Raw genomic sequence first — 55057 nt, 5'->3', positions numbered from 1 at the left:
GCCTGCCGGTGCGCCTGCCGGTGCCGCCGCGCCGCGCCCGGCCCCTGCCGCGCCCGATGCCGACCCGGTCGCGGCTGCGCGCGCGGCGGCGGGCGCTGCCGACAGTCTTGAGGCGCTGCGCGCCGCGCTGGCAAGCTTCGAGGGCTGCGATCTCAGGCGCGGGGCGCGCAACCTGGTCTTTGCCGATGGCAATGCGGATGCAAGCGTGATGATCATCGGCGAGGCGCCGGGGCGCGAGGAGGACCGCGAGGGGCGGCCCTTTGTCGGGCGCGCGGGGCAGTTGCTGGACCGGATGCTGGCCGCGATCGGCATGGCGCGGGACGCGACCGACCCGGCAAAATCGGTCTATATCACCAATATCCTGCCCTGGCGCCCGCCCCAGAACCGCGACCCAAAGCCCGACGAGATTGCCATGATGCTGCCCTTCATGCAGCGCCATGTCGATCTGGTGGCGCCCGATATCATCGTGTTGATGGGCAATATCTCCTGTCAGGCGGGACTGGGGCGGCGCGGCATCACACGGCTGCGCGGCAACTGGACCGAAAGCTATGGCAAGCCGACGCTGCCCATGTTCCACCCCGCCTATCTGCTACGCACACCTTATGCCAAGCGCGAGGCCTGGGCCGACCTTCTGGAACTGCAGGCGCGACTGCGAGGCAACGCATGAAGATCCTGGGTTTTTCCGATCTGCACCATTCGGCACAGAAGGCGAAAATCCTGGTCCGGGCCAGCCGGACAGCCGACCTCGTGATCGCGGCGGGCGATTTTTGCAACACGCGCGGGGGCCTCGATGCGGCGATGCAGCTGCTCAGCGAGATCGCCGCGCCGCTTGTGGCTGTGCCCGGAAATCACGAAAGCGCATCCGAACTGGCCGCCGCCGCGCCGGCGGGAACGACCGTGCTCCATGGCGAGGGCGCCAGCTTCGACGGGCTGGAGCTGTTCGGGCTGGGCTATGGCGTGCCGGTCACGCCCTTTGGCGACTGGTCCTGCGATCTGACCGAGGAGGAGGCCGAGGCGCTGCTCTCACGCTGCGAGAGCGCCGATATCCTGATCACCCATTCCCCGCCCAAGGGACTTGGCGACATGACCTCGCAAGGCGCTTCGGTGGGCTCGGACGCGATCTGCGCGGCGATCGGGCGGCTGGAGCCGCGATTGGCACTCTGTGGGCATATCCATGACAGCTGGGGCGCGACCGGCAGGATCGGGCAGACGCAAGTGCATAACCTTGGCCCGGAGCCCAACTGGTTCGAGATCCCGGCATGATGGACCCCCTTGTCCTGTTGGCCTTCGTGCCCGCCGCGCTGGCGCTGAACCTGACGCCGGGGGCGGATATGATGTTTTGCCTCGGGCTGGGATTGCGGGCAGGGCCGCGCGCGGCGGCCGCGGCAAGTGCCGGTATCGCGGCGGGCGGCATCGTGCATGTCACGCTGGCGGGGCTGGGCCTCGGCGCGGCGGTGGCGGCGATGCCATGGCTCTTCGATGCGATCCGCTGGATCGGGGTGGCCTATCTTCTGTGGCTGGCTGCCGGGGCGCTGACCCGTTCCGCCATGCAGGCTGCCACCCCGCTTGCGATGCCGGCCCGCCGCGCCTTTCGCGACGGGCTGATCGTCAACCTGCTCAATCCCAAGGTGATCCTCTTCGTGCTGGCCTTCGTGCCGCAATTCGTCGATCCTGCGCGCGGCGCGATCCTCGGGCAGTTCCTGATCTTCGGGCTGATCCTTGCCTTCGGCGGGCTTGTCATCAATACCGCCGTCGGCGTTTTCGCGGGCGGCCTCGGGCGGCGGCTGGCCGGTTCGGCGCGGTTTACACGCGGGCTGGGCTATGCGAGTGCGCTGATATTCGCAGGGCTCGCCGCGCGCCTTGCCCTTCTTCAGAGGAGTTGACCCACATGAGCCGTATCGACGAAAGCACCGATTTCGTGCCGATCAGGATCGCCGTGCTGACGGTCAGCGACAGCCGCGATATTTCGGATGACCGCTCGGGCGAGGTGCTGGTGAACCGGATCGAGGCGGCGGGCCACGTGCTGGCCGACCGGATGATCGTGCGCGACGAGCGCGACCAGATCGCCGACCAGCTGCGCGAATGGATCGCCTCGGACAAGGTGGATGTGGTGATCTCGACCGGGGGCACCGGCCTGACCGGGCGCGACGTGACCGTCGAGGCGCATCGCGATGTCTATGAAAAGGAGATCGACGCCTTCGGCACGGTCTTCACCATGGTCTCGATGCAGAAGATCGGCACCAGCGCCATCCAGTCGCGCGCCACCGGTGGCGTGGCGAACGGCACCTATCTTTTCGCGCTGCCCGGCAGCCCCGGCGCCTGCAAGGATGCCTGGGACGAAATCCTGTGCAAGCAGCTGGATTACCGCCACAAGCCGTGCAATTTCGTCGAGATTCTGCCGCGCCTTGATGAGCATCTGCGGCGCAAGTAACCACGCGCCGCCCCCCATCGGTCTGCACTGCGCGGTCAGCGCGCCGGACAGCCCCGGATATCCACAGCCCGTTGCCCGCCGATCACGGTGATGCGAATGGCTGAGCGATCCAACGCGAAGGCGTCGCCCTCGACATGGTAAAGCTCGGTGCTGGCAACGAGCCTTTCGCCATCACGCTCGGTCCGGGGCTGCGCCACCCAGATCGCGTCATCCCCGGCCTCGACCACGGCGATCTCGTCATGCCCGATCGCGGGCATCCGCATCTCGGCGGTCAGTTGCAAACCACCCTCCACCGGAGTGACCGTGCAGCGCACATCCTTCACACCCGCCTCCTGCGCCGACTCCGGGCGCGAGGCGAGCGCCGCGACGATCTGCGGATCGCGGCGGGTTTCGCCATGCGGCAGCTCCTGTGACAGGCTCAGTGTGACCGGCACGCAGATATCCTTGCACACGCCCATTTCGATTTTGCCTGACAGGCTGATCGGCTCTCCCTGCGCCCGGGGCGTCAGCGTCAGCGGCAAGGTCACGGTATCGCGATACCCGATCGCGCGCTGCCCGCCCTGATCAATGGCGCGTGGCGTCGGCCAGGTAATCTGCACCCCGGCAAGGTTGCGCGATCCGCGCCAGTCGAAGCGCGGCGGAATGCCCGCATCGCCCGGCGCACGCCAATAGGTTTTCCAGCCATCCTGCATGGTCAGCTGCAACCCGGCCACATGTTGGCCGTCCTGCTGGCTCCAGCCGGTCAGGATACGGGCCTTGATCATGGCCTCCTCGGCATGAGCCGCCAGGGATGTCAGGGAAAGACCGCACAGGGCGGCAAGAACGGGAAGGATATGTTTCATCATGTCATTCAAATGGGCGATCCGGGCTGAAATGCCAATTCACTTTACAGCGAGAAATGTCACAAGCCGCGCCGGGCAGCGCTTGAACTGGCGGCGTCGCGCCTCCATTGTTGAAGAAGCAACCGGAGCCCAAGCTTGACCTCGGATATCGACCTTACCGGAAAACTGCTGATCGCCATGCCGGGCATGGGCGACCCCAGATTCGAGCATTCGCTCGTCTTCATGTGCGCCCATTCCGACGAGGGCGCGATGGGGCTGGTCATCAACAAGCCCACCACCGACCTGCGGCTGAGCGATCTTCTGGACCAGCTGACGATCAGCCCCGGCGACGACATGCGCAACCTGGCGGTGCATTTCGGCGGTCCGGTGGAACACGGGCGGGGGTTCGTGCTGCATGATTACGGATATCACTCCTCGATCTCGACGCTGGACGTGAACGACGATTTCGCCATGACGGCCACGCTCGACATTCTCGAGGACATGGCCGAGGGGCGCGGGCCGACCCATGCGCTGATGGCGCTTGGCTATGCCGGATGGGGGCCGGGGCAACTCGAGGCCGAGATCGCGCAGAACGGCTGGCTGACCTGCGAGGCCGACAAGGCGCTGGTCTTCGAAACCCCCGATCACGGCAAATGGGAGGCCGCGCTCAAGACGCTGGGTGTCGATGCGCTGGCCCTGTCGGCCAGCGCCGGGCGGGCCTGAGGCGCGCGCTCAACCGGCGGTGTGGCGGCGGCGCACCGTGCCGGGGCGGCCGGGCAGCGACAGGGCGGCGTCCTCGCGCGCCGTCCGGCTGATCACCTTGCCTTTCGACACCACCGCCAGGCGCGCGGGGCGCAGGCGCAGCGCCTCGATGGGTGCGCCCGCATCCAGCACCACGAGCGAGGCGCTCTTGCCCGGCGCAAGGCCCAGGTCATCAAGCCCCATGATGCGCGCGTTCTGCGTCGTGACCATGTCGAAGCAGCGGCTCATCTCCTCGGGGCTGGTCATCTGCGCCACATGCAGCCCCATGAACGCCACATCCAGCATGTCGCCGGTGCCCAGCGAATACCAGGGGTCCAGCACGCAATCCTGGCCCCAGCCCACGGTAATCCCATGCGCCTGCATCTCCTTGACGCGGGTCAGGCCGCGGCGCTTGGGATAGGTATCGTGGCGGCCCTGCAGGGTGATGTTGATCAGCGGATTGGGGATCGCGGCGATCCCGGCCTCGGCCATGAGCGGGAGCAGCTTGGAGACATAGTAATTGTCCATGGAATGCATCGAGGTCAGGTGACTGCCCGCCACCCTGCCCTGCAAGCCAAGGCGTTGCGCCTCGAAGGCCAGCGACTCGATATGGCGGCTCATCGGGTCGTCGGTCTCGTCGCAATGCAGGTCGACCATAAGCCCGCGCGCCGCCGCGATCTCGCAGAGTTCGCGCACCGAGCGCGCGCCCTCGGCCATGCTGCGCTCGAAATGCGGGATGCCGCCGACCACGTCGACGCCCATGTCGAGCGCGCGCAGCGTGTTGGCGCGCGCCGTCGGGTCGCGGTAGAAGCCGTCCTGCGGAAAGGCCACCAGCTGCAGGTCGATATAGGGGCTGACGCGTTCGCGCACCTCCAGCATCGCCTCGACGCCCAGCAGGCGGTCGTCGCAGGTATCCACATGGCTGCGGATCGCCAAGAGGCCCATGCTGGCGGCCCAGTCGCAATAGGTCAGGGCGCGCGCGACCATCTCTTCATGCGTCACGACGCGCTTCAGCTCGCCCCAAAGGCCGATCCCCTCCAAGAGCGTGCCCGAGGCGTTGATGCGCGGCAAGCCATAGGAGAGCGTCGCATCCAGGTGGAAATGCGGATCGACGAAAGGCGGGCTGACCAGATCGCCCGCCGCCTCGATCACTTCGCCCGCCTCGGCGCCGGACAGATCCTCGACAGCGGCGATGCGGTCGCCCCGGATGCCGATATCGGCGATACGACCATCGGGCAGCGTGCCGCCCTTGACGATCAGATCGAACATCAGCGTTCTCCCTTGTTGAACGGCACCATCAGGGCGGCGGGCACCTCGGCGCGGCGCGACATCACGATCAGCGCCAGGATGGACAGGAAATAGGGCATCATCAGGAAGACCTGATAGGGAATGTCGGCGCCAAGCGGGGTTTGCTGGATACGGATCTGCAGCGCATCGAAGGCCGCGAACAGGATCGCCCCCAAAAGCGCCTTGCCGGGTTTCCATGCGCCGAACACCACCAGCGCGATGCAGATCCAGCCGCGCCCGTTGACCATCTCGAAAAAGAAACTGTCAAAGGCCGACATGGTCAGAAATGCGCCCCCGACGGCCATCAGCCCGCTGCCCACCATCACCGCGCCCATGCGGATCGCGGTGACCGAAAGCCCCTGCGCCGCTACCGCCGCGGGGTTCTCGCCCGCCGCCCTGAGCGCCAGCCCCAAGGGCGTGCGATACAGCACCAGCGCCACCACCCCGACCAGGATGAACGCCAGATAGGTCAGAGGCGTCTGCGCGAAAAGCGCCGGACCGATCAGCGGAATTTCCGACAGAAGCGGTATCTCGAAGGGCTGGAACGCCTCGATCTTGGGCGGGCTCGTGACCTCGGGCAGCGCCAGCCTGTAGGCGTAATAGGTCAGCGAGGTTGCCAGCAGCGTCACCCCCAGCCCGACCACATGCTGCGAGAGGCCAAACGGCACCGTCAGCAGGCTGTGCACCAGCCCGAAGAGCATGCCCACCGCCATCGCCACCGCCACGCCTGTCCAAAGGCCGGTGCCCGAATAGACCGCCATCCAGCCGGCAAAGGCGCCGGCCACCATGATCCCCTCGATCCCGAGGTTGAGAACCCCGGCACGCTCGCAGATCAGTTCGCCCAGGGTGGCGAAGATCAGCGGGCTGGCGATGCGGATCGCGGCAGTCCAGAAACTGGCGGAAAGCAGGATATCGAAAAAATCCATGGCCTATTCCCTTACCACGCGAAACCGGGTCAGCAGGATCGCGACCACCATCAGCAGGAGCGCGGTCGCCAGCATGATATCCGCCAGATAGCTTGGCACGCCGACGGCGCGGCTCATGCTGTCGGCGCCCACGAAGATCCCCGCCACAAAGAGCGCCGCCGCCACCACGGCCAGCGGATTGAGCAGCGCCAGCATGGCCACGATGATCCCGGTGTAGCCAAAGCCGGGGCTCAGATCGAGCGTGAGGTTGCCCTTCAGTCCAGCGACTTCGGAAAAGCCCGCAAGCGCCGCCAGCCCGCCTGACAAAAGGGCGGTCTTGATCAGAACGCGGTTCACCGGAATGCCCGCGAAACCCGCCGCTTCACGGTTCAGCCCGACGGCGCGCATTTCATAGCCCAGCGTCGTACGCCGCTCGATCACCCAGATCACACCAGCCGCGATCAGCGCAAGGCCGAACCCCCAATGCAGACGCAGCCCATCCACGATGCGCGGCAGGCGCGCTTCGGCGATCAGAGGCTCGGATTTGGGCCAGCCCATGCCCATCGGGTCCTTCAATGGCCCCTCCAGCAGCATCGAGACGAACAAGAGGAAAATGAAGTTGAAAAGGAGCGTCGTCACCACCTCATCGACGCCGAACCGCACCTTCAGAAGTGCGGGAACCAGCAGCACCAACGCCCCCGCCAGCATCGCCGCGATGACCATCACCGGCAACAGGGCAAAGCCGCTCCAGGGCAACAAGCCGGTGCCCAGCACCACCGTCATCAGCGCCCCGGCATAAAGCTGCGCCTCGGCACCGATATTCCACAGACGGGCGCGAAAGGCGACAGCCACGGCAAGGCCGGTGAAGATCAGCGGCGTGGCGCGGTTGAGCGTTTCGAGCAGCGCGAATTTCGAGCCGAACGCGCCCTTGATGATCAGCCCCAGCACCAGGAGCGGATCACCCCCGGCGACCATCGCCAGCAGCGATGCGACCACCACGGTCGCTCCGATCGCGATCGCGGGCGGCACGGTGTTGCGCCAGAACGACGGCCTGGCGACGGGTTCAAGACGCATCGGTTGTCTCCTGCTCCAGCGCCTCAAGGGCGTCGAACCCCTGGCCCGCCATCCAGACTCCCAGCTCGGCGGGACTTTTCGCGCCGCGGGCGAACCCGGGCGAGAGGCGACCTTCGGAAATGACGTGGATCACATCCGAGAGGGCCATGATCTCGTCAAGGTCTTCGGAAATCAGCAGCACCGCAGCACCCCGGTCGCGCGCTGCCAGAAGTTGCCCGTGAACATAGTTGACCGCGCCGATATCCAGCCCGCGCACCGGCTGATTGGCCAGGATGATGCGCGGCGCGGCCTCGAGCACGCGGCCAAGGATCAGCTTTTGCATGTTGCCGCCGGACAGCAGGCCGATCCGCGTGCCGGGGCCGGGGCAGCGCACATCATATGTGTCGATGATCTGGCGGGTGAAACGTTCGGCGCGCGCCCAGTTCATCCAGCCCGAGCGGCTGTAGGGGGGCTGCGCATAGGTTTCCAGAATGGCATTTTCCGTGAGGTCGAAACCGGCGATTGTGCCGGTCCTGTGACGATCCTCGGGGATGCGCGCGATGCCCGAGCGCACCGCCGCGCGTGGCGACCAGCCATCGGGATGCGCGCCGTGCAGCTCCATGCGGCCGGTTTCGGGGCTGATAAGCCCGCCGATCAGGTCAGCCAGCGCGCCCTGCCCGTTGCCGGAAACCCCGGCGAGCCCGGTGATCTGCCCCGCCCTGAGCGCCAGTGACACCGATCTGAGCCCCGGCGCGTTGCCCCGGTCGGGCGTCGTGACAGCGTCAAGCTGCATCAGCACCGCGCCGGGGCAGCCCGGCTGGACATGCGGGGCGTTGACCTCGGTTCCGACCATCAGCGCGGCCAGTTTCTCCTTGTCGACCTCGGCAATGGGGCGCTCGGCCACCAGCTTGCCGTGGCGCAGGATCAGAACCCGGTCGGAAATGGCCATGACCTCGTGCAGCTTGTGGGAAATGAACACCACCGAAAGGCCCAGCCTGACCGCCTTGCGCAAGGTGGCGAACAGGTCCTCGGTCTCTTGCGGGGTCAGAACCGCCGTCGGCTCGTCAAGGATCAGGATGCGGGCATCGCGGTAAAGCGCCTTGAGGATCTCGACCCGCTGGCGCTCGCCCACGGTCAGGCTGCCGACCCTTGCATCCAGATGCACCTGAAGCCCGAAATCCGCCGAAAGGCGAGCCAGCTTGTCGCGCGCCGCTGCGCGATCAAGGCTGAGCGCAAGCAGGCTTTGCGTGCCAAGCGTCACGTTTTCGAGCACGGTCATGTTGTCGGCCAGCGTGAAATGCTGATGCACCATGCCCACGCCCGCATCCAGCGCCGCGCGCGGATTGCCCGGCGGCAGGGTGCGGCCGAACACCTCGACCGTGCCTTCGTCGGCCGTGTACTGGCCGAAAAGGATATTCATCAGGGTCGTCTTGCCCGCGCCGTTCTCGCCCAGAAGGGCGATCACCTCGCCCTCATGCAGCGACAGGCTGATCGCGTCATTCGCGACCAGCTTGCCGAAGCGCTTGGTGATGCCGTCAAGGCGCAGGACGAGCCGCGCCGCCCCATTATCAGTCATTCAGGATGACTTGGGTTCTTCGTCGTTGATCTCGACCGTGAAGTCGCCCGACAGGATCTGCGCGCGGCGCTCCTCGACCAGGTCCAGCGCGGCCTGCGGCACCTTGTCCTCGAACGTGCCCAGCGGTGCCAGTGAACAGCCGCCCTCCTTCATGAAGGAATAGACCCCGTAATCGGCCGCCTTGAACGTGCCCGCCTGCACTTCGGCGATGGCCTTGTCCAGCGTCGGTTCGAAATGCCAGATCGCCGAGGCGACCACCGTATCGGGGTAGTCGGCCTGCGTGTCGATGACGTTGCCGATCGCCAGGATATCCTTCTCCTGCGCCGCGTCCGAAACGCCGAAGCGTTCGGCGTAAAGCATGTCGGCGCCGTTCTCGATCATGGCAAAGGCGGTTTCCTTGGCCTTGGGCGGATCGAACCAGCTGCCGATGAAGCTGACCTGGAAGGTGATATCGGGATTCATCTCGCGCGCACCGGCCATGAAGGCATGCATCAGGCGGTTCACTTCGGGGATCGGAAAGCCGCCGACCATGCCGATATTGGCGGTCTCAGTCATCGACCCGGCGATGATGCCGCTCAGATACGAGGCGTCCTGAATGTAATTGTCGAACACCGCGAAATTGCCCAGCGCATCGTCTTGCTTGAAGCTGGAGCCCATCAGGAAGGCGATGTCGGGATATTCCGCCGCGACCTCGCGCGCCTCCTGCTCGACGGCGAAGACCTCGCCGATGATCAGCTGATAGCCCTGCTCGGCATATTCGCGCATCACGCGGGCGTAATCGGTGTTCGAGACATTCTCGGAGAAAACATATTCCACGTCGCCCCGCGCCTGCGCGGCGGTGGCGGCCTTGTGGATGCGGCTGACCCATTGCTGCTCGACCGGCACGGTATAGACGCCCGCCACCTTGAGCGGCTCGGCCGCGCGCGCCATCCCCGGCAGGCCCGAGGCCGCCAGCGCGACGACAAGCGCGCCACCCGCGGTGCTTCCCAGGAATCGGCGGCGCGACAGGCCCCCGGCAACAGCTTTGCGTGATTGATCCATGTGGTGATCCCCCTTGTTGTGAGCTTCGCGCCCTGATGTTTGACCAAACGGTAAACTCATTTATGCTTTCTGCCAATAGACGGCAGCACCCCGCATGGAGTCCAGAGCCCAAAGCCTGTTTTCTGTGCGCCCGATCCCGATATGCACTTCGTTTGTGCATTCACGGCTCTGACAGCGGTTCAAGGCGCTGCGGATCGGGACCCGAGCCGGGGAAATGTCGCAAAATGTGACGCAGGCGGCGTTCATGCGGGGACAGGGACAGACGCACTGTGTAACGCCCCGTTCAGGAAGGGATTTCCACGGGCCGGAAAGGACGCTTCATGATTCAGGTCTTGTCCACAGTCTGGGCCCTTTTGCTCGGCATCGTCTTCATCATGCTGGGCAATGGCATGCATTTCACGCTGATCGGCCTGCGCGGCGGGATCGAGGGCTTCTCGGCCTCGGAACTGGCGATCATCACCTCGGGCTATTTCGTGGGCTTCCTGTCGGGCGCGCGCCTCAGCCCGGGTATGATCCGGCGCGTGGGGCATGTGCGCGTCTTCGCGGCCCTGGGCAGCCTGATGTCTGCGGGGCTGATCTCCTTTCCGCTGCTCACCGAACCCTGGGCCTGGACGGTGCTGCGCCTTCTGGTGGGTTTTTGCATGTCCGGCGTCTATGTGACCGCCGAAAGCTGGCTCAACGACGCCGCCAACAACGAAACACGCGGCAAGGTCCTGTCGGCCTACATGATCGCGCAGACACTTGGCATTATCGGCGCGCAGGGCCTGCTGACCCTTGGCGATGCGGGCACCGCCGTGCTGTTCATCGGGGCCTCGGTGCTTGTCTCGCTCTCGCTGACGCCGATCCTTCTGTCCGTCACCCCTGTTCCCGCCGCCGAGGTGGCGCGCCCGATGCCCCTGCGTGATCTTTTCAAGGGCTCGCCCCTTGGCACGGTCGGGATCTTCCTTCTGGGCAATGTCTATGCAACGCAATCGGGCATGGGCGCCGTATTCGGCACTCAGATCGGCCTGACGGCGGCCCAGGTTGCGCTGTTCGTGGCGATGCTCTTTGCGGGGGCGCTCTTGATGCAATACCCGATCGGCTGGCTTTCGGACCGCATGGACCGGCGCAAGCTGATCTTCGGCGCCGCCGCCCTGGGTGCTGTCTCCTGCGCCGCCGGGTGGATCACCGGGGGCGGGCTGTGGCCGCTGATGGCATCCGCCTTCTTTGCAGGCGGGGTGACGACGCCGCTTTATGCGCTGTTTCTGGCATATACGAACGACACCCTTTCCGCCGAGGACATGCCCGCCGCGTCCGGCGGCCTCGTCTTCACCTTCGGTCTCGGGGCCATCGCCGGCCCGCTTGTGACAGGCTGGGCCATGCAAGGCCTCGGTCCGTTCGCGTTCTGGCTGGTGCTCGGGGCAACCTTTGGCGCCATCGCTCTTTATGCAGCCTATCGCATGACACAGCGCGCTGTCGTGCCGGTCGAGGAAACCGAAAGCTACCTCGGCGTTCTGCCGACCGCATCGACCGTGGCCGTGGAAGCCGCCAGCGCCTGGTCCGCCCAGCAGGCCGAAGCCGAGCGCGAGGCCGAAGACGACGGGGACACCTGACCCCAACGCGACGAACCGACGTTCCGACCAGCCCCTCGCACGCAGCGCTGCGCAACCGGCGCTGTCAGCGCGGTTCGTGGAAACCGTGACCGAACCTGGTAGGTATTTCGATGGCCAGGGCTTGTTCCTTCGCGTCGCCAAGAACGGGGCGCGGCAATGGGTGCTGAGCATCACCATTCGCGGCAAGCGGTGCGAACCCGGACTGGGAAGTCCGCCCGCAATGTCTCTGGCAACCGCCCGCAGGCAGGCTCTGGAGAATCGGGGCGACGCTCACCTCAGGGCGACCTGAAGCAGGTAAAAACGGCTCAGAGCCGACCTTGATCACGCGACTCGATTGCTGCGGTGCGGTCCGTCATTCCGGACTTTCGTTGCAGGTGAAAAGATGGGTGATGTGCGAACCCCTGCAATGCAGGATTTTATTGCCACCGGGTTGTCAAACTCGAGGATCCGTTCCCCTCGGCTTTGCGGACTTTCCATGCCGATGGCACACAGATTGCATCTTCAGAGCCGATCGCGTTTTGGATTCGGGCACGAAGTGGCCCGATCTTCCATAGCCGCTGCATGATCCTGGGCTGCAATACGAACCGCGACTCCGACCGACAGATCGCAAGGCGCGCCCCGAGCGCCTGAAAAACTGCCCGAAACCGGCACAATCTGGTGAATGTCGCGACCGACTGCGACTGGAATCAGGTTCTGCGATCCGACGCTCCGGTTAGTTGGATCAAAGGCAATCCAACCGGCACCGGGGATAAATACTTCGGCCCATGCATGTGTAGATCCTGAATCCGCCGATCCAACGAGGCCCATTTCGGGGTCGGTCAGATAGCCCGAGACGATTCGGGCCCCCAGGCCAAGACGGCGGGCGGCCTCTGCAAGCAGGACCGCGAAATCGCGGCACGAACCCCATCTCCGGTCGAGGGTCTCGATCGGCGACTGGGTGCCCTCGTCATCGCGGCTCTGGTAGGAAATCTGCGTGAATACACCATTGCTGATGTCCTTCAGAAGAGACAGCGTGTCGGTGGAGCGCGCCATGACAAAGTCATCGACCCATCTGGCAAGGTGGCCATCGGCGTCGTCGTATTGCGGTATCGTCAACGGACCAAGGTCCGTCCATTCGTCGGCAGCGTAGACAAAGGGATACTGGGCGGCCGAGGCGGCGATGGCAAAGACCGGCCAGGCTGGCGCGGTCAGTTCCACGCTGGCGCTGCTCTCGATCTCCAGATGATCTGTCGGACCGTCAAACACGGCGGTGGCGATGGCGTTGCCGGCCACGTCATGCGCCCATGTCACGAGCGCCGTCGGCGTAATGGACAGAGCGTACGAACGGAGCCGCAATTCTCGCGTTTCCCGGGGACGCAGCATCAACCTGTGTGGTCCAAGAGAGACCGCGTGCCTGTATCGGTAGGTTGTGGTGTGAACGATGTCGAGACAGGCCAAGATGGGGTTCCAGTAGGTTCGAGGAAGATGGATCACGCGCCGATGCGGATCAGCGGCTGCGAGATGAGCCCCGACCGGCGGGCACCGCGCTTCGCCAGGCGTTCGACCCCTTGCAGCGCCGACAAATCCGCTCTCCGAAACCTTCGCTCCAGAACAAGGTATCGCATCGCAGGCATTGGCGTTCCTGCGGAACGTCGCCAAAGGCCCTTGCGGTCGCGATGTTTGGGGGTGCACCCTCGGCGATGGTCTTGTTCGCCATCAACTCTGTCCCGCTACGTGAGGGCTGCGCGAGGACGCCGGTGTTTCCGGTCTTGGAGGCATGCCTTCGTTCTCGGCGGCCCGGATTGACGCATCGTCGCGCGTCCCTTGAGTGAGCGTCTTCGACGTCAACACATTCAGATCGGGATCTGGCGTCCCGCGCCCTGAGTAGAGATGTCGCAGATGCGACTCGGAGACACCGTCGGCCTGCATCACAAGGCGCACCATCGGATCAGCCAGCATTTCCTCGAGGAAGAAGTCGGACAACGCCCTGCCCGTCAGCTTGTCCCTTGCCCGCGCATGGTCCAAGTCGGCAAGGGAAACGGTCAGAGTCCGCGCAAGTCCGGGATGCGATGTCCGGGGATGAAGGTTTACCAAGACTGAGGCTTTCCAAGCCTCGGGATCCTGTTGATCGGGCGGTGAAACCAACTCCGTTTCGATCTCGTACTCTCCCGCCGGGAGCGTCTCGGCAAAGCCTGGAACGGTGAACGGTTGGGAAAAAACCGCAATGGTCTTGCTTGTCAAATCTTCCATTGGCGTGATCCTCTCCATTGTTGCTGCGGGTTGTCCGCGCCCCCTTTTATGAAAGGGGCGCGTGGCCTGCGCAGATCTCAAGATGTCTTGGATTCCGTTGGCTTTTCCTTGCCGGCGGTCTTGGGCTCGTTCTCCTTGGCAGGGGTCTTCGCGGTTTTGGCTGGGTTCGGCTTCATTGCGGCCGCAGCCTGAGAGGTGAGGTCCTTGAAGGACATGTCATTGATCCTTTGATTGGCCGACACCAACTCCTTGTCCATGACGGACAGGGATGCTTGGCATCGGTATTATCTATATGGGGACTGGCGACCCGATTTACGATGGCGCACCGCAAAGCAGACCAAGATCATTCAGGCCACTTCATCAGTCCACACCTTGAATTCCGTCAAAGTGTTCTGACCGAATGTCTGGGTCAAAGGGACATCGGCGGCATCGCGGCCGCGCGCGATCAGAATTCTCGCAAACCTCGGCTTGTTGTTCCGCGGGTCGAACATGTGCCATTCACCGGCGAGAAAGACCTCCATCCACGCGGCGAAGTCCCCGGGCGGATGCGGCAGCGGCTCGCCGATATCGCTCAGATACCCGGTGCAGTAGCGGGCCGGAATGTTCATGCAGCGACACAAGGCGATGGCGAGGTGGGCAAAGTCGCGGCAGACGCCCTGTCGCTCGGCAAGGGTCTGTGATGCGGTGCGCGTCGCTCTCGCCTGCATGTAGTCAAAGCGGACACGCCCGTGCACGAAATCGCAGATTGCCTGAACGCGTGACCATCCGGGTTCAGTGAACTCGAAACGGCGCCACGCTTCCTCGAACAGGAGGTCGGTATCGCAATACCGGCTTCCCTGCAGAAACACGAGCGTATCGGAAGGCAGGTCCTGAACCGTATGCTGCCAAGTGCCCGGGGATACGGGATCAGGCTGGCCCGTGTCGCGGAAGATTCCATCCGTCGACATGCAGAAGTCGCCCGCCGGAGCCATGAGGCGCGTACACCAGTTGCCGAAGCCATCCCGGTAGCTTTCGAGCGGCACGCTCGGCGATGTGACGAGATAATCTGCGCGCTCCAGATCGCCGAAGCGCGAGTAGTGGACGTTCAGCAGCGCGATCAGCGGCGTCGGCTGAAGGAAACTGTATCGCAGACGACATCCGATGCTGACGCGCATGTTCCTGTCACCTTTATCTTCCAAGGACGCACGCCCCTTCGGAGAGATGGAAGCCCCGATCGCAGCTCCACCGGTTGCCGGATCGGTCGAGATAGGCGTTTTCGGGGAGATCAATGGCCACGCAGGCGCCGTCTAGCGGCTCGTATCCCCGCTCACAGTTCCAGCCCGATCCATAGGATGCCCGGTCAAGATAAGCGTTCGCCGGTAAGACAATGGCGTCGCATCGGTCGCCGATCTCGAAGAAGCCTCTCTCACAAGCCCAGGCAGCGCCGAAGCTTGCATTGGTCAGATACGCGTTCGCTGGCACGTCAATCGGCATACATGTCCCTGCGACGGCCGCATAGCCGCGATCGCAGGTCCATCCCGTCCCCGAACTGTCTTCTGTCAGATAGGCGTACTCGGGCAGAACGATCAGCACACATGCGTCGCGCTCCTGCCGGTAGCCGCGTTCGCATTGCCAATCATCGCCGTAAGACCGGAGGAAGGCATTGGCGGGAATCGGGATGGGATTGCAGGACGTCCCGCTCACTTCCTGATAGCCACGTTCGCACTCCCACCCCGTCCCGTAGGAGCGCCCGGTTGGATAGGCATGCTCGGGGATATCGAGCGCCAGGCATTCGGCGCCCTCCACCCGGTAACCGAGATCGCAGACCCAGCCGTCGCCATAGCTCCGCTCGACCGCATTTTCCGGCAATGGCCCGGTGCCATCCTGCGCGAACACCGGAAAGGCAAGAGATGCCAACACACTTGCCGCGATGGACAGTCTGGCAATCAACCGTGCCAACGGCGTTGTTCTTTGCTTGATGGGGCGGGTCATGAGCATTGCCTTTCAGGCCATTGGCCATTGAGAATTCTAGCCGTGACGCCAGTTATTTTGGGGAGGTCGCCGGTGCCTTACGGATCACCGCACGAGGCGCGGCGCCCGGTGTGGTCCCGCCGGGTTCCCCGGTCTGGGCAGCATCCTCTCGTTCTCAACGGACAGTATGAGCCATGCGTCCAGGCATCATCGGGACGTCATCCATCATCATCACGCCCCCTTCAGGTGCGCCGCTTCCTCCAGGACATGTTCCTTCCAGTGGCAGTCACCGCGAAAGACACCTTTGTCCCTGACTTCCAGGATCCAGTTCCTCTCCCGGGCGGGAGCGCCTCCGGACTGTGCGGGGCGGTCGCAGGAGAGCGGGTCGAGCCCCTGTCCGCAACTTATCGAGACGCTTCGATGGTCATGTCCGTCCCAAATTGCTGTTCCACTGTTGCTCACAGTTCGAGTTCCGCGAGACAGGCCTGCGCGATGTCGCGGTCCGGCGCGTCGGTTCCGGGCATGGTCGCCCAGCCCGCCGTCATGAGCGCATCGCGCCGCTGGTAGGTCGCGGCGGCCCGGATCGTTTCCAGCTTGTCCGCCCGTGCGGGGTCGGACCGCGCCATGTCGAGGCAGACCGGCACCATGGACGCGACAACGCCGTCACGTGACATCGCCATCGCCCTGTCGTTCGAGGTGCTGCCGGTCACCCAGCCGCCCCAGGTGAAGCCGACCAGGCCTACGAAAGCCGCGCCGATCACGGCGCCGTAGATACCGGGCTTGAGCCATTCGGGAGTGTTCATGTTCTATCCTCCAGCGGAGAAAGCGCCGCCTCGCTGTGATTGTTCAGTTCGGTTGTAACCGCATCCCGGCTCAGCGCCTCATTCAGGTCGCTCTCGGTTGTCACCCGCATCTCGCTTCGCCCCGCGCGAGGACCCTTGCCGTGCACCCTGAGGTATGTCGCCGTCCGTCTGTAGGCCTCGAAGTTCAGCCCCTGGAGAAGCTCCTCCTCGGCAAGAACTTCGTAGTCGCCCGCGGGCAAATCGTCCGGGTATCCCGGCAAGGTGAACGGATTCGCAAACGTCACCGTCGATCTGGTCGACCGCATGGTCATCTCTGATCTCCGCATTGTTCGCAGATCCGTCGCTTTTCACTGCTGGCGGCCCCTCTGGTCCGGGGCCTGAGCAGTCGAACGATTGCTCCTCTTGTACCTCAGGATCGTTCAACAGACGCTGACACAGGTTAGCCCCGGGCCCCGAACCGGCTTTGACCTCCCTGGGGACAGTCACCTGCGCTGACCTGTGTAAGGGCGCCGGGACCGACCTGCGCGTACATACGGGGAAACAGGGACGATTTACGCCGCTGTAACCAAGGAATGGAATTCACGATGGCCGACCCCAATTTTCTCAACCCGCACCCGCCCGAGTTCGATCGATTTCTATATGCGCCTGTCGGCGAGGACAGGAACGGATACGTTGTGACGGTTCTCTCAACCTTCGCGCGCCTCGGCCTCGATCCATGGCAAGAAGCGGCTCAACTGGTTACACTGGAGCGCGAGGCCGCACGAGTGCGGTTGGGGACATTGCTTGCTCGATTTCGGGATGTTCCCGCGCTCGCAAGCGATCATGGCCGCGTCGCCAGAGACTTGAGCCAGCTGCTTCCCGAAGCCCGGACGTCAAGTAGCCTGAAGCGAGCCGCGTCGACGGTGGCCGATGGCCGCCCGGGAACAAGCGGCGTAATCTGGGCGGTACTCGCGATCATCTTTGTGCTGTTTCAGATGTTTATGGCAGGCGGATTGGGGTCTGTCGAATGACCGTCTTAACCGAACCCGCAAGAAAGCCACCCCATTCGGCACACAAGTCGGGGACGCTGTCGCCGCGCGAACAGGGCGTGCTCTGGGACATGGAAGAGCACTTCTGGACCAGTGGCGCCGACAACGCGCGGGCGACGACAGCGACCAACGCCGTCATGGTCTTCCCTTATCCGCCAGGCATTCTCGAGGGTGACCAGATCTGGACCCATCTTCGACAGCGGACCGGCTGGCGCTCCGTTGTCATGGCCGAACGGCGCGTTACGCGATGTCGTGACATCGCCATCCTCACCTACCGGGTCTCGGCAGAGAAAACAGATGTGCCAATCTACAAGGCACTCTGCGCCTCGACCTATCTTAACGATGACGACAAATGGCTGAGGATTTCCCACCAGCAAACTGCGGTGACTTGAGAAGCGCATAGACAATCGACCTGCCGCAGGCGCCGGGACTAACCTGCGTCAGTGCGGCGAGGCCGTTACATCGGTTAGCTGAGATGTGCCCACCGAATATTTGGTGGTGCATCTATTTCCGAGTACCCGAGAAGCGCGCGGGCGTGCCGAACCCCAAAAGGTCGACATTTCAGCGCGCTTCTTATTCTCGGAACGTCCAGGAAAGGACAATCCCAATGACTCCCGAACAGAACAAGACTGCCGAAAAGATGAAATCCGTGAAAGCCACATGGGACAAGGCGCCCTCTGGTCCGAAGAAGGACGCGGCGCTGAAGCACTACCAGGCAGCCGAGAAGGCGAACACGGCGAAGAATGACGCCGAGACCAACAAGGAACTTGACGCTGCGACCCACGCCCTCGCGTGATCTCCTGCGTCTGACGTGATCACCGGGGTCGCCTGCCGAGCAACGGAGGGCGGCCCTTCTATTTCAGGAGTGGCCCGGTCTGGTCCAGATATGCCGGATCGAACTCGGCAAGCTCAGCCAGCCCGACATAGTCGTGAAACGTCACATGGCCGTCCCGAAATGTTACCAGTCCATGTTCGCGGAGCTGCCGCAAGGTGCGGTTCACGTGCACCGCGCTCAGCCCCAGCGTATCGGCGAGGTGATACTGCGTCAGCGGGCACTCGAACCCATCCTTGCTGCCCATGCCCACCAGCGCCAGCCTCGACCCCAGTTCCAGCAGGAAATGCGCCATGCGGGCATCCGCGTCGCGCCTTCCGATCCCGACCAGATGCTCCACGACCATCGCCTCGTCCCTTGACGCGGCCCAGAGTATAGCGGTCGCCAGGCGAGGGGTCTGGGCGAACGCTTCCAGCAGGTCGCTCGTCAGCACTTCGGCAGCCTCGATGTCGACGATGGGCTCGAAGCTATGGTCCGAAGTGTGCAAGAGAACGCTCCGCAACCCCAGAAAATCCCCCGGCACCTGAAAATCGACGATCTGGCGCGTCCCGTCGGGCTGGAGCTTGTAGGAACAGACCCAGCCCGCGGACAGAATATAGGCGGCCCGAGCCGTCTGGCCCTGATGCACCATATCGCGCCCCGCTACAAAGGACCGGCGGCGCTGGTGCAGTCGTTCAAGCACGGTCAGTTCGGCCTCCGACAGGGCGACGAAGGCCGAAAGCTTGCGGGTCAGCGGGCTATGTTCAACTGATGCCATCGGGCCTCCTGGCCTGTCGTCACCCAAGTGCGGAAATCGACCCGGACACTGCTCTGGATCAGCCCAGCATAGAGCAACTCCTGCGAGAAGTACGGATGCATTCGAACCTCACCTGCCACCGGTTCACAGTGCCAAGGAAGGAAATCCACATGACAACTCCGAGCGAGCACGCAGGCCAGGCCGCCCTATCGATTTGCGAGGCGCTCCTGCTTGCCATGAATGATCGCGGGCTGCTCCCGGAGCACGAGATCGTGGGGGTTCTTCGCGACGCCGCGGCTTCCCATCAGAACGCCGTCGGCACGGAACTCGAAATGGCACAGCACCGATCCGTCGCGGATTTGATCAACGCGATCATCGCCGGCGGAAACTCGGTGCGACGCCCGTGATGCAATGCGGCGGCGGTCTCGATCCATAATCTCGAAGTATTTCCCGAACAGGGTACCTCCGCCTTGCGCGCGTTCAACAATCGGTCCTTTGTGGAAGCGCTGCACATGTGCAAAAGGGAGCCTTTACTTAACGGTAATACGAACCGTATCCCCATGTATTTTAACCGTTTCTTTTCCCGGCCTGTCCGCCACAAAGATTGTCTCGTAAACTGGGGTCCGGCCTTTGCAACCACCACTTTTGCGCACACCAAGTTTGCCGAATACAATGTGACCCGTCTTTAACGTTGGATCCAGATTTCTCTTGTTTCTTGCAAGATCAGCTTTGCTGGGCAGCTGCCCACATTCACCACGGGCCCCATGAACTATAGCGGCTTGACCCACCTTAAGTGTAACACTGCTTCTAAATTTCACTTTGTTTGAACTATCCGCCTGCGCAACAGGAGCAAAGGTCAAAACCGAAAGCCCTGCGAGCAACGCAACTGATGTGGATTTTAGAAAGTTCATGGTTGCAGCTACTCCAATGCTAATGCTCTCATTATGCATAAAACGGTTTCCACCCAAGCGCACCATTGCCATCAGCGGAGTAAAATTCGGCCATTGGGGCGGAGCAAAAGCCGGCCAGTTTGGCGCGAGCGCCTTGGAGCGTGCGGCCCTCATATAGCAAGCCCGGTCCAAGGCGCATTGGCCGTCAGGCCAATACTGTGAGGTTCATTTGTTAGCGGCGGCGAGGCGGGCGCGGCTTTGATTGAGGCGGTAGCTTTCGCCGTTCATCTCGAGGATGTTGACCTGGTGTGTAAGCCGGTCCAGCAGCGCGCCGGTCAGGCGTTCGGTGCCGAAGGTTTCGGTCCACTCCTCGAAGGGCAGGTTCGACGTGATCAGGGTCGATCCTCGCTCGTAGCGCTGTGAGATCAGCTCGAAGAGAAGCTCGGCGCCGGTTTTGCTCAAGGGGACGAATCCCAACTCGTCGATGATCAGCAGTTTGACCTTGGCAAGTTTGCGCTGGAGTTGCAGGAGGCGTTTTTCGTCGCGGGCCTCCATCATCTCGTGCACGAGGGCGGCGGCGGTCACGAAGGCGACAGGCAATCCTTTCTGGCAGGCAGCCAGTCCCAGCCGGAGGGCGACATGGGTCTTGCCGGTGCCGGAGGGACCGAGCGCGATCACATTCTCCTTGCGTTCGATCCATTCGCAGCGCGCCAGCTCCAGCACCATCATCTTGTTGAGCGACGGGATCGCCTTGAAGTCGAAGCTGTCCAGGCTTTTGACCGCCGGGAACTTTGCGGCCTTGATCCGGCGTTCGACCATGCGCCGTTCCCGGTCGATCAGTTCCAGCTCGGTCAGCCGAGCCAGGTAACGCACGTGATCTACGCCTTCAGCGGCGCAGATATCCGCCGATATCCCGGCGGCTCCGAATAGGCCAACATCCTCGCAACACTGTCCCGGCTGATCCCAAAACCCCGGGCAATCTGGCGTCCGCTCAATCCATCCTGGAAATGAGCGTGACGCACCTTCAAATACAATTCCACGGTGTATATCCCCAAGCCCTCCCGAAATCCGAAAGGGCAAAAGTGGACGACTTTTACGCCGCCCGCGACAACACTATGCCGTCGCTACCGTGGCCGAGTATTGCTCCGCCGTTTACAAACTTCATGGCGGCGAGATAGTCCCTCACGGCATAAGGGCCAAGGTCGAACCGTCGATTCAGGTCAGGTCATATCAACGCGTCCGTCAGAGCTGATCTTGTGCGTATGGCCCAATGCGTCTGACCCTGCTTGTCAGGCCGACGCGACCAGCCCTGAGCGGTCCTTCATCGCAAGTGCAGCGAACGCGACCGCTTAACCGCCCCTACTTGCCGTTATGATCCTTTCTGAAAACCCTTTCAGCCCCCTTAACCTCTTCGAAGACCAGTTCAGGGACAACGACTTCCCAATTGGCGCGCTTCAGCAAGTGATGAAAGCGCTCATCGGCATCCTCTCTACTCCACTGTATAATGGCCGCGATCTCGCCGGTGACAAATTTCGTGCCAATCGGTGGCGCGAATGCTTTTGACATCCGCCCGAGGACCCGCCCTCGAGAATCCTCGATCTGCCAGCGATCCCCGACACTGGAGAGCCTGACTGGCGCGCCGACCTGTGCTTCGGCGATCGCTTCATGAACAATGTGCCGATCACCTTGGCGTCCTGCGAATGACAGGTCGACCATCTTCAGTTCGGGCGATTGAAAGAACCGGCGCGGTCGAGGGACCGTCGCCAAGTCGGGCACCACGTGCCGCGTGATCACGGAAGGCGACTCGGTGGGAAGGTATTCGTGATTGTCATTGCTCATGACGATCAAATTGCGCCGCGCACGTGTCATGGCGACATAGAACAATCGCCTCGGCGCGTCTTGATCTTCGTTTCGCGAGGGCCGTTCCCAACCACCATCCAGGATCACGACATCGTCGAATTCGAGGCCCTTCGCGCGGTGCGCCGTCAACAATTTGAGGCCGCGCTGCTCGCCCCATGAATCCTTCGACCATTCAGCAAACCATTCGATCACGTCGGGGGTCGGGAGCGATTTGCCATCAACTTCACGCGCAAGTTGGCCAAGACCCTCGCCGATCCGGTCAGTCCAACGGCTTGCGGGTATCGCATTCAGGGTTTCGGTCAGGTTGCCCAAGCTGACCATAGCCCCATGCCGCTCGCGCAGACCGCCGATAAATGTCTGCATCTCACGGGTGCGCCACACACTTGGCAAGTTCTCGTTCGCCATTTCAACAGGAATTCCATGCGCCTCGGCAAAGTCGCGGACCGACAGAAGCTTGCGCCAATCTCGAGAAATGATTGCCGCGCCCTTCCAGCTCCAATCCGGGATAAGTTTTGACAGGCGGAGCATCTCGTTGACCGCTGCAAGGGCCTGAGCGTCATTTCCGGCCGGACAGCCAAGAATTTGGACCCGCCCCTGCGCAACCGGGTCGAGGCCTTCCATGATACCCCCGGCCAAGTCCTTTCGCCGCGATTGGTCAACGGTAATCCCATGCGCTGTTTTCATACGTTCCCGAGATCCTTCGATCACGGCGTTGGCTGCGCTGATGATGTTTTTCGACGAGCGATAATTGTCGGTCAGAAAGACCGGCTTGGCTGAATAATCCTGTTCGAATTGCCGAATGTGACGCACCGATGCACCGGCAAACGCATAGATATTCTGGTCGTCATCGCCGACCGCGAACAGGCTGATCCGTTGATCGGGGTCGTCAATGCTGCGACCGGCCACCGCAGCGATCAAGGCGTATTCCTCGGACCCCACGTCCTGATATTCGTCTACGAGAATCCAGCGGAACCCCTGGATCAAGGTCTCTCGCAACGCTTCGGCCTCGACTTTGTCCAGCCCATCGCCACGCAAGAGACGTGCGGCATCGGTCAGCAGCGTCTCAAAATCAGGTTCATCGGACCCTGCCTGTCCAGCGAAACTCGCGCCAACCAACCGCATGGCCAAGGCATGGATGGTCAAGACTGTCACGAAGCGGGCATCTTCGCCAATCAGTAGGCGCAGGCGTTCCCGGATCTCTGCGGCCGCGTGACGATTATAGGCAAGCACCAGTATACCGTTTGGGTCTTCGCGCTTGATCCTGACCAGATAGGCAACACGATGGACCAACACGCGTGTCTTGCCTGATCCCGGCCCCGCGAGCACAAGCACATTGGTCTGCTCGCGGTCGTCACGCACGATCTGCTCTTGTGTCGAATTTCCCAGGTTGTCGACGATTTCGGCGTAAGACTGGGGCGTTGCTTGCCGTCTGTACTCCGAATTTTTCCCTGGCATCCAAGATTTCATGAAGTCGGACTGCTCCATTGCGAAATAGTCATGTGCGAGCCGCTGGGCCTGATCCATATCGTCGATGCCTTTGGTGGCATAAGCCGCCATCACGTGGGTCTGAACGGTCTGTTCGCTGTAATGGTCTTCGAGCGGCGCGAAATGCTGGGTGGTAAAGCCACCGCCTTTCGGATTGATGTGCAACGTCATGGCCGAGCGGAACACGGACAATCCCTTGCCCAAAGTCACCACCTGCTGTTCGTGTAGCCACAGAAGCGCACGGTCCATCAGCTTTGACGGGTCGTTGACAGATGCCCGCAATAGCGCATCGCTGTTGATCGCGGCAAGAAGGTCGCCAAGCGTGGTCTCGACAGGAACATCTTTCCCACGCAGGCCGGCCTGAACCTTGTCGATCAAGTATGAAACCAACCGCTCTGCCGCCTGCCTGCGAAGCTGAGCGGTCTGCTCGATTACCGCCAACGATCTTTGCAGTCGCACCATCAGACTGCCTTTGGACACCTTGCGCAGGCCGATATTGCCTTTGCCGCCATCCATGTCGCGGCCATCCTGCGCAATCCCACGGAGCAACCCCTCGACAATGTCGGGCCGCACAGAGGCGTGTCCCTGCTCCCGCAGGGCCTGCGCCACCAAGGCCAGATGGCAGGGCAAAGCCTCGTTGATGTCCGCGTCTGGCGCTTGCTCTCTAAGGATCGCAATCAGGTCGGCTTCCAACCGGGATGCCGCTTCGAACCGCTTCGGCGAGGCATTCTCGACACGCACATGCACGAAGATGGTGATGTTTGTATCATCCTTTGCAATCCCCAGGGCTTCGAGATCCGCCAAGGCCTTGCGCACGCCCGACACTGTCAGCCCACTGACCCCGCAAAGTTCGTCCGTGGTGATGCCCTCTTCCTGCGGCGCGTTGATGATATGCTGCACGATGGCGGCCAGATCCTGCCGCCGCCGCTCGGTGATCTCGGCGGATGCAAGGATTTCGCGGACCTCGTGCATGCTCCTTACCCGGAGCGAGGCAGGAAACACCTGCACCCGGTTTTCTTCACGGTTCAGAAGGTGCGCCTCTTCCAGCCAGGCGACGGCCGTCTTCACCCGCGTATCGTCGGTATGACTGTCTCGCAGGAAATCTCGATCTTTCTCTTCGTGAACGATCTCGCCCGGGGTCGCAACGATCTCACCGCCTTTTCCGGTCCGTGCATCAAGGCGCCGAAGCGCCTTCAGGATCGCGCCGATCTCGTGCCGCGCGAGTCGAGACCGCGCGCTGAGGCTGAACTGACGATCGACGTCTTCGGTGTTGAACAGAAGGACGCAGTTTGCAGGCTCGCGGTCCCGTCCCGCGCGCCCCGCCTCTTGCAGATAGTTTTCCAGCGACCCCGGCACGTCCCCGTGAACCACCAGACGGATGTCCGGCTTGTCGACCCCCATCCCAAAGGCGTTGGTGGCCGCGATTACGCGCAGATTACCGACGCGGAAGTCCTCCTGGATCTCACGCTTGTCATCGGCGCTAAGGCCCGCATGATACCGGTCAGCGGCGATGCCCTGTTGTTTTAAGAACTCCGCCACGCGCTCGGTGGCGTTCCGGGTCGCGCAATAGACGACCGCCCCCGACGCACCCTCACTTGGAAGCTGGGCCTCGATCGTGTCGAGGATATCGGTCATCTTGGTTGCCCGCTGCGTTGGCAACACCTGGAAGCTTAGGTTCGAGCGCGATGCGCCACCGTCGATCAACGCCAGCTCGGATCCTAACCGCTCTTTGAAATGACTGCGGATGTCCTGCACGACGTCCGGCTTTGCCGTTGCGGTCAAGCAAAGCACCGGAGCCGGTTCGTCGCCTGAGCTTTCCTTAATAAATCGCGAAACGTAGCGATAGTCGGGTCGGAAATCGTGCCCCCATTTGGATACGCAGTGCGCCTCGTCCAGCACCCACAGCCCCACCTCGCGCTGTGCCAGAACAGACCGAACTGTTGTGCTGCGCAATTGTTCGGGCGAAATCAAAAGGATCGCAGCATCCCCAAGCCGCACCTTGTCGAGCGCATCCTGACGCTCGGGCAAAGACAATAGCCCGTTAATTGTAACCGCCGAGGAAATTCCGGCCCGAACCAAGCCCTGAACCTGGTCCGCCATCAGCGCCACAAGCGGCGATATGACGACGGTCAAGGCCCCGGTCTTGTCGAACCGAGACAGCGCGGGGATCTGGTAGCAGATGGATTTGCCCGTGCCCGTCGGCAGGATGCCCAGCAGGTTGTCGCCTTCCATGGCCGTCGCCACGATCTTTTCCTGAAGCGGGCATCCGTCCTCGTCGACCGGTTCCGGGCGAAAACCTGGAAAGCCGAACCAGCGTTCGAGTGCGCGGGTGGGATCGTTGTGCTCTGCGCAATAGGCACAGTTCGGATCACGACAATTCGTATCCCTCAGGTCCTTGACGAGCCGGGCTGCGTCACGGAACTGCGCCCGCACCCAGGGCGGCATGACAGAATCCCCACCAGCAACCGAAATCCAGGCAAGGGCATATGCCATCGGCCAGCCCAGCTTGGTGTCCGAGAGCCGCTCGAGCACGGCGCCCACCTGCGCGCCGCAGGCCGCCTCTTCCAGAAGCTTCTGAATGGCCGCGTGCGCTTCCGCTTCTGTCGGGATGGACGCCCCGCGCACGTCGCTGAACAAGCGATCAAAACCGTCGCTACCGGGTCCTCGGCAGCACAGCCAGTGATAGGCCATCACCGTCTCTGGCGACAACGCGTGCAGCGATAAGAAGGCGTCGATCTGGTTGCGAAGGACCTCGAACACAAGACGCGCGTCGAACTCGGGATCGTTGACGTGACCACTTTGAAGCCGCCCATCGCGGTAGTGTTTGATCAGATGATGATAGGGATTGCGCGGGAACGCCAAGGGGTTGAGCCACAGCGTGTCAATCGGGCCATCCGCAAGCTTTGCAAAGCCCGGCGAGACCGCCATGAGATGCGGCAGGTCATGGCGCAGAATATTGTGCCCAATGACATGTGCAAAACCGGCGCAAAACAGGTCGAGTTTTTCAAGCGCGGCCTTCGGGTCACCGTGCCGATGAACAATCCCCTCTCCATCGCCTTCCGGCACGGCTGCAAAGGCGAATATCTGAGCTTCCTTGGGTTCGACCTCGAGATCAATCGACAGACAGCGCGACAAGATTCTGGTTTGTTCCCGCGGCATTTGAACACTGTCAATTCCCGGCGGATCAGCCTCGGCCTTTCCAGGCTGCTGTGGGCGGCCTCGGCCAAGGGCCTTTGATATGCCGCGGGAAATTATGTTTTTCATACTGGCAGGTTAATATCTATTCCCACGGAGCGGAACCTTCAGCAACCATCTGACCAAAAATGTTCTCCCGGTGCCATTTCAGATTTGCGGGGTGCGGCCAGTTTCTTTTGTCCTCAGGTTGCCAGATCTTTCCATCCGGGCTTAACAGCCGGTCGACGACATCACCCGGCACCTTGTTGCGAGACACAAGGATTGTTTCGTTGTCATCGGCGACCGAGATCAGCCCACGATCAAACATCCAATGCAATGTACCTGACAGCGCCAGCCCGTTTCTCACGGAATCGCTGCCGTTATGTTCTACCGGGCGGATATGGGCGGCTTGCACCTCCGGGCGCCCTCCGCCGTTTCTGAGCTTCAGCCCGGACATGGCGCAGCGGTAGTCGTAAGCCTCACGCACCTTCCGGCGGAACGCGACATCCCGGTATGGGCGCCGAGTGAGACGTTCCAGAACCGGACGCTCGAAAATCCCGGCCTCCTCGGCCACCTCAGAACCCTCTGGATCGTATCGTGTCGCTTCTTGCCTCTCGAGGTCGTCAGGAAGCCCCAATCGCACGATCCGAGCGAAATCCTCATCCGGGAGACGCCGAACCGCGAGCTGCACGGCGCCACCCTTCTTCGGGGTTCCATCTGGTTCCGTGAGTGCCTGTTCCAATGGGCTGCCATCGATCAGCCTTGGAACTTCAGTGTCGAACGGCAGGAAGCTGCCTGGCTCGATCATGGCGAGGAAGCGACCCTCAACCCCGGGCTTCGGGATCACCTGCTCGATCTTTGCAACCGCGAAATACCCACGCGGCCCAGCCTTCACTGGCTCATAGTAAATGATCCAGTCGCCCAAGGCCTCTCGGACAGCCGTGAGGTAGCTCCGCGGAAAGTCGTAGACGACATCAGGCTCGTCGTCATAAATAGAGTTCGCCTTATGTAGCAGCACAAGCTTTGTCATGCTCCCAGGGAATACAATCCTGAGCAGAACGCAAGCGATCAATCGATGGAAACCATCAAGAACCGGTTTACAGCGCACCCGCTAAATTATTGATATTGCGTGAGGTAAAATGTACCAGATTTACGGAAAATAATAATGAAATCAGTTGTCTAATGCGGATTTAATGTCCACCCACACCTTCGTTGGCACCAGCCGTGGAGACAGGTGACACTTGGCGCATCTCGCCAGCGCCTGGATGCTAACAGTCTCCCGCTCATAAACGCCCCAGGTTCGGGCATGCAACCACAACGACAGAAGCCGGTCGTGCCGTGAAACCTTCCCAAAACGGCCCAAAGTGGATGAGGTGGATGGCTCCTGCTCCACCGGCATCAAACGTGCCAAAGTGCAGTTGTCATCGACTGCAAGGAAAGGAGCCATCCAATGACAGTAAAGACCGTAGGCTTGGATTTGGCCAAGGATGTTTTTCAGGTTCACTGCGTCTCCGCGACGGGACGCCGGATCGTCAACAAGAAGATCAAGCGCGCAAAACTGCTGACATTCTTTGAGACACTGCCGCGTTGTGTTGTGGGCATGGAGGCGTGCGGATCAGCCCATCATTGGGGTCGCGAGCTGCGCAAGTTAGGCCACGACGTTCGGCTCATGCCTGCAGCCTATGTCAAACCCTACGTGAAGCGCGGCAAGACGGACGCGGCCGATGCCGAAGCGATCTGCGAAGCTGTGCGCCGCCCAACGATGCGGTTTGTTGAGATCAAGTCTGACGACCAACAGGCCGTGCTCGCAATCCATCGTGCGAGGGATCTGGTCGTGCGCCAGCGCACCCAGGTCGTGAACATGATCCGCAGTATCCTGCGGGAGTTCGGGCATGTCTTGCCCACCGGTATTGAGGCGGTGTCCAAGTTTGCCCGTGAGTTCGGCACCGAAGAGCGCTTGGAGATACCAGAGATTGCAGACGGTATTCTCGGCGTAATGTGTCATCAATTGAACGGCCTCAATGCTCGCATCGACGGGCTAACGAAGCTGATCGAACAACATGCATGGCTGGACGCCGATGCCCGGCGGCTGATGCGTATGCCCGGGATTGGCCCGATCACGGCGTCTGCCATCGTCGCAACCATCGGAGATGCAAGACAGTTCAGGACCGGACGCGATCTGGCGGCGTGGCTGGGGCTGACACCCCTGAACAAATCGAGTGGTGGAAAGGAACGTCTTGGACGGATTACCAAGAAGGGTGACCGGTATATCAGAAAGCTGTTGATCGTCGGAATGACATCACGGGCGCTGATGGCAAAGAACAAGCCAGAGAAAGCCGACACTTGGACCGCCAAGATGCTGGCCGAGAAGCCATTCCGGCTCGCGACCGTTGCCATGGCGAACAAATCCGCCCGGATCATCTGGGCACTTCTAACGAAACGTGAAGAATATCGGCAGCCGGTCGCCTGATCGGACCAACCTGCCAAGAGATGCAAGACGCTTGATGTGATGATCCGAAACGAAGTCAACCAAAAGCAAGAACACTCCGACGAATGTCCCGGCCTTCAGAGGTCGTTTAGCCGATAGGAACCTTGCTTGCGGAACTCATCAGGGCCAGTGGCGACCGCCGCGCAAACAGGCCGGACACACGACTGTACTGACAGACCGTCGCAATCACAAAAACGCTTGCAATGCAGGAGCCATCCACACACGTCATTCGAGGTGGTTTTGAGATGCTGCGGCGGCAGCCCGCATTGCCGACATTCGATGCGGCTTGCAGAGTGAGCCGATACATGCGGTGCTTTTATGAGCACTGATTTCATTCAGTCGTCATAATTTGTGCTCATAAGAGCACGCAGGGGGCACCGGATGAACAGACAATCGGCGATTCTCGAAACGGCACAATCCCGCGGGCGGGTCATGGTGGACGAACTGGCAGCTGCCCTGCACGTTTCCGCCCATACCGTCCGGCGCGATATCAACGCGCTTTGCGCGCAGGGAAAATTGCGGCGCCTGCACGGCGGGGCCGAATTCATCGAAGGCAGTTCGAACCTGCCCTATTCGGCGCGTACCTCGCTGAATGTAGCGGCCAAGCAGAGGATCGCGGCCCAGGTCGCGGGGCTGATCCCAGACGGGGCCACGCTGTTTTTCTCCATCGGCACGACCCCGGCCGTGGTTGCCGCCGCGCTGGCCGAGCGGGAGGGCCTGACCGTCATCACAAACAACCTGAACGCGGCGATGGCCCTTTCCGAGGCACCCGGTGCGCGGATTGTCATTCCCGGCGGGGAATTGCGCCTGCCTGATCGGGATATTCTAGGGCCACTGGCACAAGAGCTTTTCGGGGCCTACCGCGCGGATTTCGCCATTTACGGGGCCGCCGGGATCGACACCGACGGCTCCCTGCTGGATTTCCACGCCCCCGAGGTGCGCATCCGCCGCCAGGCACAGGAAAACGCCAGACAATCCGTTTTCGTCGCGGATAGCTCGAAATTCGGTCGCCGCGCCCCGGCGGTCGGCGGTCACCTCGACGAGGCCGACCATGTCGTGACCGAAGCCGCGCCCGGCGCGCCTTTTGCCGGGTTGCTGGACTCGCTTGACGACCGGCTGATCATCGCGGGAGAGAACTGATGAGTTTTCTGAGCCTCGACAGCCTCACCCGGCAATGGAACGGACAGGGCGGGGTCCAAGATATCAGCCTTGAGCTTCAGCAGGGCGCCTTCCTGTCGATTCTCGGCCCCTCGGGCTGCGGCAAATCCACGATGCTGCGCCTGATCGCGGGGCTCGAACAGCCGCAGGCAGGGCGCATCACGATTGATGGCCGCGACGTGACAGCTCTGCCCGCCGCGCAACGCAACCTGTCGATGGTGTTCCAGTCCTACGCGCTCTTTCCGCACCTCAGCGTGGCCGAGAACGTGACTTTCGGACTGAAGGTGCGGCGGATATCGCGCGCCGAGCGGGAGCGACGCCTGTCAGAGGTGCTTGCCATGACAGGGCTGGAAGGTCTGGAGCAGCGCAAACCCTCCGAGCTTTCGGGCGGCCAAAGGCAGCGCGTGGCGCTGGCCCGCGCGGCGGTGGCGGAGCGGCCGCTTTGCCTGATGGACGAGCCGCTTTCGAACCTCGATGCCAAGCTGCGCCACTCGGTGCGCCGGGATATCCGGACGCTGGCGCGCAAGCTGGCGCTGACGGTGGTTTACGTGACCCATGATCAGGGCGAGGCGATGAGCCTGTCGGACAAGGTCGTGCTGATGCGGGAGGGCCGCATCGAACAGATCGGCACGCCATCCGATCTCTACGCGCGCCCGGCCAGCACCTTCGCCGCGCAATTCATAGGCGATCCGCCGATGTCGCTGATCGAAGCTGCCGCGCTTGGGCAAGAGGGCGCTTTTACCATAGGCATGCGTCCCGAGACCGTCTCGCTTGTGCCCGCCGGTCAAGGCGATCTTGACGCACGGATCGACGATTTCGAGTATCTGGGCGGCGAAACCCGGCTTGCGCTTTCGCATCCGGGCGCCGAAGGGCTGGCTGCGATCCTGCCGGGCCCGGCCAAGTTTGAGCCCGGCCAGACGGTCGGTGTCATGATCCCCAAGGAAAACCGGCTCCTTTTCGACTCCGTCACCGGAAGCCTCGAAAAGGAGCCGCAGCAGAATCCAAAGGCGCGCATTCGCCAAAATCCCGCGCCCAAGGATGGCCATAGGGCCCCCACTTCAACCCGAACAGTCAAAGAGGACCTCTCAAAATGACCCGTTTCACTGCTGTGTCCGCCATATTGGCGGCCTCCACCGCGCTCGTCAATCCGGCCGTGGCCGAGACCGAATTGACCATGTATTACCCCATCGCCGTCGGCGGCGCGCTGACCGAAGTGGTCGATGGGATCGTCGCCGATTTCGAGGCGCAAAACCCCGACATCACCGTCAACGCGATCTACGCCGGCAACTATGATGACACGCGCATCAAATCGCTTGCGGCGCTCGAATCCGGCGAACCGGCGCAGCTTGCCGTGATGTTTTCCATCGATGCCTATGACCTGATCGAGCAAGACCTGATCGTGCCCTTCGAGAGTGTCATCGAGACCGAGGCGGAGCAGGACTGGCTGAGCAGCTTCTACCCCGCGCTCATGGCCAACGGCCAGATCGAGGGCCAGACATGGGGCGTGCCGTTCCAGCGGTCGACCATCGTCGCCTACTACAACAAGGACATGTTCCGCGCGGCGGGGCTCGATCCGGAAAACGCGCCGACCACCTGGGACGAGTTGGTGGAGATGGGCAAAGCCCTGACGAGCGACGACCATCACGGGTTGATGATCCCCTCGACGGGCTATCCCTACTGGATGTTCCAGGCGCTGGGGATCCAGAACGGTCAGGAGCTGATGTCAAACGACGGGCTGACCACCTACTTCGACGATCCCGATACCATCGAGGCGCTCGAATACTGGAAGTCGCTCTCCACCGAGCATGGCATCATGCCCGAGGGCACCGTGGAGTGGGGCACGCTGCGCCAAGCCTTCCTCGAGGGTGAGACTGCGATGATGTGGCACTCCACCGGCAACCTGACGGCGGTCAAGAACAATGCCGAGTTCGATTTCGGCGTTGCCATGCTGCCCGGGCAGGAGCGTCTTGGCTCGCCGACCGGAGGGGGCAATTTCTACCTCTTCAAGGACTCCACCGAAGAGGAAAAACAGGCCGCGCTTGAACTCATCAAGTTCATGACCGCGCCCGAGCAAGCCGCGAAGTGGTCCATCGAGACGGGCTACATGGGTGTCTCGCCCGCCGCTTATGAGACCGAGGCGCTCAAGGCCTACACGGCTGAATTCCCGCCCGCCCTCGTGGCGCGCGATCAGCTTGAGCACGCCGTTGCCGAATTCTCGACCTTTGAGACGGCGCGTGTGCGTGACGGCCTGAATGCCGCGATCCAATCTGCGCTGACCGGCGACAAGAGCCCCGAAGAAGCACTGGCCGAGGCGCAGGCCGCCGCCGAACGTCAACTGCGCGCCTACAAGTAAGCGCCTGCAATGCCCTGTGCCGGGCCGGTTCCTGGAGCCGGCCCGGCCGTGGAGACCCTCATGACCGACGCCTTCACACTGGAACGCCGCCGCCGCGCCCTGCACGGCTGGCTTTTGCTGTCGCCCGCGCTCATCATGCTGACGGCATTTGCCTTCTATCCGTCGCTGGCCACCATGGTGACCTCGCTCTGGTCGCGCGGCACCCGGCGCAATCCGGCGGAATTCGTCGGGCTTGAGAATTACCGATACCTCTTCGAGGATCCGACCTTCTGGCAGGTGGCGGGTAACAACCTCCTCTACGCGCTTGTCACCATCCCGGCTTCCATAGCGCTGGCGCTGATCATGGCGCTCTGGGCCAACTCGAAACTGCCTGCGCGCAGCTTCATCCGCACCGCTTACTTCACGCCCACCGTGCTGCCGATGATCGCGGCGGCGAACCTGTGGCTGTTCTTCTACACGCCGAGTTTCGGCATCCTGAACCAGATCGGCGCTCTGTTCGGAGCACAGCCGGTCAACTGGCTGGGTGAGCCCGAAACCGCGCTTTGGGCGATCTGCGTGGTGACGATCTGGAAAGAGGCCGGGTTCTTCATGATCTTCTACCTTGCCGCTTTGCAGACCATCCCGCCTGACCTGAAAGAGGCCGCCGAGATCGAGGGGGCAAGCCGCTGGACCTATACCCGCCGGATCGTGCTGCCTCTCCTGATGCCGACCACGCTGTTCATCCTCGTCAACGCGATGATCAACTCGGTCAAGCTGATCGACCACCTGTTCATCCTGACGAAGGGCGGCCCATCCGACAGCTCAAAACTGATCCTCTACTACATTTGGGAGAACGCGTTTGCCTATTTCGACAGACCATCAGCCGCAGCGATGACTGTGCTGGTGCTGGCCCTGATGGGGGCGCTGGCGGCATTCCAGTTCCTCGTTCTTGACCGGCGGGTGCATTACCGATGATCCGTTATATCGAACCCGCCGCCGCGATCCTTCTGGCTCTTCTGTGGATTTCGCCGCTGCTTTTTGCATTCTGGGCGGCGTTTCACGATGTCAGCGATGCGGTGAATTTCCGGCTGACCGCGCCGCTCACGCTCGACAATTTCCGCACCGCCTGGGCCGGTGCGCCGTGGTTTGGGTATTTCCTCAACACCTTCATGCTGGTCTCGCTGATCCTTGCAGGGCAGTTCCTGCTGTGCACGCTGGCCGGGTTCGCCTTCGCCCAGACCGTATTTCGTGGGCGCGATGCGCTTTTCATCCTCGTGCTGATGCAGCTTTTCATCCTGCCCGAGGTGCTTATTGTCGAAAACTACCGGGTCGCGGCCTCCTTGGGGCTGCTCGATAGTATTATGGGTATCGGCGCACCCTACATGGCCTCGGCCTTTGGCATCTTCCTGATGCGGCAGGCGTTCAAATCCGTCCCCAAGGATCTCGATGAGGCCGCCCGCGTCGAAGGCTGCGGCACATTGGGCGTACTTTGGCGGGTCTATGTGCCCGCCGCGCGCCCCACCTATCTGGCCTATGCCCTTGTCTCGGTGGCGACGCATTGGAACAATTTCCTCTGGCCGCTGATCGTCACCAACTCGCCCTCCACCCGGCCGCTGACGGTGGGCCTGTCGCTTTTCGGCGCGCCCGAGAACGGCGTCGATATCTCGGTCATCTCGGCGGCCACGGTCATGGTGATCGCACCGCTTTTGATCTGCTTCCTGATATTCCAGCGTCAATTCGTGCAGGCCTTCCTGACCGCAGGCGTGAAATGAGGACACCATGACCCGTATCCTGCAAATCTCCGATCTGCACATCATGCCCGAAGGGCAGCTTTTCCAAGACGCCATCGACACGGCGGCGGCGCTCCGACAAATGCTGTCCGGGCTGGCGGGCCTGTTGCCGGCCATCGGCCCGGTGGAGCGGCTGGTGATTTCGGGCGACCTGACGGAGACGGGATGCAAGGGGGCCTATGACCACCTGCGCGACATCATGGCCGAGGTGGCGCTGCCATGGCGCGCCATCCCCGGCAATCATGATTGTCGCGAGGCGATGCGCGCCTTTGCGGCGCAAGAGGGCTGGATGCCCGACCACGGCCCGATCAACTGGCGCGAGGATCTGGACGATGTCACCATCCTGGGCCTTGATACGCTGGTTGAAGGGGCTGCCCATGGCGCAGTGACCGATGCGACGCTGGCGTGGCTGGAGGCGACGCTGCGCGATCTGCGGCACCGTCCCGTGCTGATCTTCATGCATCATCCGCCCGTTGATACGGGGATATCCGCGATGGATGCCATCGGCCTCGCCCCCAATCCGGGATTCGAGGGCCTGTTGCGGGACCACGATGGCCCGGTGCAGATCGCCTGCGGGCATGTTCACCGCATGATCACGGGGCAGTTTGCCGGGCACCCGGTCACGATTGCCCCCGGCACCTCTCATGCTGTCGGTTTCGATCTTCGGATGAATGCAGGAATCACGTTCATACCGGGTCACTCCGGCGCTATACTGCACGATATCGGGAGCGCGTGCCGAACCCTGCTGATTTCGGCAGACGATCTGGGTTGATCGCCCCCCCATCGATCACGGCGAGAGGGGCCGCCTGAACCGCGCCGGGAAAGATCAACCGCGCGGCCGCGCCAATGCCATCCACCTGCCTGGACACGCGCAGCAGCGGTTCCGGCGCGCTGTCCTAACGGCCGAATTTGAGAGAGGGCGACCCGGCATTGCGCGTTAACAGCCCCGTCACGGGCGTTGGGCCGCGCTGTAGAGCGCGGCAATCGCGGCCGAGGCGAGCCGGGTCTTGGCATCATCCGCCCGGCTGGTCAGGATGATCGGCACACGCGCGCCGAGAACAACACCGGCGGCTTCAGCCCCGGCCAGGTACATCAATTGCTTGGCGATCATGTTGCCCGCCTCAAGATCGGGCGCGACAAGGATGTCGGCCTGCCCCGCGACAGGCGACACGATGCTTTTGGTGGCGACAGCACGCATCGAGATCGCGTTGTCGAAGGCCAGGGGACCATCCAGAAGCCCGCCGGTGATCTGCCCGCGATCCGCCATCTTGCAAAGGGCTGCGGCCTCGATCGTGGATTGCATGCGCGCGTTGACAGTCTCGACCGCCGACAGGATCGCCACCTTGGGCAGGTCGTTGCCGACGGCGCGGGCCAGGTCGATGGCGTTCTGGATGATGTCGGCCTTGGTCTCAAGATCAGGTGCGATGTTGATCGCGGCATCGGTGATGATCAGCGGCTTGGGATAGGTCGGCACATCCATCACGTAGACATGGCTCATCCGGCGCTCGGTGCGCAGCCCGCCGGTCCTGGACACAACGGCGGACATGACCTCGTCGGTATGCAGCGCGCCTTTCATCAGGGCGCGCGCCGCACCGGTGCGGACCAGATCGGCAGCCGCCTCTGCTGCGGCGTGGCTGTGGGGCGTGTCGACGATCTCCAGCCCCGTGATGTCCAGATCGTTTTCCTCTGCCACGCTGCGGATGCGCGCCGCCGGGCCCACGAGGATCGGGACAAGCACGCCAAGGTCTCGGGCCTGCAGCGCCCCTTCAAGCGAGGCTTTGTTACAGGGATGCACAACCGCCGTGGCCATCGGGTCAAGCGCCTGCGCACGGGCGAGCATTTCGCCATGGGCCTTGCCGTGTTTGTGCAGGACAAGATCGGGCATGGTCATCCGGGGCCTGCGTATCTTGCGGTCCGGCGCGATGACGCGGGCCACGCCCTCGATCACGGGCTTTCCATCGCCGTTCGTGCAGGTGCAGGCCAAGGTCAGGCGGTGCTTTTCCTCGTCGCGCTCTGTCACTTCCACGCGCACGACAACCGTATCGCCGACACCGACCGGCTTGAGGAACTTCAAAGACTGTTCAAGATAAATCGTGCCGGGGCCGGGCAATTGGGTGCCCAGAACGTTCGAGATCAGGGCACCACCCCACATCCCGTGCGCGATGACCTTGTGAAAGATATCACCTTCGGCGAATTCTTCATCCACATGGGCGGGGTTCACATCCCCGGACACAACGGCAAAGGCGTCGATGTCCTGCGCGGTCAGCGTCCGCACCAGTTCGGCCGAGTCGCCGAGTTTGATCTCATCAAACGGCCGGTTCTCGATAAACCCAAGCAGTTCGGGATCAGACAATATGATGCCCTCCATCAATATAAGCCGTGTTGCCACTGACCGAACTGGCAAAATCCGACACCAGACAGGCCGCCATCGCGCCCACCTCCCCGATGGTGGTCAGGCGATGCAAGGGCGCGCGGGTGCGCGCATCATCTATCAACATGTCGAAATGATCTATGCCCGAGGCCGCGCGGGTTTCCAAAGGCCCCGGCGAAAGGCTGTTCACGCGGATTTTCTTGCGGCCAAGTTCAACCGCCAGATAGCGGGTTGTCCCCTCCAACGCGGCCTTGACCGGCCCCATGATATTGTAGTGATCCACCACTTTCTCGGCCCCGTGATACGACACGGTCAGGATCGTGCCGCCATCCGCCATCAACGGCTCGGCGCGCTTGGCAAGCCGGATCAGCGAATGCACCGAAACATCCATGGCCGTCGCAAACCCCTGTTGAGAGCAGTCGACAACGCGCCCATGCAGATCGTCGCGCGGACAATAGGCAATGGAGTGCAGCAAGAAATCAAGCTTGCCCCATCTCTCTTTGATCGCGGCGAACACCGCATCGCTTTGGGCCATGTCGGTCACATCCAAAGGCAGGAACAACTCGGCATCGACCATAGTGGCAACCGGTTGCACAAAGAGGCGTGCTTTGTCGTTCTGATAGGTCAAACACAGTTGCGCACCCGAGGCGTGAAAGGCCGCGGCGCATCCCGCCGCGATGGACTGTTCATTGGCGACACCAACGACAAGACCGACCTTGCCTTTAAGAAAATCATTCCGTGGCAACATGCGGATTACTCCTGAAACACATAGGTGCCGGGCGCATCGGCCAAGGCTTTGCCCATCTTGGGCGGCTTGCCCTTGGCCCCGGAATTGTCGGCCAGCCAAGACGCCCAGGCCGGCCACCAGCTTCCGTCTTGCACATGCGCCATCTCCATCCAATCCTCGGGCGACAAGGCCTTGTCCTTATCCCGGACGGTATGGATACGGTAATGGCGGTGCTTATGGCCCGGCTCGGACAGCACACCGGCGTTGTGCCCGCCGTTGGTCAGGGCAAAGGTCACATCGGCATGCCCTAGCGCGTGAATCTTAAAGACCGATGTACACGGCGCGATATGGTCGGTCTCGGTGCCAACCGCAAATACCGGCAGCCGGATATCCCGCAGCGACACGTGATGCCCGTCCACATGATAGCGCCCCGCCGCAAGATCGTTGTTCAGGAACATGTGCCGCAGGTATTCCGAATGCATGCGCGCGGGCATGCGCGTGGTATCGGCATTCCACGCCATGAGGTCATTCATCGGCGCGTCGTCTTCGCCAAGCAGGTATTTGCGGACCATCTGCGACCAGATCAGGTCGTTCGAGCGCAGCATCTGAAAGGCGCTCATCATCTGGCTTGCGTCCAAATAGCCCTGTTCATGCATCACGTCCTCAAGGAACGACACCTGGCTTTCGTTGATGAAGAGGCTAAGCTCACCCGGCTCGCTGAAATCCGTCTGCGCGGCAAAGAGCGTCATACTAGCCAGCCGGTCATCGCCATCACGCGCCATGGCCGCCGCCGCAATCGACAAAAGCGTACCGCCCAGACAATACCCGGCACTGTGGATTTTCTTGGCCCCTGTCTGGCCTTCGATCACGTCCAAAGCCGCGCGCGGCCCGAGGTCGAGGTAATCCTGCATCCCATAATGCGCGTCCTCTGCCGTGGGGTTGCGCCATGAGATCATGAACACCGTAAAACCCTGCGCGGTCAGGTAGCGCACAAGAGAGTTCTCGGGACTGAGATCGAGAATGTAATATTTCATGATCCACGCCGGCACGATCAGCACGGGTTCGGGATGCACCGTGTCGGTGGTTGGCTCATACTGGATCAACTCGATCAGATGATTGCGATACACCACCTTGCCTGGTGTGGTCGCCACGGTCTTGCCGACCTGGCTGTTTCCGGCGGGGTGCGGCCCGTCCTTGATATCGCGAAATGCGCGTTCCAGGCCATGATGGATATTCGCCCCGCCCGTCGCCAAGGTTCGGGCCAAAACGTCCGGATTCGTGACCGGGAAATTGGACGGCGCCATGGCGTCAAGAATCTGCCGCGTGACAAAGGCCACCGAATCTTTTTTGGACGGTTCAAGTCCGGGAACGTTTCGCGTCGCCTGATCAGCCAGGTCTTCGAACAACAAGAATCCTTGCGCCATCGCCGCGAAAGGAGGTTGGCGCCATCCGTCACTTCGAAACCGACGGTCAGTTTTCGCTGGTTCGGTGGGTTTCAGATCCGGGTCATCCGGGCAACCCATCGAGACATATCGCGCCCATTGCAGCCAGCTCTCACTTGCCGACTTGACCATGTCGAGTTGCAGGTCGGGTGCCATCGCGAAATGCACGGCCCAATCACTCCACATGGCCTGCATCGAGGCAGGCGAGCCACCAAATGAGACGGTCGCCAGCTTCTTGCGAAGGGGCCGTTGCGGATAGTCACTGGGCTGAGTGTCGTCTGTGCTGGATCGCTCGGATTTAAAATCTTTCATCGGGTCCTGCCTTGCTCGTCATATGAACCCCTGCTTACGATCATTTGATGACAAGCACACAACACGTGCAAACGTCCCCCTGTCGCAAGAGCTGTGCGCAACCGCCTGCACTGGACAACGTCCGAGTACCCCGTTTTACAGGTCGGGTTAACCGCTGCAGCGAATGACCGGATTCCGCCCTTCCTTGTGGTTCACCCGTGGTTCGGCGGCGTGAGCCTGGCTGAGTGTCTGCTTCCACGTTCTGGCAAGGTTGAGTTCGCACGTGCAGAGAAGGACCGGAATCCACCCGACCTGAAGATTGCGCTTCGAGCGAGACAATCCCAAAATGCATCTCGAGTTGGGCTGCATCGAGTCATTCGCTGCCAAGGGAATTTTGGGCGGATTTCATCCGAGAGCGCCTTATGCAGTGAACGCTGCCCGTCCATGGACACGGCCCAAGACTCTCGACAGAATGCGCCCGAGCTGCCGACATTTTCTTAAACTGAAAAGGGCAGATTCGATTTTATCTCCGGTAAGAAGCAAAGTGACTTTTTGCTCTGGCATGAAATGTATCTGAAACTGTATCCACGCACACAAAAATACATGTTAATTCATACATTTCAGTGACTTGGATTTTATTTATGGCGGAGACGAAGGGATTCGAACCCTCGAGACCCTTCCGGGCCTACTCCCTTAGCAGGGGAGCGCCTTCGACCACTCGGCCACGTCTCCGCCGACGCGTATAGCCGGGCAGGTGCAAGCTTTACAAGGCGAAATTTCAGGAATTTTCCGGGCAGCGGCGCAGGCGGTGAATGCCCCCACCGCCACCGCCCGGGCGGCCTCAGGTGTTGAACAGGAAGTGCAGCACGTCGCCGTCCTTGACCACATAGGACTTGCCCTCGGCGCGCATCTTGCCCGCTTCCTTGGCGCCCTGTTCGCCACCCTGGGCGACGAAATCGTCATAGGCGATGGTTTCGGCCCGGATGAAGCCCTTCTCGAAATCGCCATGGATGACGCCGGCGGCCTTGGGGGCCGGGGTGCCGGTCGGGATCGTCCAGGCGCGCGCCTCCTTGGGGCCGACGGTGAAATAGGTCTCAAGATGCAAAAGCTCGTATCCCGCGCGGATCAGCCGGTCGAGCCCGGCCTCGGCAAGGCCCATCTCCTCGAGGAACATCTCGGCCTCTTCGGCGTCGAGCTGGCTGATCTCCTCTTCGATCCGGGCGGAAATGACCACGCTGGCGGCACCCTGTTCGGCCGCCATCGCCTCAACGCGTTCGGAAAAGGCATTGCCGCTGGCGGCGCTGCCCTCGTCCACGTTGCAGACATAGAGGATCGGCTTGGTGGTCAGCAGTTGCAGCCCCTTCCAGGCCTTCTGGTCCTCCTCCGAGATCTCGACCATGCGGGCAGGCTGGCCGTCTTCCAGCACGGCCTGCGCGGCGGCCAGCAGGCGTTCCTGCTGGGCGGCTTCCTTGTCGCCGCCCTTCAGTTTTCGCACAAGGCCCGCGCGGCGCTTTTCGATGGATTCCAGATCGGCGAGCATGAGCTCGGTCTCGATCACCTCGGCATCGGCGACCGGATCGACGCGCCCCTCCACATGGGTCACGTCGCCATCCTCGAAGCAGCGCAGCACATGGGCGATGGCGTCGACCTCGCGGATATTGGCCAGGAACTGGTTGCCCAGCCCCTCGCCCTTGGAGGCGCCCTTCACCAGCCCGGCGATGTCCACGAAGGTCATCCGGGTGGGGATGATGCTGGCGGAACCGCCGATCCGGGCCAGCGTGTCCAGCCGCGCATCGGGCACGTTCACCTCGCCCACATTGGGTTCGATCGTGCAGAACGGGAAATTCGCGGCCTGCGCGGCGGCGGTTCTCGTCAGCGCGTTGAACAGCGTCGACTTGCCCACATTGGGCAGGCCCACGATCCCCATCTTGAAGCCCATGACCGGCCCCTCCTGTTTGCATCTCGCGCCGCTTCTAATGAGGGGCGCGCGCAGACGCAAGCGGGCGCGGCGCTGCGCCGTTATTCGACGATCATCGAGGCGGTGGCATAGCCCACCGCGTGCATGTCGGTCAGGTTCACGATCTGCACATCCATGTCCGCGTCACGCCCGGTGGGGGCAAGCGCCGTGAGCGTCCCGCTACAGCCGTTTCCCGGCGCCGCATCAAAGCGCACCGGGCCGTAGGTGTTCCAGCGACAGGTCAGACCCGGCGCAATGGGTTGCAGCGCGCCCTGCACCTCGACATCGAAGCTCTCGCCCTCGGCAACCGGATTTCGCACATCCCTGATGAGAATGCGCAGATCGGAAAACTGGTTGTTATAGGGATAAACCGTGTCGACTTGCCCCAGGCGCGCGCCATCCGGGCCGGTCACGGTGATCACAGCGGGCACCTGCGTCGAGGGAATGGCATATTGCGCATCGTCGAGAATCGGCATGTTGGACTGCTTCAGCACGATCCGGCTGCAATCATCCGCTGTCTGCGTGACATGGCCGTCATAGGGCGGGGGCAGTTCCAAGGTGCAGCTCGCACCCTCCGGCAGTTCGGCCTCGTCCGGGCGGATCTGCAAGACCAGCTCCGTGCCAAGCTGGACCGACCCGCCGATCACGCGCAACTCGAAATCCGCCGCCGCCGCACCCGCAGCGCATCCCGGCGCGGCGACAAGCATCACAACCGCCAGTTTCCGCATCGCTCTCCTCCCCTCGGACCGGACTCCATTCTGCCACAGGAGTCGCCGATTCCCCAAACCCGCCGGCGCCATGCGTGTTTGACGTTGATTTCCGGCGCGCTTTTCTGCACATCACGTGAAAACGCCAAGGATGAGCCCATGACCCGCATCGACGCCAAATTCGCCGAACTGAAAGCCGCAGGCAAGAAAGCCTTCGTGGCCTATGTGATGGCGGGCGACCCGGATTACGACACCTCGCTCGAGGTGATCCGGGGCCTGCCCGGCGCGGGCGTGGACATCATCGAACTGGGCATGCCCTTCACCGACCCGATGGCCGACGGGCCGACCATCCAGCTGGCGGGGCAACGCGCACTGGCGGGCGGGCAGACGCTGGAAAAGACCCTCGCGATGGCCGCGGCCTTCCGCAAGGAGGACGACACCACCCCGATCGTGATGATGGGCTACTACAATCCGATCTATAATCGCGGGGTCGACAAGTTCCTCGCGGATGCCAAGGCGGCCGGGATCGACGGGCTGATCGTGGTCGACCTGCCCCCCGAAGAGGATGACGAGCTCTGCATCCCCGCGCAAAAGGCCGGGCTGAACTTCATCCGCCTCGCCACGCCCACCACCGACGACAAGCGCCTGCCAAAGGTGCTCGAGAACACCAGCGGCTTCGTCTATTACGTCTCGATCACCGGGATCACCGGCGCCGCCGCCGCCGAGGCCGCCGATGTCGCCCCCGAGGTGACCCGCATCAAGAAGCAGACCGACCTGCCGGTGATCGTGGGCTTCGGCATCCGCAGCCCCGAAACCAGCCGCGCCATCGCGGGCGTCGCGGATGGGGCCGTGGTGGGCTCGGCCATAGTCGGCAAACTGGCGGACGGCATGCCGGTGCCCGATGTGCTGGCCTTCGTGAAGGGGCTCGCGGACGGGGCGCATTCAGCCTGAACCGCGCCGCCCCGGCGATTGCGGCAGGGCGTGACGGCGCAGGACAGGGCGTGACGGGGCAGCACATTGCGCCTGCCCCGAGCGACTGGTAATGAAATCAGACCAGTTTTGCGCCGGAGTGCCCCATGCCCGTCATCACCTGTATCGACGATCTCAAACGCATCTATCGCCGCCGCGTGCCGAAGATGTTCTACGACTACACCGAATCCGGCAGCTGGACCGAACAGACCTTCCGCGAGAACAGCAGCGATTTTTCCGACATCTACCTGCGCCAGCGGGTCGCCGTGGACATGGACGGGCGCAGCACCGCCAGCACCATGATCGGGCAGGATGTCGCGATGCCGGTGGCGCTGGCCCCGGTCGGGCTGACGGGGATGCAGCACGCCGATGGCGAGATCAAGGCCGCGCGTGCCGCCGAGGCGTTCGGCGTGCCCTTCACGCTTTCGACCATGTCGATCTGCTCGATCGAGGACATCGCCGAGAACACATCCAAACCGTTCTGGATGCAGGTCTACACGCTCAAGGACGATGATTTCATGCAGCGCCTGTTCGACCGGGCGCGCGAGGCGAAATGCTCGGCCGCGATGATCACCGTGGACCTTCAGGTGCTGGGCCAGCGCCACCGCGACCTCAAGAACGGGCTGAGCGCGCCGCCCAAGCTCACCCCGGCCTCACTCGCCAACATGATGACCAAGGTGCAATGGGGTCTTGGCATGCTGGGCACGAAGCGGCGCTTCTTCGGCAATATCGTGGGCCATGCCAAGGGCGTGGCGGACCCGTCGTCGCTCAGCACATGGACCGCCGAGGCGTTTGACCCCTCGCTTGACTGGGACCGTATCCGCGAGTTTCGCAAGATGTGGGACGGGCCGCTGATCATCAAGGGCATCATGGATGCGCGCGACGCGCGCGAGGCGCTCAATGTGGGGGCCGACGCGATCATCGTGTCCAACCATGGCGGACGACAGCTTGATGGCGCGCTCAGCGCGATCCGCGCGCTGCCCGCGATCATGGACGCGATCGGCGACCGGATCGAGGTCCATCTCGACAGCGGCATCCGCAGCGGCCAGGACGTGCTCAAGGCGCTGGCGATGGGGGCCAAGGGCACCTATGTCGGGCGCGCCTATGTCTATGGGCTGGGGGCGATGGGGCAGGCGGGCGTGACCCGCGCGCTCGAGGTGATCCACAAGGAACTGGATGTCTCGATGGCGCTGTGCGGGCGGCGCGACGTGCGCGATCTTGACCGCGACATCCTGATGATCCCCGAAGGGTTCGAGGGGCGCTGGCAGGCATAGATGTCGCGCGCCAGCGCGCATGGCACGGACGGGACGCCTCCGGCGGGAGTATTTGGGGCAAGATGAAGCCTGCGGGCCGCGCATGAAACCGGCACGGCCCGCGTAAGCGCGATCAGGCCCGCCTTCAGCTCTGCGCGGCGGTGATCAGCAATTCGACGCGATATTCAGGCGTGGCCAGTTTCGCCTCGCCGCAGGCGCGCGCCGGGGCATGGCCCTTGGGCACCCAGGCATCCCAGACCGCGTTCATCTCGGCGAAATCGGACATGTCGGCCAGCCAGATGGTGCATTGCAGGATACGGGTCGCGTCCGAACCGGCCTCGGCCAGCAGCGCCTCGGCTTTTTCGATACAGGTGCGGGTCTGGTCGGCGACGCTGTCGCCGGGATTGCCGACCTGGCCCGCCAGGTAGATCGTGCCGTTATGGATCACGATCTGGCTCATGCGGTCGCCGGTGTGGTGGCGGGTGATCTCGGTTGTCATTGGGGGTGTCCTTCTCGGGGTTGATGAAAACGTTGTGGCGAAAGCGCCGCAAGGGTCGCGGCAGAAAGATCGGGGCGCGCGCCGGTGATCAGCGCGGCGCTGAGGCGCGCCAGCGCGGGCGCGGTCTGCACGCCGTAGCCGCCCTGCCCGGCCAGCCAGAAGAAGCCCTCGGCATCGTCGGCGAAACCGGCGACCGGGGTGCGGTCGGGCACGAAGCTGCGCAGCCCAGCCCAGTTGCGCTCGACCCGGGTGACCGGAACGGTGACGGCCTGTTCATAGCGGTCCAGCCCCTCGGCCAGCACCATGTCGTCGGCCCAGGCGTCATGCGGATCGACCGGGTCTTCGTCGGCGGGCGAGACCATCAGCTTGCCCGCCTCGGGCTTGGCGTACCAGCGCTCCGTGATCGCGCCGAAAAGCGGCCAGTGGTCCACGCTGTGGCCTTCGGGCGCAGGCAGGATCGCCGCCGAGCGGCGCATCGGGCTCAGGCCCACCGGGGTGACCCCGGCCATATGCGCCACCGCATCGGCCCAGGCCCCGGCGGCATTGAGCAGCACCGGCGCGCTATGGGTCTCGCCGCCCGCCGTCACCTGCCAGGATGTGTGGGCGCGCGCGATGGCGCTGACCGGTGCGCCGGTCACCACCTCGCCGCCCCGCGCCTTGAGCAGGCACGCATAGCCCTGCAACATGCGGTCCACGTCGATATCCTGCGCATCGCGTTCCAGCATCGCGGCGGCGATCAAACCGGGGCGCAGGATCGGCACCAGTTCGACGGCCTGCGCCGCGTCGAGCCGCTCGATCCCGGTGGCGCCCTCGCAATAGGCGTCCAGCACCGGCAATTCGGCCTCGGTGGCGATCATCAGCTCGCCGCGCGGCGACAAGAGCGAGCGATCCGAGATGCCCTCGGGAGATTCGAACACCGGCGCGGCGGCGGCGTTGAGCGCGCGCAGCGTGGCATTGCCGTAATTGCGGATGAAGATCGCCGCCGAGCGCCCGGTCGAATGATAGCCAAGCTGCGGCTCGGCCTCGATCACGGTGACGCTGGCATGGGCGGCAAGCTCGGCCGCCGCGCTGATCCCGGCGATGCCGCCGCCGATCACGATGATATCGCGGTGCAGGCTCATGCGCCCTCGAAGCCGGTCAGGACCGATGTCAGGTTCGCGCCCAGCTCGTCACAAAGATACCCGCCCTCCTGCACGAACAGCACCGGCAGGCCCAGCCCGGCAATGGCCGCGCCGATCCGCGCGAAACCGGGGGTGGTGACGGCGAAGCCCTGGAACGGGTCGCCCTCATAGGCGTCAAGGCCAAGGCCGACCACCACGACATCCGCGCCGAACGCCTCGACGCGCGCGAGCCCGGTATCGAGCGCCTTGAGGAAAGCGTCGTCATCGGTGCCGCGCGGCAGCGGCAGGTTGAGGTTGTAACCCAGGCCCCGCCCCGCGCCGCGCTCATCTCCGTGGCCCCAGAAGAACGGATAAAAGCGCACCGGGTCGGCATGCAGCGACACCGTCAGCACATCGTCGCGATCATAAAAAATGCCCTGTGTGCCATTGCCGTGATGCACATCCACATCAAGGATCGCCGGGCGCAGCCCGCGCATGCGCAGCCGCTCGGCGGCGATGCCGGCGTTGTTGAGAAAACAGAAGCCCCCGGCCAGATCGCCAAAGGCGTGATGCCCCGGCGGGCGCGACAGCGCATAGGCCGCGCGCTCGCCCGCGGCCAGCAGGTCGGCGCCCGTCACCGCCACCTGCGCCGACCAATAGGCCGCCTCCCATGTGCCCTCGCCGATGGGACAGGCGGTATCGGCCTGGTGATAGCCCGCCTGCCCCACAGCCGAGCGCGGATAGCTGTCGCTGCGATTGGCGGGGTGGACGTTGGGGATCACCTCTTCGCCGGCATCGGGGATGCGTTGCCAGCGGGTATAGATGTTTTGCAGGAAGGTCAGGTATTCGGGCGAATGCAGCGCCGCGATCGGCCCCAGCCCGGCATCGCCCGGCCCCTGCATCGTGCAGCCCGCATCGCGCGCGCCGCTCAGCAGCTTTTCGATGCGCGCGGGTTGCTCGGGGCTTGGCAGCAGCTTGCCATTGGCCATGAAATGTTTCGGGTCATGGCGCCATTGCCGGTCGTCGAATACCGCTTTCATCCCGCGTTCCTCATCAGTTCCGCAAAGCCCTCGGGGCCGAGTTTCATCACCGTCGCATCGGTCTGCGGCTCAAAGCCCAGCCGCTCATAGAACCGGCGCGAGGCGGTCGAATGATCATAGACCGCCAGCGTCAGCCACCTCGCGCGCCAGAGCCGCCCGGCGCGCACGCCCACGGCCCCCAGAAGCCGCCGCCCCAGCCCGAGGCCGCGCGCCGCATCCGCCACCCACAGATCCGATACATACACACCCGCCGCACCGCGCACAGTCGAAAACACCGGGCTGAACAGCGCCGCACCGCGCAGCGCACCGCCATGAAGCGCCAGCATCCCGTGCGCCGCCGGATGCGCACCGCAAAGCGCGCGCGCCAGCGCCGCGCGCCCCGCAACATGGGAATCGCCCAGATCACCGCTCAGGCGGCGCAGCGCCTCATCCAGCAGATCAAGGTCGCGCTCGGTGGTCACGGGGGTAAGGGCAATATCCTGCATCACGTCAAATCGCGGTTCTGTCGGCGCCTTTCAGCCCCAGCATATCGCGCGCCTTTGCGGGTGATGCAACCGTGCGGCCCAGCGCCTCGACGATACCGCGGATCTTGACCACCTGTTCGGCATTGCTGCGCGCCAGCTGGCCGCGCGCGATGGTCAGGCTGTCTTCCAGCCCGACGCGCACATGCCCGCCCATCGCCGCCGCCATGGTGATCAGCGGCATCTGATGACGCCCGGCCGCCAGCACCGAGAACATGTAATCCTTGCCGAAAAGCTTGTCGGCGATGCGGACCATATGGGTCAGGTTCTCGGGGTCGGCGCCCATGCCCCCCAGCACGCCGAAGACGAACTGGATGAACAGCGGCGCGCGCACCAGCCCGCGATCGACGAAATGCTTGAGCATGTAGAGATGCGACAGGTCATAGCACTCGAACTCGAACCGCGCGCCGCGCTCCTGCCCCAACTCGCTCAGGATGCGCGCGATATCGCGCGGCGTGTTCTTGAACACCAGATCGTCGGACTCTTCGAGGAAGGGTTTTTCCCAGTCATGCTTCCATTCGGTGATCCGCTCCGCCGCCGGGTATAGCGCGAAATTCATCGACCCCATGTTGAGCGAGGCCATCTCGGGCTCGGCCCGCAAGGGCGCGGCCAGACGCTCGTCAAGGCTCATGATCGCGCTGCCCCCGGTCGACAGGTTCAGCACCGCGTCACTGCGTTGGTGGATGCGCGGCAGGAAGGCCATGAAATGATCCACATCCGCCGAAGGCCGCCCGGTTTCCGGGTCGCGCGCATGCAGATGCAGGATCGACGCGCCCGCCTCGGCGGCACCGACCGCCTGTTCGGTGATCTCCTCGGCGCTGACCGGCAGGTGCGGCGACATCGAAGGCGTGTGAATCGAGCCCGTGACCGCACAGGTGATGATGATGTCCGACATGGTTTGTCCTGTCCTGCCTTAGGCGATCCGGTCCAGCTCGGGTCGGATCTCGTCGGTGAATTGCGCCAGCGACACATCCAGCATTCCGGTGATCTCGTCGAGATGCGTTTCGGTGACGATCATCGGCGGGGCGACGATGATATGGTCGCCCTCCACGCCGTCGCGGGTGCGCCGCGAATAGACGATCAGCCCGTTGTCATAGGCGATGTTCACGAAACGGTCGAAAGCCTTCAGATGCTTGGGCAATGGCGCCTTGCTGCCGCGGTCGGCCATGAATTCGAACGCCGTCAAAAGCCCCTTGCCGCGCACGTCGCCGATAATGCCATAGCGCTGCATCAACCCTTCCAGACGCGCGATCAGCTTGTCGCCCATGATCGCGGCGTTGCGGGTCAGGCCCTGTCGTTCGATCTCGTCGATCACGGCGACACCGGCGGCGCAGGCCAGCGGGTTTCCGGCATAGGTATAGCCATGCAGGAAGCCGCCATGATCCAGCACGGTTTCCACCAGCCGCTCATGCACCACCATCGCGCCCAGCGGCACGTAACCGGCGGCAAAGCCCTTGGACATGACGATGATGTCGGGGCTGAGGTTCCAGTGATCGGCCGCAAGAAACGCGCCGGTGCGCCCCGCGCCGGTCATGACCTCGTCAAGGATGAAAAGGATACCATATTTGCGGCAAATCTGCTGCACCCGCTCCATGTAGCCGCGCGGCGGCGGCAGCGCCCCGGTCGAGGCCCCGCCCACCGGTTCCACGATAAAGCCAAGCACGGTTTCGGGGCCTTCCTCGATGATCTTGGCTTCCAGCATGTCGGCATAGTGATGCCCGGTCGCCTCGTCGTCGGGGTCAAGCCCGTCAAGATAGGCGCGCGGCGCAGGCACCTTGGGCATGGCCTGCATCATCGGCGCGAAGGGCTGGGTCAGCGGGTCATAGGATGTGATCGCCAGCGCCCCAAGCGTGCAGCCGTGATAGCTGGGCGCGCGGCTGATGATCTTCCAGCGGCTGCCCTCGCCCCTTGCCAGCGCATATTGGCGCGCCATCTTCATCGCGCTTTCCACCGCTTCGGACCCGCCCGAGACAAAGAACACCCGGTTCAGCCCCTCGGGGCAGAGCGCAGCGGTCTTGGCGGCCAGTTCCTCCGAGGCTTCGGTCTCGAAATGCAGCCGGTAGCCGAATGTGGATTTCTCCATCTGGCGGCGCATCGCCTCCAGCACGTTTTCGTTTGAATGGCCGATATTGCACACCATCGCCCCGCTCGAGCCGTCGAGGTAACGCTTGCCGTCCACATCCCACATGTAGACGCCGCGTGCCTGGTCCAGCACCGGACGGCGCTGACGCCCCTGATAGAACAGATGGCTTGGTCTTTGATTCATCTTCTTACCCCGGCAAAGCGGCGCAATCCTGCGGCCGCAAAAGCAGATTGACCTCGGTGCCCTCGGCAAAGGGATAGCCGTCGATCATGTTGATGGCCTGTAGCTGCGTGTCGCCCGCGCGCACGAAATAGCGCACCGCCTGGCCCTGGTAATCCACCGTCTCGACATGCGCCGGGACGCTGACGACCCCATCGGGGGCGGGGGATTGTGACAGCTGAAGCTTTTCGGCGCGCACCACCAGCTTGGCCGGGCCAGGCCCCTTGATGAGGGGCGCTTTTTCGGCCGGGATCGCCAGCTTGCCGAATATCGGCGCCTCGAGGGCGACCTTGTCGGCGCCGATATCGGTGCATTTGCCTTCGAGGATGTTGGAGGCGCCAAGGAAATTGGCGACGAACTCGCTGGACGGGGTGTTGTAGACCTCCTGGGGCGCGCCGACCTGTTCCACCCGGCCCGCTGACATCACCACGATCTGATCCGACATGGCCAGCGCCTCGGACTGGTCATGGGTCACGAAAACCGTGGTCACGCCGATCCGCTCCTGGATGCGCTTGAGTTCGACGCGCATGTCCTCGCGCAGGTTCGCGTCAAGCGCCGACAGCGGCTCGTCAAGCAACAGCACGTCCGGTTCAATGACGATGGCGCGCGCCAGCGCAATGCGCTGTTGCTGCCCGCCCGAAAGTTCCTTGGGATAGCGTTCGCCCACATTGGGCAATTGCACCAGCTCCAGTGCATCCTGCACGCGGCGGCGGATGTCGCCCGAGGGCACGTCGCGGTATTTCAGCCCGAAGGCCACGTTCTCGGCCACGGTCTTGTGCGGAAAGAGCGCGTAATTCTGGAACACCAGCCCCAGGTTGCGCTTGTGGATGGGCACGTCGTTGACGCGCTTGCCGCCGATCAGGATCTCGCCCTCGGTCGGATCCAGCAGCCCCGCGATCATCCGCAGGTTGGTGGTCTTGCCACATCCCGACGGCCCCAGCAGCGTGACGAACGCGCCCTCGGCGATCTCCAGCGAGGACTGGTGCACGGCGGTGAAGGTGCCGAAACGCTTGACGATATTGTTCAGGGTGACGGCGCTCATCCAAGGCCTCCTGCGGCAGTGAAATCGGATATCGGTGGACGATCCCGGTCCCGAACGCGGGCCGGAATCGTCGCTTTCACGCGGTTCAGTAACCCTTCTGGACGCGTCCGAAGGTCTTGGACCATTCCTGCTCGTTGCCGTTCCAGTACTCCGGATCGGCAAAGGTCAGCCCCTCCAGCGTGCCGGTCGGATCGAACGCGGGCAGGCTCGGGATCTTGTCGCCCAGATCCACCTTCTGCGGGTCGAGCGCGGGCGGATAGTTCTGCCCTTCGGCCACCGCGATCGAGGTCTCGGGCGCCAGCATGAAGTTCAGCAACTCCTCGCAGGCCTCCATCGGGCTGCCCTTGATCACGAACAGGCATTCCTGCCAGCCCATGCCGTTGGGCGGGTCGATATAGCCCATGTCGTGGCCCTGCTCCTGAAGCGCATAGATACGGCCCGACCAGCCCTCGGTCACGTACACCTCTTCCTCGGCCAGCAGGCTCATCAGCTCGGCACCCGACCCCCAGTATTTCAGGCTCAGGTCGCGATGCGTGCGCACGGCATCCCATGCGGCCTCGATATCCTCGATGTTGTTGGGGTCCTGCCCGGTCTGTAAGGCGGCATACCAAAGCCGCGTGCGCCAGTCGCTCCAACCCGCGATCTTGCCCTTGTAGGCCTCGTCGATCAGCAGCATCGCGCCCTTTTCCTTGGCCTCCTCGTCCGAGATATGCTTGCGGTTATAGGCGATGCCGGTGGTGCCGTAATCATAGGGCACGCAGGACAGCTTGCCGTCGCTCACCTTGCGGAACACGTCGACCAGCTTGGGAATGACGAATTCCAGGTTGGGGATGTTGTCCTCGTTCAGCTCGGCGCTCAGACCCAGGTTGTGATAGCGTGCGTAATCGAACACGCCCGACAGGTGCGCGATGTTGTATTCGCCCTCCTGGCTGGCCTTGACGCGGCTCAGATATTCGTCGCCGCCCCCGAAGGTGCCGTCCACAACCTCGATCCCGGTCTTGGCGGTATAGGGGTCAAAGGCATGTTCGCGGAACGCCTCGGACACGACGCCGCCCCAGCCGTCAAAGCGCACCTGGCTTACGGTCTGGGCATTGGCATAGCGGGCAAAGGGCGTGGTGACGCCATAAGCCAGACCGGCCGCGCCGATCAGGCCAAGGAAGGAGCGGCGGTCAAGATCGCCGTTCATGTAACGCTCGCGCAACCGCTCGTAGCGTGTCGTGTTGTCCATCTTCTTGGTCATTGGTCACTCCTTGTTGAGATGGGTTTTTTGTTATGTCGCGGCCGACTCTACCCGCCGCTCTTGGTTGACAGTTTACGCGCCAGCGCCAACCCCAGAAGGGGCAGGCCGACCGTCATCAGGATCATCACCGTTCCCAGCGCGTTGATCTCGGGGCTGATCGAATTGCGCAGCATCGCGAAAATCTGCGTCGGCACGGTTTCCACACCACCGGGCTTCCAGAACAGGGTGCCGGTGATGTCGTCGAAACTGATGGTGAAGGCAAACAGCGCCCCCGCCAGAACCGCCGGCAGCATCAAGGGCAAGGTCACCTGAAAGAACGTCTGGCGCGGGCTGGCGCCAAGGCTCATCGCGGCCTCTTCGATATCGCGCTTGATCGAAACCAGCCGCGCCTGCACCACCAGGATCACGAACGGCAGGGTAAAGATGACATGACCCAGAAGCAGCAGGGTAAAGCTCTTGTTGATCTGAAGGAAGTTCAGGAACAAGAGCAGCGCCACCGCCAGCACCACCTCGGGCACCAGGATCGGCGCGATCAGCAGCGTCGAGATCATGTTCGCCCCCGGCACCCGGTACCGCACCAGCGCAAGGCTCGCCAGAACCCCCAGCGTTGTCGAGATCGCCGCCGTCAGCAGGCCCAGAACAACCGATGTGCGGAACGCCCGCAGGATCGCGTCATTCTGCGCCAGTTCGACGAACCAGCGAAACGAAAAACCTGTCATCGGGAAACTGCCGAACTGGCTGGCGTTGAAGCTCAGCAGAACCACGACCGCCACCGGCAGGAACATGAAGATATAGACCAGCACCGTCCAGGCGCGCACCAGGTTCCATCCGATCGAAGCCCCCTCGCGCATCAGCCCAGCCCCTTCATCAGTTGCGCCATGCCCAGATAGCGGTTGTAGATCAGCACCAGCGCGCCCAGCACCGCCAGCAGCATCAGGCTCAGCGCCGACCCCAGCGGCCAGTTGAGCTGCGTGATGATCGCCTCGAACACCAGGTTCGCGAACATCGCATCCCTCGGCCCGCCCAGAACCAGCGGCGTGATATAGGTGCCCGCGCCCAGCACGAAACACAAAAGCCCCCCCGCCGCCAGCCCCGGCAGCGACAAGGGCAGCGTCACCTGCAGAAAGGCCTGCCAGCGCGTCGCGCCCAGCGAATTGGCGGCATCCTCGAGGTTGGTGTCGATCCCGTCGAGGCTGACAAAGACGTTCAGCACCATGAAGGGCAGCAGGAAATGCACGAGCCCCAGGATCACGGTGGTTTCATTGTAAAGCATCTGGATCGGCTCGCCGATCACGCCCAGCCAGATCAGCACCGAATTGAGCGCGCCCGACACGCCCAGAATGTTGATCCAGCTCATCGTGCGGATGATATAGCTGATCCAGAACGGCAGCATCAGCAGCAACAGCAGGATCACCTTGTTGCCCTTGGCGCGGGCGATGAAATACGCCGCCGGATAGCCCATCACGGCACAGACGAATGTGGTGATCGCCGCGATCTTGAGCGTGTTGAGCAGGATATCGCGGTAAAATGCGTCGCTCAGCGCCTCCTGCCAGTTGTCGAGGAAAAAGCCCACCTCGTCGCCGCCCGTCGCCGTGCGCAGCCAGAACGAATAGATCACGATGAAGATCAGCGGCACGAACAGCAGAAGCGCCACCGCCGTCAGGGCCGGTGACAACAAGATCCAAGGTTGCCGCGCCTCACGGGCTTCGACCGACATATGCCTTCCCTTCCTGTCGCGCGCCCGTTCTTGGCCGGGCTTGATTTCACGATGCAAAGGCGGCAAGCATTTATCAAATAGATAATTGGAATTGTCACTATAGATGAAATCAATGGACATCCCCGACCACGCCGACCGCTTCATGCGCGATCTCGACTGGAACCTGTTGCGCAGCTTCGTCGTGCTGGCGCAGTCCCGCTCGGTGACCGAGGCCGCCCACAAGCTGCGCCTGACCCAGCCATCGGTCTCGACCGCGCTCAAGCGGCTGGAAGACCGTGTCGGGCGCCGCCTGATCGACCGCAAGCCGGGGCATTTCGAACTCACGCGCGCGGGGCAGTTGCTTTACCGCGAGGCGGTGGACATCCAGGGCTCGATCCTGCGCCTCTCGACATTGATGCGCGAAATGACCGACGAGGTGACGGGCCATGTGCGCATCGCGCTGGCCAGCCATGTTGTCTGCCCGCTGCTGGACAAAGTGCTATCGGAATTCCACGTCGAACACCCGCGCGCGACACTGTCGATCGAGGTGCTCTCATCGGCCGAGGCGATCAGCTCGGTCACCGGGCGGTTTTCGTCCTTCGCGGTCTGCCTTGTGCATGAGCGCAATCCCAAGCTGGAATATCTGCGCATCTATCGCGAATTTTTCGGCCTGTTCTGCGGCCCGCCGCATCCGCTTTTCGGACGCGCCGACCTGACCCGCGCCGACCTTGCGGGTCACTCCGCCGTCAGCTTCGACACCGACCGTCTTCAGGATGCGCTCAAACCCGTGGCACTGATGCGCGCCGAGGCCGATATGGGCGAGGCGGTGATCGGCACCTCCAGCCATCTCGAGGAAGTCCGCCGCATGGTGATCGCGGGTCTCGGCATCGGCCCCCTGCCCGTCCATGTCGCCAAGCGCGACGTGGATGACGGCGTCATGTGGCAATTGCCCCCCTATGACAATCCGCCCCCCATCGACGTGCATGTGGTCTGGAACCCCAAGGCCACCCTGAACCGCGCCGAACAATCCCTGCTCGACCGCCTGCGCGACCGCATCGAAGCCACCCCGATGGACCAGCGCACCTATCGCTAGTGTCCGGCACCTCAGGCAAGAGACCCGACAGGAGTTTCCAGCCCTTCGCGGTCGTTCAGCGTGCCGGGCTATCGCCGGACCGCGGGATGGCGAACGACATTCATTCGAGGCGCTTTATCCCTGCCAGATCCGCGCTTCATTCATTCGGCGCGCCCAACCTCACCAAATCGCCAGCCCGGGGGGCGGTCTGGCGATAGCCCGGCACCTTCGGTGCTGTTCGGGCCGGCAGTGAAATTCCCTTGCGTCCGCACTGCCGCCCCTCGCCCCTCCCTGATTGCGAAACCTGATGTCAGGTGCAGAACACCAGAGGGGTGGTCGTGAGGCAGGTTCTGACGGACTCCCGGCGCTTTGCCGGGCAGTGGTCATGTGCCGCGTGCCTTCCAGTATCTTGCCGCCTCATTGCGGATCATGTCGGGTGTTCTGGCCTTCAGGAACCGCAGCGGGATGTGAATCGCACCGGGCAGACATGTCGGCGCGAGAATGGCCAGCCGATGGGCCTTTCGCAGAGAGAGTGTCCGATCTTTTGTGTATGACTGATCCGGTTCATGCTTCACCAAAAGGAAGCATGCATGACCATCTCGAAAGAAATCCTGGACGAACTGCTT

General features: G+C 62.9%; 55 protein-coding genes, 1 tRNA gene and 1 pseudogene (1 of these 57 cut by a window edge). 21 read left to right on the top strand and 36 right to left on the bottom strand.

Features of this window, described 5'->3' with window-relative positions:
• The 4 genes in view from N5A93_RS13345 to moaB are tightly spaced (at most 5 nt apart) and all read left to right on the top strand, a layout consistent with a single transcriptional unit that may run on beyond the window.
• Nucleotides 1-667: the 3' portion of a uracil-DNA glycosylase gene (locus N5A93_RS13345; protein WP_268955598.1), read on the top strand. It extends 143 nt beyond the left edge of the window; the window shows 667 of its 810 coding nt (coding positions 144-810); the start codon falls outside the window, past its left edge; the stop codon is at nucleotides 665-667.
• Nucleotides 664-1263: a metallophosphoesterase family protein gene (locus N5A93_RS13340; protein WP_268955597.1), complete on the top strand. Its 600-nt coding sequence runs from the start codon at nucleotides 664-666 to the stop codon at nucleotides 1261-1263. Before N5A93_RS13345 ends, N5A93_RS13340 begins: the two co-directional genes overlap by 4 nt.
• On the top strand, nucleotides 1260-1883 hold the full coding sequence (locus N5A93_RS13335) for a LysE family translocator (protein ID WP_268955596.1): 624 nt from the start codon (nucleotides 1260-1262) through the stop codon (nucleotides 1881-1883). Before N5A93_RS13340 ends, N5A93_RS13335 begins: the two co-directional genes overlap by 4 nt.
• Nucleotides 1884-1888: 5 nt before the next feature.
• Nucleotides 1889-2431 carry a molybdenum cofactor biosynthesis protein B gene (moaB, locus tag N5A93_RS13330; RefSeq protein WP_268955595.1) on the top strand — a complete coding sequence of 181 codons (543 nt, stop codon included), beginning with the start codon at nucleotides 1889-1891 and terminating at the stop codon, nucleotides 2429-2431.
• 35 nt (nucleotides 2432-2466) lie between these two features.
• Here moaB and N5A93_RS13325 read toward each other — a convergent pair whose 3' ends face one another.
• Entirely contained in the window at nucleotides 2467-3273 is an 807-nt protein-coding gene (locus N5A93_RS13325; RefSeq protein WP_268955594.1) for a protein-disulfide reductase DsbD domain-containing protein, read from the bottom strand.
• 135 nt (nucleotides 3274-3408) lie between these two features.
• Here N5A93_RS13325 and N5A93_RS13320 point away from each other — a divergent pair, with 135 nt between their 5' ends.
• Nucleotides 3409-3975, top strand: a complete 567-nt coding sequence (locus N5A93_RS13320) for a YqgE/AlgH family protein (RefSeq protein ID WP_268955593.1) — start codon at nucleotides 3409-3411, stop codon at nucleotides 3973-3975.
• Nucleotides 3976-3984: 9 nt separating this feature from the next.
• Here the strand turns inward: N5A93_RS13320 and N5A93_RS13315 are convergent, their stop codons facing one another.
• From N5A93_RS13315 to N5A93_RS13295, 5 genes are read right to left on the bottom strand one after another with little or no spacing between them, the layout of a single operon-like run.
• A complete protein-coding gene (locus N5A93_RS13315; protein ID WP_268955592.1) occupies nucleotides 3985-5262 on the bottom strand; it encodes an amidohydrolase family protein in 1278 nt (425 codons plus the stop codon).
• Entirely contained in the window at nucleotides 5262-6206 is a 945-nt protein-coding gene (locus N5A93_RS13310) for an ABC transporter permease (RefSeq protein WP_268955591.1), read from the bottom strand. Before N5A93_RS13310 ends, N5A93_RS13315 begins: the two co-directional genes overlap by 1 nt.
• A 3-nt stretch (nucleotides 6207-6209) precedes the next feature.
• Nucleotides 6210-7259, bottom strand: a complete 1050-nt coding sequence (locus N5A93_RS13305) for an ABC transporter permease (RefSeq protein ID WP_268955590.1) — start codon at nucleotides 7257-7259, stop codon at nucleotides 6210-6212.
• Nucleotides 7249-8814, bottom strand: a complete 1566-nt coding sequence (locus N5A93_RS13300) for an ABC transporter ATP-binding protein (protein ID WP_268955589.1) — start codon at nucleotides 8812-8814, stop codon at nucleotides 7249-7251. Before N5A93_RS13300 ends, N5A93_RS13305 begins: the two co-directional genes overlap by 11 nt.
• Nucleotides 8815-9855 carry a BMP family protein gene (locus N5A93_RS13295; protein ID WP_268955588.1) on the bottom strand — a complete coding sequence of 347 codons (1041 nt, stop codon included), beginning with the start codon at nucleotides 9853-9855 and terminating at the stop codon, nucleotides 8815-8817.
• Between the two features lie 320 nt (nucleotides 9856-10175).
• On the opposite strand from N5A93_RS13295, the gene N5A93_RS13290 reads away from it, so the two are divergent.
• Both N5A93_RS13290 and N5A93_RS13285 read left to right on the top strand, forming a co-directional pair.
• Nucleotides 10176-11447: an MFS transporter gene (locus N5A93_RS13290; RefSeq protein ID WP_268955587.1), complete on the top strand. Its 1272-nt coding sequence runs from the start codon at nucleotides 10176-10178 to the stop codon at nucleotides 11445-11447.
• A 61-nt stretch (nucleotides 11448-11508) separates the two neighbouring features.
• A complete protein-coding gene (locus N5A93_RS13285) occupies nucleotides 11509-11736 on the top strand; it encodes an Arm DNA-binding domain-containing protein (RefSeq protein ID WP_268955671.1) in 228 nt (75 codons plus the stop codon).
• A 212-nt stretch (nucleotides 11737-11948) separates the two neighbouring features.
• Here the strand turns inward: N5A93_RS13285 and N5A93_RS13280 are convergent, their stop codons facing one another.
• From N5A93_RS13280 to N5A93_RS13245, 8 genes are all read right to left on the bottom strand, one after another.
• On the bottom strand, nucleotides 11949-12920 hold the full coding sequence (locus tag N5A93_RS13280) for a transglutaminase family protein (RefSeq protein WP_268955586.1): 972 nt from the start codon (nucleotides 12918-12920) through the stop codon (nucleotides 11949-11951).
• The gene (locus tag N5A93_RS13275; RefSeq protein WP_268955585.1) at nucleotides 12917-13060 is read right to left on the bottom strand and encodes a hypothetical protein; all 144 of its coding nucleotides are present in this window, start codon (nucleotides 13058-13060) and stop codon (nucleotides 12917-12919) included. The genes N5A93_RS13280 and N5A93_RS13275 overlap by 4 nt, the downstream gene beginning before the upstream one ends.
• 82 nt (nucleotides 13061-13142) lie before the next feature.
• The gene (locus N5A93_RS13270) at nucleotides 13143-13676 is read right to left on the bottom strand and encodes a hypothetical protein (protein WP_268955584.1); all 534 of its coding nucleotides are present in this window, start codon (nucleotides 13674-13676) and stop codon (nucleotides 13143-13145) included.
• A gap of 77 nt (nucleotides 13677-13753) precedes the next feature.
• The gene (locus N5A93_RS13265) at nucleotides 13754-13891 is read right to left on the bottom strand and encodes a hypothetical protein (RefSeq protein WP_268955583.1); all 138 of its coding nucleotides are present in this window, start codon (nucleotides 13889-13891) and stop codon (nucleotides 13754-13756) included.
• Nucleotides 13892-14023: 132 nt separating this feature from the next.
• Entirely contained in the window at nucleotides 14024-14830 is an 807-nt protein-coding gene (locus N5A93_RS13260; RefSeq protein WP_268955582.1) for a transglutaminase-like domain-containing protein, read from the bottom strand.
• A 13-nt stretch (nucleotides 14831-14843) separates the two neighbouring features.
• Entirely contained in the window at nucleotides 14844-15647 is an 804-nt protein-coding gene (locus N5A93_RS13255; protein ID WP_268955581.1) for a hypothetical protein, read from the bottom strand.
• Nucleotides 15648-16084: 437 nt separating this feature from the next.
• Complete coding sequence (locus N5A93_RS13250; RefSeq protein WP_268955580.1) at nucleotides 16085-16429, bottom strand: hypothetical protein; 345 nt, start codon at nucleotides 16427-16429, stop codon at nucleotides 16085-16087.
• A complete protein-coding gene (locus N5A93_RS13245) occupies nucleotides 16426-16740 on the bottom strand; it encodes a hypothetical protein (protein ID WP_268955579.1) in 315 nt (104 codons plus the stop codon). The genes N5A93_RS13250 and N5A93_RS13245 overlap by 4 nt, the downstream gene beginning before the upstream one ends.
• A gap of 261 nt (nucleotides 16741-17001) precedes the next feature.
• Between N5A93_RS13245 and N5A93_RS13240 the strand changes: the two genes are divergently transcribed.
• The 3 genes from N5A93_RS13240 (at nucleotide 17002) to N5A93_RS13230 (ending at nucleotide 18253) form a co-directional block, all read left to right on the top strand.
• Nucleotides 17002-17439, top strand: coding sequence for a hypothetical protein (locus N5A93_RS13240; protein ID WP_268955578.1), 438 nt, complete (start codon nucleotides 17002-17004; stop codon nucleotides 17437-17439).
• Complete coding sequence (locus tag N5A93_RS13235) at nucleotides 17436-17849, top strand: hypothetical protein (RefSeq protein ID WP_268955577.1); 414 nt, start codon at nucleotides 17436-17438, stop codon at nucleotides 17847-17849. The genes N5A93_RS13240 and N5A93_RS13235 overlap by 4 nt, the downstream gene beginning before the upstream one ends.
• 215 nt (nucleotides 17850-18064) lie before the next feature.
• The gene (locus N5A93_RS13230; protein ID WP_268955576.1) at nucleotides 18065-18253 is read left to right on the top strand and encodes a hypothetical protein; all 189 of its coding nucleotides are present in this window, start codon (nucleotides 18065-18067) and stop codon (nucleotides 18251-18253) included.
• 58 nt (nucleotides 18254-18311) lie between these two features.
• Here the strand turns inward: N5A93_RS13230 and N5A93_RS13225 are convergent, their stop codons facing one another.
• Nucleotides 18312-19046 carry a Crp/Fnr family transcriptional regulator gene (locus N5A93_RS13225; protein WP_268955575.1) on the bottom strand — a complete coding sequence of 245 codons (735 nt, stop codon included), beginning with the start codon at nucleotides 19044-19046 and terminating at the stop codon, nucleotides 18312-18314.
• Nucleotides 19047-19195: 149 nt separating this feature from the next.
• On the opposite strand from N5A93_RS13225, the gene N5A93_RS13220 reads away from it, so the two are divergent.
• Nucleotides 19196-19432, top strand: a complete 237-nt coding sequence (locus tag N5A93_RS13220; protein WP_268955574.1) for a hypothetical protein — start codon at nucleotides 19196-19198, stop codon at nucleotides 19430-19432.
• Between the two features lie 123 nt (nucleotides 19433-19555).
• On the opposite strand, the gene N5A93_RS13215 is transcribed toward N5A93_RS13220, so the two are convergent.
• From N5A93_RS13215 to N5A93_RS13200, 4 genes and pseudogenes are all read right to left on the bottom strand, one after another.
• Complete coding sequence (locus N5A93_RS13215; RefSeq protein ID WP_268955573.1) at nucleotides 19556-20008, bottom strand: hypothetical protein; 453 nt, start codon at nucleotides 20006-20008, stop codon at nucleotides 19556-19558.
• Nucleotides 20009-20140: 132 nt separating this feature from the next.
• Nucleotides 20141-20812 (bottom strand): annotated as a pseudogene (istB, locus tag N5A93_RS13210) (IS21-like element helper ATPase IstB); the annotation flags it as partial.
• A gap of 462 nt (nucleotides 20813-21274) precedes the next feature.
• Nucleotides 21275-26419 carry a RecQ family ATP-dependent DNA helicase gene (locus tag N5A93_RS13205; RefSeq protein WP_268955572.1) on the bottom strand — a complete coding sequence of 1715 codons (5145 nt, stop codon included), beginning with the start codon at nucleotides 26417-26419 and terminating at the stop codon, nucleotides 21275-21277.
• Nucleotides 26420-26540: 121 nt separating this feature from the next.
• Nucleotides 26541-27464, bottom strand: coding sequence for an HNH endonuclease (locus tag N5A93_RS13200; protein ID WP_268955571.1), 924 nt, complete (start codon nucleotides 27462-27464; stop codon nucleotides 26541-26543).
• A gap of 420 nt (nucleotides 27465-27884) precedes the next feature.
• Here N5A93_RS13200 and N5A93_RS13195 point away from each other — a divergent pair, with 420 nt between their 5' ends.
• From N5A93_RS13195 to N5A93_RS13165, 7 genes are all read left to right on the top strand, one after another.
• Nucleotides 27885-28904: an IS110 family RNA-guided transposase gene (locus N5A93_RS13195; protein ID WP_268955570.1), complete on the top strand. Its 1020-nt coding sequence runs from the start codon at nucleotides 27885-27887 to the stop codon at nucleotides 28902-28904.
• Nucleotides 28905-29303: 399 nt separating this feature from the next.
• The gene (locus tag N5A93_RS13190) at nucleotides 29304-30062 is read left to right on the top strand and encodes a DeoR/GlpR family DNA-binding transcription regulator (RefSeq protein ID WP_268955569.1); all 759 of its coding nucleotides are present in this window, start codon (nucleotides 29304-29306) and stop codon (nucleotides 30060-30062) included.
• A complete protein-coding gene (locus N5A93_RS13185) occupies nucleotides 30062-31174 on the top strand; it encodes an ABC transporter ATP-binding protein (protein WP_268955568.1) in 1113 nt (370 codons plus the stop codon). Before N5A93_RS13190 ends, N5A93_RS13185 begins: the two co-directional genes overlap by 1 nt.
• Entirely contained in the window at nucleotides 31171-32433 is a 1263-nt protein-coding gene (locus N5A93_RS13180; RefSeq protein WP_268955567.1) for an ABC transporter substrate-binding protein, read from the top strand. Before N5A93_RS13185 ends, N5A93_RS13180 begins: the two co-directional genes overlap by 4 nt.
• 60 nt (nucleotides 32434-32493) lie before the next feature.
• Nucleotides 32494-33387, top strand: a complete 894-nt coding sequence (locus N5A93_RS13175; RefSeq protein ID WP_268955566.1) for a carbohydrate ABC transporter permease — start codon at nucleotides 32494-32496, stop codon at nucleotides 33385-33387.
• A complete protein-coding gene (locus N5A93_RS13170) occupies nucleotides 33384-34184 on the top strand; it encodes a carbohydrate ABC transporter permease (RefSeq protein ID WP_268955565.1) in 801 nt (266 codons plus the stop codon). Before N5A93_RS13175 ends, N5A93_RS13170 begins: the two co-directional genes overlap by 4 nt.
• Nucleotides 34185-34191: 7 nt before the next feature.
• On the top strand, nucleotides 34192-34974 hold the full coding sequence (locus N5A93_RS13165; protein ID WP_268955564.1) for a phosphodiesterase: 783 nt from the start codon (nucleotides 34192-34194) through the stop codon (nucleotides 34972-34974).
• Between the two features lie 177 nt (nucleotides 34975-35151).
• Here N5A93_RS13165 and N5A93_RS13160 read toward each other — a convergent pair whose 3' ends face one another.
• From N5A93_RS13160 to N5A93_RS13135, 6 genes are all read right to left on the bottom strand, one after another.
• Entirely contained in the window at nucleotides 35152-36570 is a 1419-nt protein-coding gene (locus tag N5A93_RS13160) for a bifunctional enoyl-CoA hydratase/phosphate acetyltransferase (protein ID WP_268955563.1), read from the bottom strand.
• Nucleotides 36548-37321 (bottom strand): enoyl-ACP reductase FabI, encoded by a 774-nt coding sequence (fabI, locus tag N5A93_RS13155; protein WP_268955670.1) that lies wholly within the window; start codon nucleotides 37319-37321, stop codon nucleotides 36548-36550. The genes N5A93_RS13160 and fabI overlap by 23 nt, the downstream gene beginning before the upstream one ends.
• Before the next feature lie 5 nt (nucleotides 37322-37326).
• Nucleotides 37327-39054 (bottom strand): PHA/PHB synthase family protein, encoded by a 1728-nt coding sequence (locus N5A93_RS13150; protein WP_268955562.1) that lies wholly within the window; start codon nucleotides 39052-39054, stop codon nucleotides 37327-37329.
• 621 nt (nucleotides 39055-39675) lie between these two features.
• Nucleotides 39676-39765, bottom strand: a tRNA-Ser gene (locus tag N5A93_RS13145).
• Nucleotides 39766-39874: 109 nt separating this feature from the next.
• Entirely contained in the window at nucleotides 39875-40972 is a 1098-nt protein-coding gene (gene ychF / locus N5A93_RS13140) for a redox-regulated ATPase YchF (RefSeq protein ID WP_268955561.1), read from the bottom strand.
• Nucleotides 40973-41052: 80 nt separating this feature from the next.
• On the bottom strand, nucleotides 41053-41718 hold the full coding sequence (locus N5A93_RS13135) for a hypothetical protein (RefSeq protein ID WP_268955560.1): 666 nt from the start codon (nucleotides 41716-41718) through the stop codon (nucleotides 41053-41055).
• 138 nt (nucleotides 41719-41856) lie between these two features.
• Between N5A93_RS13135 and trpA the strand changes: the two genes are divergently transcribed.
• Both trpA and N5A93_RS13125 read left to right on the top strand, forming a co-directional pair.
• Nucleotides 41857-42648, top strand: a complete 792-nt coding sequence (trpA, locus tag N5A93_RS13130) for a tryptophan synthase subunit alpha (protein WP_268955559.1) — start codon at nucleotides 41857-41859, stop codon at nucleotides 42646-42648.
• Between the two features lie 125 nt (nucleotides 42649-42773).
• Nucleotides 42774-43940 (top strand): alpha-hydroxy acid oxidase, encoded by a 1167-nt coding sequence (locus tag N5A93_RS13125; RefSeq protein WP_268955558.1) that lies wholly within the window; start codon nucleotides 42774-42776, stop codon nucleotides 43938-43940.
• Nucleotides 43941-44064: 124 nt separating this feature from the next.
• Here the strand turns inward: N5A93_RS13125 and N5A93_RS13120 are convergent, their stop codons facing one another.
• The 10 genes from N5A93_RS13120 to N5A93_RS13075 form a co-directional block, all read right to left on the bottom strand.
• The gene (locus N5A93_RS13120) at nucleotides 44065-44418 is read right to left on the bottom strand and encodes a RidA family protein (protein WP_268955557.1); all 354 of its coding nucleotides are present in this window, start codon (nucleotides 44416-44418) and stop codon (nucleotides 44065-44067) included.
• Nucleotides 44415-45539 carry an NAD(P)/FAD-dependent oxidoreductase gene (locus tag N5A93_RS13115; protein ID WP_268955556.1) on the bottom strand — a complete coding sequence of 375 codons (1125 nt, stop codon included), beginning with the start codon at nucleotides 45537-45539 and terminating at the stop codon, nucleotides 44415-44417. Before N5A93_RS13115 ends, N5A93_RS13120 begins: the two co-directional genes overlap by 4 nt.
• Nucleotides 45536-46558: a histone deacetylase family protein gene (locus N5A93_RS13110; protein WP_268955555.1), complete on the bottom strand. Its 1023-nt coding sequence runs from the start codon at nucleotides 46556-46558 to the stop codon at nucleotides 45536-45538. The genes N5A93_RS13115 and N5A93_RS13110 overlap by 4 nt, the downstream gene beginning before the upstream one ends.
• On the bottom strand, nucleotides 46555-47019 hold the full coding sequence (locus tag N5A93_RS13105; RefSeq protein ID WP_268955554.1) for a GNAT family N-acetyltransferase: 465 nt from the start codon (nucleotides 47017-47019) through the stop codon (nucleotides 46555-46557). Before N5A93_RS13105 ends, N5A93_RS13110 begins: the two co-directional genes overlap by 4 nt.
• Nucleotides 47020-47047: 28 nt before the next feature.
• Nucleotides 47048-47974 carry a 3,5-dioxohexanoate:acetyl-CoA acetone transferase gene (kce, locus tag N5A93_RS13100; protein ID WP_268955553.1) on the bottom strand — a complete coding sequence of 309 codons (927 nt, stop codon included), beginning with the start codon at nucleotides 47972-47974 and terminating at the stop codon, nucleotides 47048-47050.
• 18 nt (nucleotides 47975-47992) lie between these two features.
• Nucleotides 47993-49345, bottom strand: a complete 1353-nt coding sequence (locus N5A93_RS13095; RefSeq protein WP_268955552.1) for an aminotransferase family protein — start codon at nucleotides 49343-49345, stop codon at nucleotides 47993-47995.
• Nucleotides 49346-49349: 4 nt separating this feature from the next.
• Nucleotides 49350-50423 carry an ABC transporter ATP-binding protein gene (locus N5A93_RS13090; protein ID WP_268955551.1) on the bottom strand — a complete coding sequence of 358 codons (1074 nt, stop codon included), beginning with the start codon at nucleotides 50421-50423 and terminating at the stop codon, nucleotides 49350-49352.
• A gap of 85 nt (nucleotides 50424-50508) precedes the next feature.
• Complete coding sequence (locus N5A93_RS13085; protein ID WP_328406739.1) at nucleotides 50509-51651, bottom strand: extracellular solute-binding protein; 1143 nt, start codon at nucleotides 51649-51651, stop codon at nucleotides 50509-50511.
• A gap of 59 nt (nucleotides 51652-51710) precedes the next feature.
• Nucleotides 51711-52514: an ABC transporter permease gene (locus tag N5A93_RS13080; RefSeq protein ID WP_268955549.1), complete on the bottom strand. Its 804-nt coding sequence runs from the start codon at nucleotides 52512-52514 to the stop codon at nucleotides 51711-51713.
• Complete coding sequence (locus N5A93_RS13075; RefSeq protein WP_268955548.1) at nucleotides 52514-53380, bottom strand: ABC transporter permease; 867 nt, start codon at nucleotides 53378-53380, stop codon at nucleotides 52514-52516. The genes N5A93_RS13080 and N5A93_RS13075 overlap by 1 nt, the downstream gene beginning before the upstream one ends.
• 112 nt (nucleotides 53381-53492) lie before the next feature.
• Here N5A93_RS13075 and N5A93_RS13070 point away from each other — a divergent pair, with 112 nt between their 5' ends.
• Complete coding sequence (locus tag N5A93_RS13070) at nucleotides 53493-54452, top strand: LysR family transcriptional regulator (protein ID WP_372920887.1); 960 nt, start codon at nucleotides 53493-53495, stop codon at nucleotides 54450-54452.
• Between the two features lie 362 nt (nucleotides 54453-54814).
• On the opposite strand, the gene N5A93_RS13065 is transcribed toward N5A93_RS13070, so the two are convergent.
• Nucleotides 54815-55057 (bottom strand): hypothetical protein (locus N5A93_RS13065; protein WP_268955546.1); only part of this gene is annotated, 243 nt, incomplete at its 5' end.

Source organism: Roseovarius salincola (assembly GCF_026891095.1).
In the GTDB taxonomy this organism is placed as follows: domain Bacteria; phylum Pseudomonadota; class Alphaproteobacteria; order Rhodobacterales; family Rhodobacteraceae; genus Roseovarius; species Roseovarius salincola.
The sequence above is the reverse complement of the archived record's forward strand: the minus strand, read 5'-3'. Positions and strand labels throughout refer to the sequence as shown.

What these genes read in the sequence shown, in the direction of transcription:
- N5A93_RS13195 (WP_268955570.1), top strand. Translation starts at nt 27,885, where the DNA reads ATGACAGTAAAGACCGTAGGCTTGGATTTGGCCAAGGATGTTTTTCAG.
- N5A93_RS13245 (WP_268955579.1), bottom strand. Translation starts at nt 16,740, where the DNA reads ATGACCATGCGGTCGACCAGATCGACGGTGACGTTTGCGAATCCGTTC.
- N5A93_RS13190 (WP_268955569.1), top strand. Translation starts at nt 29,304, where the DNA reads ATGAACAGACAATCGGCGATTCTCGAAACGGCACAATCCCGCGGGCGG.
- N5A93_RS13125 (WP_268955558.1), top strand. Translation starts at nt 42,774, where the DNA reads ATGCCCGTCATCACCTGTATCGACGATCTCAAACGCATCTATCGCCGC.
- N5A93_RS13180 (WP_268955567.1), top strand. Translation starts at nt 31,171, where the DNA reads ATGACCCGTTTCACTGCTGTGTCCGCCATATTGGCGGCCTCCACCGCG.
- N5A93_RS13305 (WP_268955590.1), bottom strand. Translation starts at nt 7,259, where the DNA reads ATGCGTCTTGAACCCGTCGCCAGGCCGTCGTTCTGGCGCAACACCGTG.
- N5A93_RS13150 (WP_268955562.1), bottom strand. Translation starts at nt 39,054, where the DNA reads ATGAAAGATTTTAAATCCGAGCGATCCAGCACAGACGACACTCAGCCC.
- N5A93_RS13230 (WP_268955576.1), top strand. Translation starts at nt 18,065, where the DNA reads ATGACTCCCGAACAGAACAAGACTGCCGAAAAGATGAAATCCGTGAAA.
- N5A93_RS13200 (WP_268955571.1), bottom strand. Translation starts at nt 27,464, where the DNA reads ATGACAAAGCTTGTGCTGCTACATAAGGCGAACTCTATTTATGACGAC.
- N5A93_RS13120 (WP_268955557.1), bottom strand. Translation starts at nt 44,418, where the DNA reads ATGACAACCGAGATCACCCGCCACCACACCGGCGACCGCATGAGCCAG.
- N5A93_RS13095 (WP_268955552.1), bottom strand. Translation starts at nt 49,345, where the DNA reads ATGAATCAAAGACCAAGCCATCTGTTCTATCAGGGGCGTCAGCGCCGT.
- N5A93_RS13265 (WP_268955583.1), bottom strand. Translation starts at nt 13,891, where the DNA reads ATGTCCTTCAAGGACCTCACCTCTCAGGCTGCGGCCGCAATGAAGCCG.
- N5A93_RS13260 (WP_268955582.1), bottom strand. Translation starts at nt 14,830, where the DNA reads ATGCGCGTCAGCATCGGATGTCGTCTGCGATACAGTTTCCTTCAGCCG.
- N5A93_RS13160 (WP_268955563.1), bottom strand. Translation starts at nt 36,570, where the DNA reads ATGGAGGGCATCATATTGTCTGATCCCGAACTGCTTGGGTTTATCGAG.
- N5A93_RS13250 (WP_268955580.1), bottom strand. Translation starts at nt 16,429, where the DNA reads ATGAACACTCCCGAATGGCTCAAGCCCGGTATCTACGGCGCCGTGATC.
- N5A93_RS13335 (WP_268955596.1), top strand. Translation starts at nt 1,260, where the DNA reads ATGATGGACCCCCTTGTCCTGTTGGCCTTCGTGCCCGCCGCGCTGGCG.
- N5A93_RS13240 (WP_268955578.1), top strand. Translation starts at nt 17,002, where the DNA reads ATGGAATTCACGATGGCCGACCCCAATTTTCTCAACCCGCACCCGCCC.
- N5A93_RS13235 (WP_268955577.1), top strand. Translation starts at nt 17,436, where the DNA reads ATGACCGTCTTAACCGAACCCGCAAGAAAGCCACCCCATTCGGCACAC.
- N5A93_RS13165 (WP_268955564.1), top strand. Translation starts at nt 34,192, where the DNA reads ATGACCCGTATCCTGCAAATCTCCGATCTGCACATCATGCCCGAAGGG.
- N5A93_RS13275 (WP_268955585.1), bottom strand. Translation starts at nt 13,060, where the DNA reads ATGCCTGCGATGCGATACCTTGTTCTGGAGCGAAGGTTTCGGAGAGCG.
- fabI (WP_268955670.1), bottom strand. Translation starts at nt 37,321, where the DNA reads ATGTTGCCACGGAATGATTTTCTTAAAGGCAAGGTCGGTCTTGTCGTT.
- N5A93_RS13225 (WP_268955575.1), bottom strand. Translation starts at nt 19,046, where the DNA reads ATGGCATCAGTTGAACATAGCCCGCTGACCCGCAAGCTTTCGGCCTTC.
- N5A93_RS13220 (WP_268955574.1), top strand. Translation starts at nt 19,196, where the DNA reads ATGACAACTCCGAGCGAGCACGCAGGCCAGGCCGCCCTATCGATTTGC.
- N5A93_RS13300 (WP_268955589.1), bottom strand. Translation starts at nt 8,814, where the DNA reads ATGACTGATAATGGGGCGGCGCGGCTCGTCCTGCGCCTTGACGGCATC.
- N5A93_RS13110 (WP_268955555.1), bottom strand. Translation starts at nt 46,558, where the DNA reads ATGAAAGCGGTATTCGACGACCGGCAATGGCGCCATGACCCGAAACAT.
- N5A93_RS13255 (WP_268955581.1), bottom strand. Translation starts at nt 15,647, where the DNA reads ATGACCCGCCCCATCAAGCAAAGAACAACGCCGTTGGCACGGTTGATT.
- N5A93_RS13295 (WP_268955588.1), bottom strand. Translation starts at nt 9,855, where the DNA reads ATGGATCAATCACGCAAAGCTGTTGCCGGGGGCCTGTCGCGCCGCCGA.
- N5A93_RS13310 (WP_268955591.1), bottom strand. Translation starts at nt 6,206, where the DNA reads ATGGATTTTTTCGATATCCTGCTTTCCGCCAGTTTCTGGACTGCCGCG.
- N5A93_RS13175 (WP_268955566.1), top strand. Translation starts at nt 32,494, where the DNA reads ATGACCGACGCCTTCACACTGGAACGCCGCCGCCGCGCCCTGCACGGC.
- N5A93_RS13185 (WP_268955568.1), top strand. Translation starts at nt 30,062, where the DNA reads ATGAGTTTTCTGAGCCTCGACAGCCTCACCCGGCAATGGAACGGACAG.
- ychF (WP_268955561.1), bottom strand. Translation starts at nt 40,972, where the DNA reads ATGGGCTTCAAGATGGGGATCGTGGGCCTGCCCAATGTGGGCAAGTCG.
- trpA (WP_268955559.1), top strand. Translation starts at nt 41,857, where the DNA reads ATGACCCGCATCGACGCCAAATTCGCCGAACTGAAAGCCGCAGGCAAG.
- N5A93_RS13170 (WP_268955565.1), top strand. Translation starts at nt 33,384, where the DNA reads ATGATCCGTTATATCGAACCCGCCGCCGCGATCCTTCTGGCTCTTCTG.
- N5A93_RS13270 (WP_268955584.1), bottom strand. Translation starts at nt 13,676, where the DNA reads ATGGAAGATTTGACAAGCAAGACCATTGCGGTTTTTTCCCAACCGTTC.
- kce (WP_268955553.1), bottom strand. Translation starts at nt 47,974, where the DNA reads ATGTCGGACATCATCATCACCTGTGCGGTCACGGGCTCGATTCACACG.
- N5A93_RS13325 (WP_268955594.1), bottom strand. Translation starts at nt 3,273, where the DNA reads ATGAAACATATCCTTCCCGTTCTTGCCGCCCTGTGCGGTCTTTCCCTG.
- N5A93_RS13135 (WP_268955560.1), bottom strand. Translation starts at nt 41,718, where the DNA reads ATGCGGAAACTGGCGGTTGTGATGCTTGTCGCCGCGCCGGGATGCGCT.
- N5A93_RS13085 (WP_328406739.1), bottom strand. Translation starts at nt 51,651, where the DNA reads ATGGACAACACGACACGCTACGAGCGGTTGCGCGAGCGTTACATGAAC.
- N5A93_RS13090 (WP_268955551.1), bottom strand. Translation starts at nt 50,423, where the DNA reads ATGAGCGCCGTCACCCTGAACAATATCGTCAAGCGTTTCGGCACCTTC.
- N5A93_RS13080 (WP_268955549.1), bottom strand. Translation starts at nt 52,514, where the DNA reads ATGCGCGAGGGGGCTTCGATCGGATGGAACCTGGTGCGCGCCTGGACG.
- N5A93_RS13340 (WP_268955597.1), top strand. Translation starts at nt 664, where the DNA reads ATGAAGATCCTGGGTTTTTCCGATCTGCACCATTCGGCACAGAAGGCG.
- N5A93_RS13205 (WP_268955572.1), bottom strand. Translation starts at nt 26,419, where the DNA reads ATGCCGCGGGAACAAACCAGAATCTTGTCGCGCTGTCTGTCGATTGAT.
- moaB (WP_268955595.1), top strand. Translation starts at nt 1,889, where the DNA reads ATGAGCCGTATCGACGAAAGCACCGATTTCGTGCCGATCAGGATCGCC.
- N5A93_RS13215 (WP_268955573.1), bottom strand. Translation starts at nt 20,008, where the DNA reads ATGGCAATGGTGCGCTTGGGTGGAAACCGTTTTATGCATAATGAGAGC.
- N5A93_RS13075 (WP_268955548.1), bottom strand. Translation starts at nt 53,380, where the DNA reads ATGTCGGTCGAAGCCCGTGAGGCGCGGCAACCTTGGATCTTGTTGTCA.
- N5A93_RS13290 (WP_268955587.1), top strand. Translation starts at nt 10,176, where the DNA reads ATGATTCAGGTCTTGTCCACAGTCTGGGCCCTTTTGCTCGGCATCGTC.
- N5A93_RS13315 (WP_268955592.1), bottom strand. Translation starts at nt 5,262, where the DNA reads ATGTTCGATCTGATCGTCAAGGGCGGCACGCTGCCCGATGGTCGTATC.
- N5A93_RS13115 (WP_268955556.1), bottom strand. Translation starts at nt 45,539, where the DNA reads ATGAGCCTGCACCGCGATATCATCGTGATCGGCGGCGGCATCGCCGGG.
- N5A93_RS13070 (WP_372920887.1), top strand. Translation starts at nt 53,493, where the DNA reads ATGGACATCCCCGACCACGCCGACCGCTTCATGCGCGATCTCGACTGG.